The organism is Pseudomonas sp. LH21 (genome assembly GCF_036549575.1).
GTDB classification, from domain to species: domain Bacteria; phylum Pseudomonadota; class Gammaproteobacteria; order Pseudomonadales; family Pseudomonadaceae; genus Aquipseudomonas; species Aquipseudomonas peradeniyensis.
On record NZ_CP144367.1, the window covers coordinates 4242796 to 4300466 of the forward strand.

49 protein-coding genes and 11 tRNA genes (2 of these 60 only partly in view) are annotated in these 57671 nt (G+C 63.8%); 10 read left to right on the forward strand and 50 right to left on the reverse strand.

Going from position 1 to position 57671, the window contains the following annotated elements; translation table 11 throughout:
• From VUG52_RS19285 to leuC, 21 genes are all read right to left on the reverse strand, one after another.
• Window positions 1-392, reverse strand: the start of a protein-coding gene (locus VUG52_RS19285; protein ID WP_050704776.1) for a DUF2242 domain-containing protein. 490 nt of this gene lie to the left of the window's left edge; 392 of the gene's 882 nt are visible here — the first part of the coding sequence; its start codon is at window positions 390-392; its stop codon lies beyond the left edge, outside the window.
• A 196-nt stretch (window positions 393-588) separates the two neighbouring features.
• Window positions 589-665 (reverse strand) — tRNA-Asp (locus VUG52_RS19290).
• 141 nt (window positions 666-806) lie between these two features.
• Window positions 807-883, reverse strand: a tRNA-Asp gene (locus tag VUG52_RS19295).
• 83 nt (window positions 884-966) lie between these two features.
• Window positions 967-1043, reverse strand: a tRNA-Asp gene (locus VUG52_RS19300).
• 79 nt (window positions 1044-1122) lie between these two features.
• Window positions 1123-1198, reverse strand: a tRNA-Val gene (locus VUG52_RS19305).
• A gap of 262 nt (window positions 1199-1460) precedes the next feature.
• On the reverse strand, window positions 1461-2234 hold the full coding sequence (locus tag VUG52_RS19310; protein ID WP_050704775.1) for an SDR family oxidoreductase: 774 nt from the start codon (window positions 2232-2234) through the stop codon (window positions 1461-1463).
• A complete protein-coding gene (locus VUG52_RS19315) occupies window positions 2231-3442 on the reverse strand; it encodes an O-succinylhomoserine sulfhydrylase (RefSeq protein ID WP_028690444.1) in 1212 nt (403 codons plus the stop codon). Before VUG52_RS19315 ends, VUG52_RS19310 begins: the two co-directional genes overlap by 4 nt.
• A 15-nt stretch (window positions 3443-3457) precedes the next feature.
• Window positions 3458-4963: an amidophosphoribosyltransferase gene (gene purF, locus VUG52_RS19320; protein ID WP_050704774.1), complete on the reverse strand. Its 1506-nt coding sequence runs from the start codon at window positions 4961-4963 to the stop codon at window positions 3458-3460.
• Window positions 4964-5005: 42 nt separating this feature from the next.
• A complete protein-coding gene (locus VUG52_RS19325) occupies window positions 5006-5560 on the reverse strand; it encodes a CvpA family protein (RefSeq protein ID WP_050704773.1) in 555 nt (184 codons plus the stop codon).
• Between the two features lie 267 nt (window positions 5561-5827).
• Window positions 5828-6499: an SPOR domain-containing protein gene (locus VUG52_RS19330; RefSeq protein ID WP_050704772.1), complete on the reverse strand. Its 672-nt coding sequence runs from the start codon at window positions 6497-6499 to the stop codon at window positions 5828-5830.
• Window positions 6483-7790 carry a bifunctional tetrahydrofolate synthase/dihydrofolate synthase gene (gene folC, locus VUG52_RS19335; protein ID WP_050704771.1) on the reverse strand — a complete coding sequence of 436 codons (1308 nt, stop codon included), beginning with the start codon at window positions 7788-7790 and terminating at the stop codon, window positions 6483-6485. Before folC ends, VUG52_RS19330 begins: the two co-directional genes overlap by 17 nt.
• Entirely contained in the window at window positions 7790-8683 is an 894-nt protein-coding gene (gene accD / locus VUG52_RS19340) for an acetyl-CoA carboxylase, carboxyltransferase subunit beta (RefSeq protein ID WP_028690439.1), read from the reverse strand. The genes folC and accD overlap by 1 nt, the downstream gene beginning before the upstream one ends.
• Before the next feature lie 207 nt (window positions 8684-8890).
• Window positions 8891-9511 (reverse strand): phosphoribosylanthranilate isomerase, encoded by a 621-nt coding sequence (locus tag VUG52_RS19345; protein WP_050704770.1) that lies wholly within the window; start codon window positions 9509-9511, stop codon window positions 8891-8893.
• Between the two features lie 59 nt (window positions 9512-9570).
• Entirely contained in the window at window positions 9571-10425 is an 855-nt protein-coding gene (gene truA / locus VUG52_RS19350) for a tRNA pseudouridine(38-40) synthase TruA (RefSeq protein WP_023632367.1), read from the reverse strand.
• Window positions 10426-10560: 135 nt separating this feature from the next.
• Complete coding sequence (locus VUG52_RS19355; RefSeq protein ID WP_050704769.1) at window positions 10561-13221, reverse strand: FimV/HubP family polar landmark protein; 2661 nt, start codon at window positions 13219-13221, stop codon at window positions 10561-10563.
• Between the two features lie 71 nt (window positions 13222-13292).
• Window positions 13293-14300 (reverse strand): aspartate-semialdehyde dehydrogenase, encoded by a 1008-nt coding sequence (locus tag VUG52_RS19360; protein ID WP_262952946.1) that lies wholly within the window; start codon window positions 14298-14300, stop codon window positions 13293-13295.
• A 193-nt stretch (window positions 14301-14493) separates the two neighbouring features.
• A protein-coding gene (locus VUG52_RS19365) for an IS3 family transposase (protein WP_409077784.1) occupies window positions 14494-15857 on the reverse strand; the annotation gives its coding sequence in 2 pieces (ribosomal slippage) (window positions 14494-15369 and window positions 15372-15857; 1362 coding nt in all).
• Window positions 15858-16649: 792 nt separating this feature from the next.
• Window positions 16650-17762, reverse strand: coding sequence for an aspartate-semialdehyde dehydrogenase (gene asd, locus VUG52_RS19370; protein ID WP_262952947.1), 1113 nt, complete (start codon window positions 17760-17762; stop codon window positions 16650-16652).
• A 63-nt stretch (window positions 17763-17825) separates the two neighbouring features.
• Entirely contained in the window at window positions 17826-18908 is a 1083-nt protein-coding gene (gene leuB, locus VUG52_RS19375; protein ID WP_331831932.1) for a 3-isopropylmalate dehydrogenase, read from the reverse strand.
• Between the two features lie 114 nt (window positions 18909-19022).
• Window positions 19023-19664 carry a 3-isopropylmalate dehydratase small subunit gene (leuD, locus tag VUG52_RS19380; RefSeq protein WP_050704729.1) on the reverse strand — a complete coding sequence of 214 codons (642 nt, stop codon included), beginning with the start codon at window positions 19662-19664 and terminating at the stop codon, window positions 19023-19025.
• On the reverse strand, window positions 19661-21094 hold the full coding sequence (gene leuC, locus VUG52_RS19385) for a 3-isopropylmalate dehydratase large subunit (RefSeq protein ID WP_050704728.1): 1434 nt from the start codon (window positions 21092-21094) through the stop codon (window positions 19661-19663). The genes leuD and leuC overlap by 4 nt, the downstream gene beginning before the upstream one ends.
• 131 nt (window positions 21095-21225) lie before the next feature.
• Between leuC and VUG52_RS19390 the strand changes: the two genes are divergently transcribed.
• Together VUG52_RS19390 and VUG52_RS19395 are read left to right on the forward strand one after the other, a co-directional pair.
• Window positions 21226-22104, forward strand: a complete 879-nt coding sequence (locus VUG52_RS19390) for a LysR family transcriptional regulator (RefSeq protein WP_028690430.1) — start codon at window positions 21226-21228, stop codon at window positions 22102-22104.
• 61 nt (window positions 22105-22165) lie between these two features.
• Window positions 22166-25462, forward strand: a complete 3297-nt coding sequence (locus tag VUG52_RS19395) for a PAS domain S-box protein (RefSeq protein WP_331831933.1) — start codon at window positions 22166-22168, stop codon at window positions 25460-25462.
• Window positions 25463-25639: 177 nt separating this feature from the next.
• Here the strand turns inward: VUG52_RS19395 and VUG52_RS19400 are convergent, their stop codons facing one another.
• The 12 genes from VUG52_RS19400 to gltX form a co-directional block, all read right to left on the reverse strand.
• Window positions 25640-26083, reverse strand: coding sequence for an Hsp20 family protein (locus tag VUG52_RS19400; RefSeq protein WP_050704726.1), 444 nt, complete (start codon window positions 26081-26083; stop codon window positions 25640-25642).
• A gap of 168 nt (window positions 26084-26251) precedes the next feature.
• A complete protein-coding gene (locus VUG52_RS19405) occupies window positions 26252-27223 on the reverse strand; it encodes a tRNA dihydrouridine synthase (RefSeq protein WP_331831934.1) in 972 nt (323 codons plus the stop codon).
• Window positions 27224-27275: 52 nt separating this feature from the next.
• Window positions 27276-27710, reverse strand: a complete 435-nt coding sequence (locus VUG52_RS19410; RefSeq protein WP_096048341.1) for an acyl-CoA thioesterase — start codon at window positions 27708-27710, stop codon at window positions 27276-27278.
• A 44-nt stretch (window positions 27711-27754) separates the two neighbouring features.
• Window positions 27755-28588, reverse strand: coding sequence for an alpha/beta fold hydrolase (locus tag VUG52_RS19415; RefSeq protein ID WP_050704723.1), 834 nt, complete (start codon window positions 28586-28588; stop codon window positions 27755-27757).
• A 24-nt stretch (window positions 28589-28612) separates the two neighbouring features.
• Entirely contained in the window at window positions 28613-29152 is a 540-nt protein-coding gene (locus tag VUG52_RS19420; RefSeq protein WP_050704722.1) for a TetR/AcrR family transcriptional regulator, read from the reverse strand.
• A gap of 171 nt (window positions 29153-29323) precedes the next feature.
• A tRNA-Glu gene (locus tag VUG52_RS19425) sits at window positions 29324-29399 on the reverse strand.
• Between the two features lie 42 nt (window positions 29400-29441).
• Window positions 29442-29517 (reverse strand) — tRNA-Ala (locus VUG52_RS19430).
• A 66-nt stretch (window positions 29518-29583) separates the two neighbouring features.
• A tRNA-Glu gene (locus VUG52_RS19435) sits at window positions 29584-29659 on the reverse strand.
• A gap of 42 nt (window positions 29660-29701) precedes the next feature.
• Window positions 29702-29777, reverse strand: a tRNA-Ala gene (locus tag VUG52_RS19440).
• Between the two features lie 53 nt (window positions 29778-29830).
• A tRNA-Glu gene (locus tag VUG52_RS19445) sits at window positions 29831-29906 on the reverse strand.
• A gap of 72 nt (window positions 29907-29978) precedes the next feature.
• Window positions 29979-30054, reverse strand: a tRNA-Ala gene (locus VUG52_RS19450).
• Between the two features lie 324 nt (window positions 30055-30378).
• On the reverse strand, window positions 30379-31860 hold the full coding sequence (gltX, locus tag VUG52_RS19455; protein ID WP_028690423.1) for a glutamate--tRNA ligase: 1482 nt from the start codon (window positions 31858-31860) through the stop codon (window positions 30379-30381).
• Window positions 31861-32002: 142 nt separating this feature from the next.
• On the opposite strand from gltX, the gene VUG52_RS19460 reads away from it, so the two are divergent.
• Together VUG52_RS19460 and VUG52_RS19465 are read left to right on the forward strand one after the other, a co-directional pair.
• Window positions 32003-33052 carry an HlyD family secretion protein gene (locus VUG52_RS19460; protein WP_331831935.1) on the forward strand — a complete coding sequence of 350 codons (1050 nt, stop codon included), beginning with the start codon at window positions 32003-32005 and terminating at the stop codon, window positions 33050-33052.
• 49 nt (window positions 33053-33101) lie between these two features.
• Window positions 33102-34592: an MDR family MFS transporter gene (locus VUG52_RS19465; protein ID WP_331833180.1), complete on the forward strand. Its 1491-nt coding sequence runs from the start codon at window positions 33102-33104 to the stop codon at window positions 34590-34592.
• A gap of 135 nt (window positions 34593-34727) precedes the next feature.
• Here VUG52_RS19465 and uvrB read toward each other — a convergent pair whose 3' ends face one another.
• Window positions 34728-36743, reverse strand: a complete 2016-nt coding sequence (gene uvrB, locus VUG52_RS19470; RefSeq protein WP_050704719.1) for an excinuclease ABC subunit UvrB — start codon at window positions 36741-36743, stop codon at window positions 34728-34730.
• A gap of 289 nt (window positions 36744-37032) precedes the next feature.
• On the opposite strand from uvrB, the gene VUG52_RS19475 reads away from it, so the two are divergent.
• The 3 genes from VUG52_RS19475 (at window position 37033) to VUG52_RS19485 (ending at window position 39739) form a co-directional block, all read left to right on the forward strand.
• Window positions 37033-38229 (forward strand): amino acid aminotransferase, encoded by a 1197-nt coding sequence (locus VUG52_RS19475; RefSeq protein ID WP_050704718.1) that lies wholly within the window; start codon window positions 37033-37035, stop codon window positions 38227-38229.
• Window positions 38230-38291: 62 nt separating this feature from the next.
• Window positions 38292-38367, forward strand: a tRNA-Asn gene (locus tag VUG52_RS19480).
• 127 nt (window positions 38368-38494) lie between these two features.
• A complete protein-coding gene (locus tag VUG52_RS19485; protein WP_050704717.1) occupies window positions 38495-39739 on the forward strand; it encodes a cytosine deaminase in 1245 nt (414 codons plus the stop codon).
• Between the two features lie 13 nt (window positions 39740-39752).
• On the opposite strand, the gene VUG52_RS19490 is transcribed toward VUG52_RS19485, so the two are convergent.
• Window positions 39753-40166 (reverse strand): cupin domain-containing protein, encoded by a 414-nt coding sequence (locus tag VUG52_RS19490; protein ID WP_050704716.1) that lies wholly within the window; start codon window positions 40164-40166, stop codon window positions 39753-39755.
• Window positions 40167-40223: 57 nt separating this feature from the next.
• Here VUG52_RS19490 and VUG52_RS19495 point away from each other — a divergent pair, with 57 nt between their 5' ends.
• A complete protein-coding gene (locus tag VUG52_RS19495; protein WP_331831936.1) occupies window positions 40224-40385 on the forward strand; it encodes a hypothetical protein in 162 nt (53 codons plus the stop codon).
• 484 nt (window positions 40386-40869) lie between these two features.
• Here the strand turns inward: VUG52_RS19495 and VUG52_RS19500 are convergent.
• The 5 genes from VUG52_RS19500 to VUG52_RS19520 all read right to left on the reverse strand — a co-directional run bounded on the left by VUG52_RS19500 (window position 40870) and on the right by VUG52_RS19520 (window position 45654).
• Window positions 40870-42233, reverse strand: a protein-coding gene (locus tag VUG52_RS19500) for an IS3 family transposase (RefSeq protein WP_423812696.1) whose coding sequence is annotated in 2 segments (ribosomal slippage) — window positions 40870-41745 and window positions 41748-42233 — 1362 coding nt in all. Because the reading frame shifts where the segments join, the coding sequence is not laid out codon by codon here.
• Window positions 42234-42677: 444 nt separating this feature from the next.
• Window positions 42678-43238 (reverse strand): DUF1285 domain-containing protein, encoded by a 561-nt coding sequence (locus tag VUG52_RS19505; protein WP_050704714.1) that lies wholly within the window; start codon window positions 43236-43238, stop codon window positions 42678-42680.
• 11 nt (window positions 43239-43249) lie between these two features.
• Window positions 43250-43855 carry a DUF4823 domain-containing protein gene (locus VUG52_RS19510; protein WP_050704713.1) on the reverse strand — a complete coding sequence of 202 codons (606 nt, stop codon included), beginning with the start codon at window positions 43853-43855 and terminating at the stop codon, window positions 43250-43252.
• Window positions 43856-43921: 66 nt separating this feature from the next.
• Window positions 43922-44890 carry a GTP 3',8-cyclase MoaA gene (locus VUG52_RS19515; RefSeq protein ID WP_050704712.1) on the reverse strand — a complete coding sequence of 323 codons (969 nt, stop codon included), beginning with the start codon at window positions 44888-44890 and terminating at the stop codon, window positions 43922-43924.
• A gap of 128 nt (window positions 44891-45018) precedes the next feature.
• On the reverse strand, window positions 45019-45654 hold the full coding sequence (locus tag VUG52_RS19520; protein ID WP_011532895.1) for a TetR/AcrR family transcriptional regulator: 636 nt from the start codon (window positions 45652-45654) through the stop codon (window positions 45019-45021).
• A gap of 74 nt (window positions 45655-45728) precedes the next feature.
• Between VUG52_RS19520 and VUG52_RS19525 the strand changes: the two genes are divergently transcribed.
• The gene (locus VUG52_RS19525; protein ID WP_331831937.1) at window positions 45729-46871 is read left to right on the forward strand and encodes an aminotransferase class V-fold PLP-dependent enzyme; all 1143 of its coding nucleotides are present in this window, start codon (window positions 45729-45731) and stop codon (window positions 46869-46871) included.
• A gap of 344 nt (window positions 46872-47215) precedes the next feature.
• Here VUG52_RS19525 and VUG52_RS19530 read toward each other — a convergent pair whose 3' ends face one another.
• Together VUG52_RS19530 and VUG52_RS19535 are read right to left on the reverse strand one after the other, a co-directional pair.
• Entirely contained in the window at window positions 47216-47998 is a 783-nt protein-coding gene (locus VUG52_RS19530; RefSeq protein ID WP_262974560.1) for a TatD family hydrolase, read from the reverse strand.
• A gap of 33 nt (window positions 47999-48031) precedes the next feature.
• Complete coding sequence (locus VUG52_RS19535; RefSeq protein ID WP_050704709.1) at window positions 48032-49018, reverse strand: DNA polymerase III subunit delta'; 987 nt, start codon at window positions 49016-49018, stop codon at window positions 48032-48034.
• A 137-nt stretch (window positions 49019-49155) separates the two neighbouring features.
• Here VUG52_RS19535 and VUG52_RS19540 point away from each other — a divergent pair, with 137 nt between their 5' ends.
• Complete coding sequence (locus VUG52_RS19540) at window positions 49156-49962, forward strand: deoxynucleotide monophosphate kinase family protein (protein WP_052896366.1); 807 nt, start codon at window positions 49156-49158, stop codon at window positions 49960-49962.
• A 15-nt stretch (window positions 49963-49977) separates the two neighbouring features.
• Here the strand turns inward: VUG52_RS19540 and VUG52_RS19545 are convergent, their stop codons facing one another.
• The 8 genes from VUG52_RS19545 to fabD all read right to left on the reverse strand — a co-directional run.
• On the reverse strand, window positions 49978-50853 hold the full coding sequence (locus tag VUG52_RS19545) for an HNH endonuclease (RefSeq protein WP_262974561.1): 876 nt from the start codon (window positions 50851-50853) through the stop codon (window positions 49978-49980).
• 1 nt (window position 50854) lies between these two features.
• Complete coding sequence (locus tag VUG52_RS19550; RefSeq protein ID WP_050704707.1) at window positions 50855-52339, reverse strand: AAA family ATPase; 1485 nt, start codon at window positions 52337-52339, stop codon at window positions 50855-50857.
• 38 nt (window positions 52340-52377) lie between these two features.
• Entirely contained in the window at window positions 52378-53547 is a 1170-nt protein-coding gene (gene mltG, locus VUG52_RS19555; protein WP_262974562.1) for an endolytic transglycosylase MltG, read from the reverse strand.
• Between the two features lie 3 nt (window positions 53548-53550).
• Entirely contained in the window at window positions 53551-54366 is an 816-nt protein-coding gene (gene pabC, locus VUG52_RS19560) for an aminodeoxychorismate lyase (RefSeq protein WP_262974563.1), read from the reverse strand.
• Window positions 54366-55610: a beta-ketoacyl-ACP synthase II gene (gene fabF / locus VUG52_RS19565; RefSeq protein WP_050704704.1), complete on the reverse strand. Its 1245-nt coding sequence runs from the start codon at window positions 55608-55610 to the stop codon at window positions 54366-54368. Before fabF ends, pabC begins: the two co-directional genes overlap by 1 nt.
• Before the next feature lie 162 nt (window positions 55611-55772).
• On the reverse strand, window positions 55773-56009 hold the full coding sequence (gene acpP / locus VUG52_RS19570; protein ID WP_028690990.1) for an acyl carrier protein: 237 nt from the start codon (window positions 56007-56009) through the stop codon (window positions 55773-55775).
• 204 nt (window positions 56010-56213) lie between these two features.
• Entirely contained in the window at window positions 56214-56954 is a 741-nt protein-coding gene (fabG, locus tag VUG52_RS19575; RefSeq protein ID WP_050704703.1) for a 3-oxoacyl-ACP reductase FabG, read from the reverse strand.
• Window positions 56955-56970: 16 nt separating this feature from the next.
• Window positions 56971-57671 carry the 3' portion of an ACP S-malonyltransferase gene (gene fabD / locus VUG52_RS19580; RefSeq protein ID WP_050704702.1) on the reverse strand. 238 nt of this gene lie beyond the right edge of the window, so 701 of the gene's 939 nt are visible here — the last part of the coding sequence; the start codon falls outside the window, past its right edge; it ends in the stop codon at window positions 56971-56973.

The window sequence follows — 57671 nt, forward strand, 5'->3', positions numbered from 1 at the left end:
ACGCCAAGGCTGGCGGAGGTGTTGGATTTCTTCAGGGTGTAGCGGTCCTGCAGGGCGTTGGCGAACATGGTCGAGCGCTGCTTGTCGCTCATATCCGGCACGCAGGTGATGTTGAAGCTGATCTGCAGGTGGTTCTCGGCGTTCTGCTGGAAGCTCTTGTTGCCAGCGACCTGGTTGGCGTCGCTGCTGGTGATGATGTAGCCCTGGCTGAGCAGCGCGCGCCGTGCCGCCTCGCAGGAGCCCGCCTCGCTGGTGGCGAAACTGCGGGAGAAGGTGCCCGAGTCATCGAAGTTCTCGTGCTCGTAGACGGCGGCCTTTTTCGAGGAACAGCCGGACACACCCGCCAGCACGAGGGCCAGCCCGAGCGCGCCATAGACGGTTGATCTAGACATTGCCAATTCCGGGAAGAAACGAATGGGGCGTATTGTGCAACACATCGATCAGTGGCTGAAACCATTGATCAGTGAAGACTCTGTCAGCTTGGTGTAAATCCTTGCCCATGACTGCGCAAGACGCTGAAACGAAAAAAGCGACCCGAAGGTCGCTTTCTCGTTGCTTCGAAGTGTTCTAGGGACCTCGAGGCGAAGATGGCGCAGCGGACGGGACTCGAACCCGCGACCCCCGGCGTGACAGGCCGGTATTCTAACCGACTGAACTACCGCTGCGTATCGTTCGAGCTTGCGCCCGATTGAAACTGGGATCTGAGCTTTCAAGCGCTGCGGCGCGAAAGCCAGGCACAAAAAAAGCGACTTTGATATCGCCTTTTCTGTTTTGCCTTGAGCGTTCATGGGACTCTTGGCAGAAGATGGCGCAGCGGACGGGACTCGAACCCGCGACCCCCGGCGTGACAGGCCGGTATTCTAACCGACTGAACTACCGCTGCGTATCGTTCAGGCTTGCGCCTGATTGAAACTGGGATCTGGCCTTGCGGCCTCAGACCGGTGCAAGCACCCATCTGGAGAAAAATGGCGCGGCGGACGGGACTCGAACCCGCGACCCCCGGCGTGACAGGCCGGTATTCTAACCGACTGAACTACCGCCGCGCATAGTTGGACTTGCGTCCTGTTCCTCTCTGCCAGCGTGTTTCTTTCGAAACCACTGAACCAGGAACGCCTCAGGAAGTGGTGGGTGATGACGGGATCGAACCGCCGACCCTCTGCTTGTAAGGCAGATGCTCTCCCGGCTGAGCTAATCACCCCCGCGATGTTGCTTGTTGCGTTTGCTTCGCTGAGGCCGCGAAATTTACGCAGGTACCGATGCTAAGTCAATACCCCCATTGAAGTTTTTTTCAAAAAGGGCAAAAAAGCCGGTTGTTCTTGCCGGCCCTGTCGCGGGGCAAGCCCGCTCCTGCAACCAGATGCTCACAGCGTGGGAGCGGGCTTGCCCCGCGACAAGGCCGGCACAACCGACAAAAAAGGGGGCTTTCGCCCCCTTTCTCTTTCATCTCAACAGGTTACAGCTCAGGTGTAGATCATCTTGCGGGTCATCCCGCCATCGACCACGAACTCCTGGCCAGTGACGAACCCCGCCTGGCGCGACAGCAGCCACGCCACCAGCGCCGCTACATCCTCGACCGTCCCTACCCTGCCCGTCGGATGCTGGGCATGGTCGGCCTCGGTCAAGGGCTCGGCGCGTCGCTGCGAAGGATCACGGGCATCGATCCAGCCCGGACTCACCGCATTGACGCGAATTTCCGGCCCCAGGCTCATGGCCAGGGCGTGGGTCAGGGCGACCAGGCCGCCCTTGCTGGCGGCATAGGCCTCGGTGTCCGGTTCGGACTGCCGGGCGCGGGTGGAGGTCAGGTTGACGATCGCACCGCCATGGGCGCGCAGGTAAGGTGCGCAATGCTTGGCCAGCAGCATCGGGCCATTGAGGTTGACCGCCAGCACCCGGTTCCACTGAGCCAGGGACAAGCTTTCCAGGGTCTGGTTATGCGGGTTGGCGATCGCCGCGTTGCACACCAGTGCATCCAGCCGGCCGAACTGCCCGAGCACCTCGGACACCCCGGCACTGACCTGGGCCTCGTCGGCCACGTCCATGGTGATGAACCAGGCATTGTCGCCCAGGGCCTTGGCGACCTTGGTGCCGCGCGGGCGGTCCAGGTCGCTCAGCACCACCTGCCAACCCTCGCAGATCAACCAGGCGGCGATACCCAGGCCAATGCCACGAGCGGCACCGGTCACCAGGGCCACCCGGCCGTTATGGCCGGGCTCGCCACCCTTCCAGTCGATCACAGCGCCGCCAGGCCGCGGGCCAGATCGGCTTGCAGGTCGGCCACGTCTTCCAGGCCGACCGCCACGCGCACCAGGCTGTCACGGATACCCGCCGCCTCGCGCTCCTGCGGCGTCAGACGCCCATGGGAGGTGGTCGCCGGGTGGGCGATGGTGGTCTTGCTGTCACCGAGGTTGGTGGTGATGGAGATCACCCGGGTGGCATCGATGAAGCGCCAGGCGCCTTCCTTGCCGCCCTTGACCTCGAAGCTGACCACCGCGCCGAAGCCGCTCATCTGGCGCTTGGCCAGTTCATGCTGCGGATGGCTTGGCAGGCCGGCGTAGTGGACCTTCTCGATGCCATCCTGCTGCTCGAGCCACTCGGCCAGCGCCTGGGCGCTCTCGCAGTGGGCGCGCATGCGCAGCTTGAGGGTCTCCAGGCCCTTGGTGAAGACCCAGGCGTTGAACGGGCTGAGGGTCGGGCCGGCGGTACGCAGGAAGCCCACCACTTCCTTCATCTGCTCGCTACGTCCGGCCACCACGCCGCCCATGCAACGGCCCTGGCCGTCGATGAACTTGGTCGCCGAGTGGAACACGATGTCAGCGCCGAGCTTGAGCGGCTGCTGCAAGGCCGGGGTGCTGAAGCAATTGTCCACTACCAGCATGGCGCCTCGGGCATGGGCGATCTCGGCCAGGGCGGTGATGTCCACCAGCTCGGCCAGCGGGTTGGACGGCGACTCGACGACCAGCAGCTTGGTATTGGCCTTGATGGCCTTTTCCCAGCCGTTCAGGTCGACCAGCGGCACATAATCCACCTGCACGCCGAAACGCTTGAAGTACTTCTCGAACAGGCTGATGGTCGAGCCGAACACGCTCTGCGACACCAGCACATGGTCACCGGCGCTGCACAGCGACATGACCACGGCGAGGATCGCCGCCATGCCGGTGGAGGTGGCCACGGCCTGCTCGGCGCCTTCCATGGCCGCCAGGCGCTCCTCGAAGGCGCGCACGGTCGGGTTGGTGTAGCGCGAATAGACGTTGCCCGGCGTTTCGCCGGCAAAACGCGCGGCGGCGTCGGCGGCCGTGCGGAAGACATAGCTTGAGGTCAGGAACAGCGCTTCGCTGTGCTCGGCCTCCGGTGTACGGTTCTGACCGGCGCGCACCGCCAGGGTGTCGAAACCGACACCCTCGAGGTCACTGTCCAGTCGACCGGCATCCCATTGATCGGTCATGCCGTCGCTCCCAAATCAGTTGTTGTACAGGTCGATGATCGCGCTGACTGCCTGGTTCTTCACCTTGGCCAGGTCATTACGGGCCTGCTCGATGCGATCGAGGTAGGCTTCGTCGATATCGCCGGTGACATACTCACCGTTGAACACCGCGCAATCGAAATGCTCGATCTTGATCTTGCCGCCACCGACCGAGTCGATCAGGTCCGGGAGGTCCTGGTAGATCAGCCAGTCGGCGCCGATCAACTCGGCCACCTGTTCGGTGGTACGGTTGTGGGCGATCAGTTCGTGAGCGCTCGGCATGTCGATGCCGTAGACGTTGGGGTAGCGGACCGCGGGGGCCGCGGAGCAGAAGTAGACGTTCTTGGCGCCGGCTTCACGGGCCATCTGGATGATCTGCTTGCAGGTGGTGCCGCGCACGATCGAGTCGTCCACCAGCATCACGTTCTTGCCGCGGAATTCCAGCTCGATGGCGTTGAGCTTCTGGCGTACCGATTTCTTGCGCGCGGCCTGGCCGGGCATGATGAAGGTACGGCCGATGTAACGGTTCTTGACGAAGCCTTCACGGAACTTGACGCCCAGGTGGTTGGCCAGTTCCAGCGCCGCGGTGCGGCTGGTGTCAGGGATCGGGATGACCACGTCGATATCGTGGTCCGGGCGCTCGCGCTGGATCTTCTCGGCCAGCTTCTCGCCCATGCGCAGGCGCGCCTTGTATACCGAGACGCCGTCGATGATCGAGTCCGGACGGGCCAGGTAGACATGCTCGAAGATGCACGGCTGCAGTTTCGGGTTCTCGGCGCACTGCTTGGTGAACATCTGGCCGCCTTCGGTGATGTACACCGCCTCGCCCGGCGCCAGGTCGCGGATCAGGGTGAAGCCGAGCACGTCCAGGGCCACGCTTTCCGAGGCGATCATGTACTCGACGCCTTCGTCGGTGTGACGCTGGCCGAACACCACCGGACGGATGCCGTTGGGGTCGCGGAAGCCGACGATGCCGTAGCCGGTGATCATCGCCACCACCGCGTAGCCACCGACGCAGCGGCTGTGCACGTGGGAAACGGCAGCGAACACGTCCTCTTCGGTCGGCTGCAGCTTGCCGCGCACGGCCAGCTCGTGGGCGAACACGTTCAGCAGCACTTCGGAGTCGGAGTTGGTGTTGACGTGGCGCAGGTCGGACTCGTAGATCTCCTTGGCCAGCTGCTCGACGTTGGTCAGGTTGCCGTTGTGCGCCAGGGTGATGCCGTAGGGCGAGTTGACGTAGAACGGCTGGGCCTCGGCCGAGGTGGAGCTGCCGGCGGTCGGGTAACGCACGTGACCGATGCCGATGCTGCCGACCAGGCGCTGCATGTGGCGCTGCTGGAAGACGTCGCGCACCAGGCCGTTATCCTTGCGCAGGAACAACCGGCCGTCATGGCTGGTCACGATACCGGCAGCGTCCTGGCCGCGGTGCTGGAGGACCGTAAGCGCGTCATACAGCGCCTGATTGACGTTCGACTTACCGACGATACCGACGATGCCACACATGCGACGCAACCCCTACTTTGATGAAACTTGAGTGAAGAGCGCTCAGGGCTTGGTCGGCCCGAGCAGCTGCTCCTTGAACGGAAGGTCAACGGGTGCGCTGACCCCACTGGACATCCACTGGCCACTGAACCCGAGTATGAGGTTCTTCGACCAATCGGCTACCAATAGAAATTGTGGTATCAGGCGTGATTCCTGCCACCACGGATCCTGTTGCACCGGCCCCAGGCTCAGCAGCCCGACCGCCACCACCACCAGCAGGCCCCCGCGCGCGGCGCCGAAGGCCATGCCGAGGAAGCGATCGGTGCCGGACAACCCGGTCACGCGGATCAGTTCGCCGATGAGGAAATTGAGCATCGCCCCGACCAGCAGCGTGGCGACGAAAAGAATGGCGCAGCCGGCAATGACCCGTGCTGAAGGCATCTGGATATAGCTTTCAAGATACTGCGCAAGCGAGCCGCCGAACATCCAGGCCACCGCACCGGCGACAATCCAGATGAGCAGGGACAAGGCTTCCTTGACGAAGCCGCGCTTGAGACTGATCAGTGATGAAATGACGACGATCGCAATGATCGCCCAATCAACCCAGGTAAATGCCACGGTGTTGCCTGCCGACGTTTGAGGCGGCGCATTTTACCAGAGGCAGGGGGCTTGGGGTAAGCGGAATGTCAGGCGTTTGAAGGGCTGCGGGCTGACTCTGGGGACAGCTTTACGCCCTGAAACAGACCGCCTGGCCTGCGCGGACTCTGTAGGAGCGGCCTTGTGCCGCGAAAGGGCTGCGCAGCAGCCCCAAGGTGTGAGCGAGGGCCGCGTTGCGGCCCTTTCGCGGCACAAGGCCGCTCCTACAGGGAGGGCGTCAGATAAGCGTCAGCCACGCTCCGGCTGGAAGCGCACCACGATGCCTTTGAGGTTCTGCTGGCGACTGATCACATCACGCAGGCGCTCGGCCTCGGCGCGCTCGATCAGCGGCCCGACGAACACCCGGTTCATGCCATCCGCCGAACGGATATAGGCGTTGTAGCCCTGGCTGCGCAGGGTCTTCTGCAGGTTCTCGGCACCAGCCCGGTTGGACAGGCTGGCCAACTGGATCGACCAGCTCACCGGCAGGCCGTTGGCATCGATCTTCGACGGCGCGGCTGGTTTGGCGGCAGGAGCGGCGGGCGCAGGCGCCGGACGCGCCTCCACCTTGGCCACCGGCGGCGTCGGCACTGGCGTCTGTGGCTTGGGCTGCACGGGCGGCGCCACGCTCGCTACCGGCGCGATCGGCTGGCTCGGTGTCGTCACCGGCGCCGTGGACTCGTTGACCACCACTGGCGGCTGCTCGTTCTGCTCCGGCAACGGTTGCGGTTCCGGCACCTGGACCGGCTCCACCTGCACCTGGGGCAGGCTGGGCATGGCCGGCGCCTCCGGCGCCTCAACACGCACCTGGCGCATCTCGTCCTCGCGAGTGAACAACATCGGCAGGAAGATCACCGCCAGCGCCACCAGCACCAGCGCACCGACCATGCGCTGCTTCATCCCTTTATCCAGCACTGCCATCTACTCCATCCTCGGGGACCTGCCGCTCGAGCCAGGCCAGGGCCTCGCCGACGCAGAAAAACGAACCGAACAGCAGGATCTGGTCATCCGCCGTCGCCTGGGCGCACTGCCCTTCGAGGGCAGCCGCGACACTGGCGTAAGACTTCACCGTCGCACCGAGGTTCGTCAAGGCATCCGCCAGTTCCGCGGCCGGGCGGCTGCGCGGCGTGTCCAGCGGCGCCACCGCCCAGTCAGCGACCTGGTCGCGCAGCGGCGCGAGCACACCGGTCAGGTCCTTGTCGGCCAACAGGCCGAACACCGCCAGGCGCCGCCCCTTCACCGGGCGCGCAGCCAGGCGGCGGGCCAGGTATTCGGCGGCGTGCGGGTTGTGGCCGACATCCAGCAGCAGCTCCACGCGCTTACCCTGCAGCAGCAGCTCGCGCCGGTCGAGACGGCCGGTGATACGCGTATCCAGCAAGGCCTGGCGAACCGTGCCGGCATCCCACGGCAGGCCCATCAGCAGGAAAGCCTGCAAGGCCAGGGCGGCATTCTCCATGGGCAGGTCGAGCAACGGCAGGTCGCGCAGCTCAACGGGCAAACCGTCGAGCTGGCGACCACGCCAATGCCAGTGTTCGGCACTGCTATCCAGGTCAAAATCACGCCCGCGCAGGAAGAACGGGCAATCCAGCTCACGAACCTTGTCCAGCAAAGGCTGCGGCGGATCCAGGTCACCGCACAGCGCAGGCCTGCCCTGGCGGAAGATCCCCGCCTTCTCGTAGGCCACCGACTCGCGGCTATCGCCCAGGTAGTCAACGTGGTCGACGCCGATGCTGGTGACCAGCGACACGTCGGCATCCACCAGGTTGACCGCGTCCAGCCGGCCACCCAGGCCGACCTCGAGCACCACCGCATCCAGCGCGGACTGCTTGAACAGCCAGAACGCCGCCAAGGTGCCCATTTCGAAATAGGTCAGCGAGATCTCGCCGCGTGCCGCTTCCACCGCGGCGAACGCTTCACACAGGCGCTCATCGCTGGCCTCGCGGCCTTCGATCAGCACCCGCTCGTTGTAACGCAGCAGGTGCGGCGAACTGTACACCCCGACCTTGAGCCCCTGGGCGCGCAACAACGAAGCCACGAAGGCGCAGGTCGAGCCCTTGCCGTTGGTGCCGGTCACCGTCACCACCCGCGGCGCCAGCTTGCCCAGCCCCAGGCGCGCCAGCACCTGTTGCGAGCGCTCCAGGCCCATGTCGATGGCCGAGGGGTGCAACTGTTCGAGGTAGGCGAGCCAGTCGCCCAGGCTGCGCTGGTTCATCACGCGACCGCAGCGACCTCTTTGGCCGCTTCCGGGGTCGGCTGGCCGGTCATCTGCGCCAGCAGGCGAGCCAGGCGCGGACGCAGTTCGTCACGGGAGATGATCAGGTCGATGGCGCCGTGCTCCAGCAGGAACTCGCTGCGCTGGAAGCCTTCGGGCAGCTTCTCGCGCACGGTCTGTTCGATCACCCGCGGACCGGCGAAGCCGATCAGCGCCTTCGGCTCGCCGACGATCACGTCGCCGAGCATCGCCAGGCTGGCCGAAACGCCGCCGTAGACCGGGTCGGTCAGCACCGAGATGAACGGAATGCCTTCTTCGCGCAGGCGCGCCAGCACGGCGGAGGTCTTGGCCATCTGCATCAGCGAAATCAGCGCTTCCTGCATGCGCGCGCCGCCGGAAGCGGAGAAGCAGACCATCGGGCAGCGGTTTTCCAGGGCGTAGTTGGCGGCGCGCACGAAACGCTCACCGACGATGGCACCCATGGAGCCGCCCATGAAGGAGAACTCGAAGGCGCTGACCACGATCGGCATGCCCATCAGGGTGCCGCTCATGGAGATCAGCGCATCCTTCTCGCCGGTCTGCTTCTGCGCGGCGGTCAGGCGGTCCTTGTACTTCTTGCCGTCACGGAACTTCAGGCGGTCGACCGGTTCCAGGTCGGCGCCCAGCTCGGCACGGCCTTCTGGATCGAGGAAGATATCGATACGCGCGCGGGCGCCGATACGCATGTGGTGGTTGCACTTAGGGCAGACGTCGAGGGTCTTTTCCAGCTCCGGGCGATACAGCACGGCTTCGCAGGACGGGCACTTGTGCCACAGCCCTTCCGGCACCGAGCTCTTCTTCACCTCGGAACGCATGATCGAAGGGATCAGTTTGTCTACCAACCAGTTGCTCATGCTTGCTTTCTCCAGTATTGGCCGGGGAGACCTGCGCGGCCCCGCCCTGCCCTTGAGCTCAAATTCTTCTGTAAAGCGACGATGGGCCGGCTACAACCGCCCCACCTCCAATTCTTCCCCGGCATGCCCCGCGCTCTGGCGCGGCCTGGCAGCACCGGGCTGCGAAAGCTATGGACGATGGCGCGCGGCCAGCCGTCACATCCGCGTTCACGCGTGTTTCACCGCCTGCATGAAGGCTTCGATCTTTGCCGCATCCTTGATGCCCTTGGCCTGCTCCACGCCGCCACTGACATCCACCGCGTACGGGCGCACCTGGCGAATGGCCGCGGCGACGTTGTCGGCCGAAAGACCACCGGCAAGAATGATCGGTTTGCTCAGGCGCTGCGGAATCAGTGACCAGTCGAAGGCCTCGCCGGTTCCCCCCGGCACGCCCGGCACATAGGCGTCCAGCAGGATGCCGCGGGCGCCGGCGTAATGCCGGCAGGCGGCCTCCAGGTCATCCCCGGGGCGCACCCGCAGGGCCTTGATCCAGGGCCGGTGGTAGCCCTCGCAATCGGCCGGGGTCTCATCGCCGTGGAACTGTAGCAGGTCCAGGGAAACCACTTCGAGGATCTCGTTGAGCTCGCAGCGCGAGGCGTTGACGAACAACCCAACGGTGGTCACGAACGGTGGCAGCGCGTCGATGATCGCCCGCGCCTGGCGCACGTCCACCGCCCGTGGGCTTTTCGCATAGAAGACGAAACCGAGGGCGTCGGCGCCGGCCTCGACCGCGGCCAGGGCATCCTCGATGCGGGTAATCCCGCAGATCTTGCTGCGAACATTGCTCATGGACGGCGAACCTTGGGTGATCGGGAAAGCGTCGATGGTAGCAAATGACCCGTGCCCCGTCAGTCCGCCAGCGCCTCGTAGCCGGTAAGAAAGTGTGGGCCGATGTAACGCTGCGGCAGCGCGTATTCTTCTGGGTACTCCACCTGCACCAGGTAGAGGCCGTAAGGGTGCGCGGTCACCCCGCCGTCACGGCGGTTGCGCCCCTCCAGCACCTCCCGGGCCCACTCCACCGGACGCTCGCCGGCGCCGATGGTCATCAGCACGCCGGCGATGTTGCGCACCATGTGGTGCAGGAACGCGGTGGCGCGCACGTCCAGCACGATCATCCGGCCATGACGGGTCACGCGCAGGTGGTGGATATGCTTGATCGGCGACTTGGCCTGGCACTGGCTGGCGCGGAAGGCGCTGAAGTCATGGGTACCCAGCAGATACTGCGCGGCCTCGGCCATGCGCTCGACGTCCAGTGGGCGGTGGTTCCAGGTCACTTCCTCGGCCAGGTGCGCCGGGCGGATCGGGTCGTTGTAGATGACGTAGCGATAGCGACGCGCGGTGGCCTTGAAGCGAGCATGGAAGTGCGCAGGCATGGGCGCCGACCAGACCACGCTGATGTCGTGGGGCAAGTTGAAGTTGGTACCCAGGGTCCAGGCGCGCTCGTCGCGCACGGCGCGGGTGTCGAAATGCACGATCTGCCCGCAGCCATGGACGCCGGCATCGGTACGCCCGGCGCAGATCACCGAGATCGGCTCGTTGGCCACCGTCGACAGCGCCTGCTCCAGGGCCTGCTGGACACTGGGCACGCCACTGGCCTGGCGCTGCCAGCCGCGATAACGCGAGCCTTTGTATTCCACGCCCAGGGCGATGCGGGTGTAGCCTTCGGCGGCCGATTCGGCGGCGGCGGTGTCGATGATGTCCAAGAGCGGCAAACCTGATGCTGAAACGAAAGGCGGGAGTATACCGGCAAACCGTGCAGGGGCCGAAATGATCGCGGGGCAAGCCCGCTCCCACGTGTTCTGTGGAAATGGGCTTGCCCCGCGCGGTGCAACGTCGCCTCAGACCAGGCGCGAGAGCATCTCGTTGGCTTCCTGGCGCTGGCTGTCGTCGCCGTCCTTGACCACTTCGTCGAGGATGTCACGGGCACCCTGGTGGTCGCCCATGTCGATGTAGGCGCGGGCCAGGTCGAGCTTGGTGGCCACCTCGTCGGCGCCGGAGAAGAAGTCGAAGTCCAGGTCGTCCAGCGGCTCCGGCTCGAGCGCCGCGTCGTCGGCGGTGAACTGCGGCTCAGGCGCCGCTGCCGGGACATCGAGGTTCTGCGACAGCTTGTCGAGTTCGGCGTTGACGTCATCGAGTTCCGAGGCGAAGTTCTTCGCCGCCGGCGAGTCGTCGTCCAGCGACAGCGAGAGGTCGAAGTCCTCGGGCAGCTCCAGCTCGGAGATCGGGTCGAACTCCGGGATGGCCTCGAAGGCTGCGAGCTCCGCCGCCACATCCACCGGGGCTTCCTCGCTGCTGGCCGGGGCCACCGGCTGTTCGGCGACATCCAGGTCGAATTCGGCCAGGTCGTCGACGTTCTGCGGCGTCGCCTGGGCTTGGGCAAGCAAAGCCTCGAAGTCGTCGTCGGCATCGGTTTCGGCAACCGCAGGCGCAGGCGCGACCTCGGCCTGGACCTCGGGCGCCTCGACAACCAGGTCCTCAAGACCGGCCATGTCCAGGTGATCATCTACCGGCAGGTCATCACCCAGGCTCAGGTCGAAGGCGCTGTCCAGATCGGCCTCTTCGACGACAGGCTCAGGTTCCGGCTCGGCCGCCACGACAGGCTCAGGTTCCGGCTCCACGACGAGTTCCGGCGCGCTTTCGCCCAGCTCCAGCTCCTTGTCCTGCAGCAGGTCCTGGACATACTGCTCATCCAGCTCGGCGGCCAGGGCTGCAGCCCCGGCAGCGCCTGCCGCCACCGCCGCGACACCCAGCATGGCCGGGAAGCGCTCCTTGAGCGCGGCGACCTCGGCCTGGTTCGCGTCATTGACCGCCAACTTGCGTTCCTGGCCGGCGAAGGCGTCCTGGTCGCCCTGGCGGGCATAGACTTCCATCAGCTTCAGGCGCAGGTCACTGCGCTGCGGCTCGGAGGCCACCGCCGCCTCCAGCAGGTCGGCGGCATGGTTGAGACGGCCACGGGCCAGGCTGTCGTCCACTTCGGCCAGCAGCGCGGCACGCGGATCGACCGCCGGCGCGGCGGCTTCGACGGCGGCCGCAGGCTTTTCCGCGGCAACGGCCGCAGCGGCCGAGGCCGCCACCACCGCTGGCGACAGGGTCACGCTTGGCGCCGACACGTCGAGGCCTTCGAAGCTGCTGGGTGGCAGCTCCAGGTCAGGGCCACGCTCGCCATCCTCGGCCAGGGCACGCGCCATGCGCAGGTGCTTTTCGGCTTCCTGCTGGGCCTTGCGCTTGCGCGCCAGGAGCAGCAGCAGCAACAGCAGGACCAGGAACGCGGAACCGGCGATCAGGCCCAGCAGCAGCGGATTACCCAGCAACTGGTCGAGCATGCCCGGCTCTTCGCTGGCCGGCGCTTCGGCGGCCACATCCTGCGGCACGGCGTCGGCGGCGGCAGGCGCCGGAGCGACCACCGGTTCGGCCGGGGTCAGCTGGGCGTTTACCGCCGGCTGTGCCGGCGCCGGCTCGCCCGGCAGCGCGCCGGCCGGCGGCTGCGGTGCCGCGGCGCCCTGGGCCTCCAGGCGCGCCAGCTGGTCGTTCTTCAGCTCGATCAGACGCTGCAGCTTGTCCAGCTGGCTCTGCAGGTCGACCATGCGGCTCTTGAGTTCTTCGTTGTCGCGACGGCTGGTGTCGAGGCTTTCCTGGGCCACGGCCAGCTTGTCGCCCAGCGCCTTGGCCTCACCGGCCGCGCCCTTGCCGCCCGGCGCCACCAGGCGCAGGTTGTCGCCCTGGGCGATGCGTGCCGGCGCGGCGCCGGCCTCGCCACGGCGGGTGGCGTCCAGTTGCCGTGCGCGCGGGCCGAGGCGACGGCCTTCGCGCCAGGCGGCGTACTGCTCGGCCACTTCGCGGTTGGCCTGGGCCTGGGGAATGCTCTGTGCCTGCTGCTGATCGGGCAGGCGCAGCACCTGGCCGGTCTTGAGCTGGTTGATGTTGTTGCCGATGAAGGCATCCGGGTTCAGCGCCTGGATGGCCAGCATGGTCTGCTGGATCGAGCCGCCGTTGCTGTTACGCGCGGCGATCTGCCAGAGGGTGTCGCGGCGCTTGGTGGTGTAGCTGCCCGCGCTGACCGCCGGGTTGATATTGGCCTGGGTCGGCTGGCTGCCCTGGGCCTGTGCCTGGTCGAGCAGCACGCTGTAGTCGCGCAGCAGGCGGCCCTGGGGCCACATGACCTGGACCAGGAACTTGACCACCGGCTCCGGCAGCGCCTTGCTGGAGGTGACCCGCAGCACGCTCTTGCCGTTGGGGTTGACCACCGGGGTAAACGTGAGGTCTTCGAGGTACGGCGGGAAGGCCACCCCGGCCTTGGCGAACTCTTCCGGCGACGCCAGGCTGGGCGCCATCTGCGCTGCGGTGAGGTCGCGCACGTCGAGCAGTTCGATCTCGGCATCCAGCGGCTGGTTCTGCGCCGACTTGAGGGTCAGCTCGCCCAACCCCAGAGCGTTAGCCATGCCGGACGACAGCGCCGAGGCTGCCGCGATGGCCAGAACCAGTTTGCGAATTCGAAGCATGAACTCTTCCCTTGTATGAAGCGTCCCGAAAACCTTTGCGCGGTGCAGGACAAAATTGCTCGCAGTATCTTTTACGCCATGTGTTTTATCAACAATTGTGCCGCCTGCACGGCATTCAGCGCCGCGCCCTTGCGCACATTGTCGGTGGTCAGCCACAGGTTCAGCTGCTGGTCTTCATCGACGCCATGGCGTACACGACCAACATAGACCACGTCCTGGCCCACTGCGTCACCTACCGGTGTCGGATAATCCCCCAATTCGACCAGCTCGATGCCGTCGGCGGCCTCCAGCGCGGCGTTGACGGCCGCCAGGTCGACCGGATTACGGCTTTGCACCGCCACACTGAAGCTATCGCCGAAAAACACCGGGACTTGAATGCAGGTCACGGAAATCTTCAGCTGCGGCAGGTCGAGCACCTGGCGCAGTTCGCCGACCAGGCGGCGCTCCACCGCTGTGTGGCCCTGTTCGTCGGGGGCGCCGACCTGGGGCAGCAGGTTGAAGGCGACCTGGCGATCGAAGAAGCGTGGCTCCAGAGGGCGTGCGTTGAGCAGCTCGGCGGTCTGCCGGGCGAGTTCGCTGACGGCCTCCCTGCCCTGCTCCGAAACCGCGAGACAGGCGTTGACCTGCACGCGCTCGATATCGAGCAGCCCCTTGAGCGGCGCCAGCGCCACCGCCAGGGCCACCGCGCCGGCGCTCGGGCTGGTGATCAGCGCGGGCCGAGCGAGTTCGGCGATGCGCTCGCCGTTGGCCTCCGGGACCAGGGCGGTGGCGCCGTCCAGGGCGCCGGACAGGTCGATCACCGCGCAACCGGCGGCGATGGCCTTGGGCGCGAAGCTGCGGCTCACGGCGGGGCTGGCGGCGAAGAACACCAGTTGCGCCTGGGAGAAGTCGAAGCTGTCCACTTCGCGGACTTTCAGCTTCTTGCCGGCGAACATGACGCTGCTGCCGGCGGATTCCATGCTGGCCAGCAGGTGCAGGGTGGAGACCGGGAAGGCCACTTCCTCGAGGATCTGGACGAGGGATTCACCGACGGTGCCGGTGGCGCCGACTACGGCGATGTCTAGGGCGGGGGTGGTCATGGGATCGGTTCCTTTCTGCGGGGGTACGGCGGGGGAGCGGCACTTTACTTGGATTGTGGGGTGGGAGGTAGGTTCGGGTTCGGGTTTAAGAGTGTGGGTTTTGATTTATTTATGCGCATTCATTGGCGATGTCGACGCATTATCACCCTTCCGCCCTTACGTGAACTGACCCCCGAAAGTTGGACGGGGTACGCTATGGGTTCAGCGCTTGAGTCCGAAATTGTACCGGGCTCAAGCCATTCAGTCTTAGACTTATACGTTCTTGATTGTAGTAGGCGATGTAGTCCTCTAGCCCTGATGCCAGTTGCTCAACACTGTCAAACGATTCCAGATAGAAAAACTCGCTCTTGAGTGTACCGAAAAAGCTTTCCATCGCGGCATTGTCTAGGCAGTTGCCCTTACGCGACATGCTCTGCTGGATTTCCTTTCCGCCCAGCATATGTCGATAAGCAGGCTGTCGGTATTGCCAACCTTGATCGGAGTGCAATATCGGTTTGTCATCTGGGTTCAGCCGCTCGAAAGCTTGCTCCAACATCGTCGATACCATCTTGAACTCAGGGCGCGGATTGATCTGATAGGCAAGAATTTCGCCGTTGTACAGGTCCATCACAGGTGAAAGATACAGCTTCTGCCCTTTCACCTTGAACTCAGTCACATCGGTGACCCATTTCTGATTAGGGGCTTCCGCCTTGAATTCACGCTTGAGCAGATCAGATGCAACAAGCCCTTCGGAACCTCGGTAGGAGCGATATTTCTTCACTTTTACCAGGGATTTCAGATTCATCAACTGCATCAACCGCTGCACCTTCTTGTGATTGATCACTTCGCCGTGCCGCTCAAGCACTGCGGTGATGCGGCGATAGCCGTACCGCCCCTTGTGCTTGTGATAGAGGCTATTGATGCGCTCTTTGAGAACCGCATGCTTGTCGGTCACCAACGCTTTGCTTTGGTAATAGAAGGTGCTGCGTGCCAGCCCTGCCGCGCGTAAAAGCAGAGCTAGCCGATGCTCATGCCTCAATCCTTGGACGGTCTGCGCTTTCTTGATTGCGCAGTGCTGGGGTCCGCTTGGATCAAGGCATCGAGCTTTTTTAGATAGGCATTCTCCGCACGCAGATACTCCAGCTCTTCGAGCATCTGCTCAGGTGTCAGCTCGGTATCTGCAGGGGTAGCCGGGCTTATGCTGGGTTGTTTTGATGCTTTGCGGGGCATTCGGGATTCTCGGGCACGATGCGGGTGAAGTGCTTCTACTCCGCCTTCATCGTACAGCCTTTTCCACTGCCTGATGCTACTCGGACCTCGGATATCAAACTGTATGCAGGCTTGCTGGGCTGACAGTCCGCCTTGCTCGATGCACTGCAAAACCTTCAACTTGAACTGGGCGTCGTAGTGGCTGTACTTGGTAGTCAGACCTGCTGCGCCGTGTTGCTCATAGCCCTTTATCCAACGGCGTAGCAACGATGGACTCAGGCTATGCTTCAGTGCTACCTCATGAACACTCCGTGCAGAAAGGCACTCTTCGATGAGTGCTTGCTTGAGCGCTAGATTGTATTTCGTCATGGAACACCCTCCGGTTGGAGTCAGGCGTCCAACTTTCGGGGGTCAGTTCAACGGCGGCCTACTTTTCTCGTGGGAAAAGTAGGCAAAACCGTTCCGCTCCGTTCATCCGGCCCCTACGCTTCGCTCCGGGGTTCCCTCGCTCCGTTCTTGCTCCCGGGAGGACCGCGCTGAACGCCCCATCCTGGGGCGCAGCGCTTGACGGCCATCCATGGCCGTCACCTCCCTCCGCAAGAACTCCGCTCGGCCTCCTGAAGTCGCAATTGGCGTTGCCTGAACTACCGCGCGCTTAGAAGCAAGAGCAAGAGCAAGAAGCTCGAAGTTAGTTGTTTGACTTTTAGATATGTATTGGCCACCTCGCGATACGATCGAGAGATTAACTAAACTTTCAACTAGCGACAGCTGCGCCAACCCAGGCGCCGCCCGCATCTTGCGCGACTTCAGGAGGCCGAGCGCAGGCCTTGCGGAGGGAGGCGACGGCCATGGATGGCCGTCGAGCACTGCGGGCCATGGATGGCCCGTCAGTGCGGTCCTCCCGGGAGCAAGGCCGGAGCGAGGGAACCCCGGAGCGAAGCGCAGGGGCCGGATGAACGAGCGCGCGGTTTTGCTTACTTTTGCCAAGACAAAAGTAAGTCGCCGCAAGGCGAAACAGCGATCTCAGCGTAGCCGCTGAAAAAGAATCCGAACAAAACACTCAAAACAACCAACAACCAACAACCAATCTAACATCAATAAAAAAACCCGCATCACTCACGCAACACGGGCTCTTCAAAATCCAAACTCAAACCACCCTGATCACCGCTCCAGCAGAATCCGCAACATCCGCCGCAGCGGCTCCGCAGCCCCCCACAGCAGCTGGTCGCCAACAGTGAAGGCCCCAAGATACTGCGACCCCATGTTCAGCTTGCGCAAACGCCCGACCGGCACGTTCAGGGTCCCGGTCACCTGGGTAGGACTCAGCTCCTGCATGCTGATCTCACGCTGGTTCGGCACCAGTTTCACCCAGGGATTGTGCTGACTGATCATGCCTTCGATATCCGCCAAAGGCACATCCTTGTTCAGCTTGATGGTCAGCGCCTGGCTGTGGCAACGCATGGCGCCGATCCGCACGCAGATGCCGTCGACCGGAATCGGGCTCTTGAAGCGCCCAAGGATCTTGTTGGTCTCGGCCTGGGCCTTCCACTCTTCACGGCTCTGCCCGTTCGGCAGCTCCTTGTCGATCCACGGAATCAGGCTGCCCGCCAGCGGCACGCCGAAGTTGTCGGTCGGGAAGCCCTCTCCACGCATGGCCTCGGCCACCTTGAGGTCGATGTCGAGAATCGCGCTGGCCGGGTTGGCCAGGTCATCGGCGACCGCCGCGTGGATACCGCCCATCTGCTTGATCAGCTCACGCATGTTCTGCGCGCCGGCGCCCGAGGCCGCCTGGTAGGTCATGGCGCTCATCCACTCGACCAGGCCAGCCTCGAACAGGCCGCCCAGGCCCATCAGCATCAGGCTGACGGTGCAGTTGCCGCCGATGTAGTTCTTGGTGCCCGCGTCCAGCTGCTGGTCGATGACCTTGCGGTTGACCGGATCGAGGATGATCACCGCATCGTCCTGCATGCGCAGGGACGAGGCCGCGTCGATCCAGTAGCCCTGCCAGCCGGCTTCGCGCAGCTTGGGGAAGACTTCGTTGGTGTAGTCGCCGCCCTGGCAGGTCAGGATCACGTCGAGGGTCTTGAGCTCGTCGATGCTGTAGGCGTCCTTGAGCGGGCCAGTGTCCTTGCCCACGTTCGGGCCTTGGCCACCGACGTTGGAAGTGGTGAAGAACACTGGCTCGATCAGGTCGAAGTCCTGCTCTTCGAGCATCCGCTGCATGAGCACGGAACCGACCATTCCACGCCAACCGATCAGACCTACACGTTTCATCGCAACTACACCTTTGCTAAAAGTGGGCCGCCACCGGGAGTTTTTGGTGGCGGGCCAGAGAGATTACAGATTCCGCAGCGCTGCGACTACTGCGTCGCCCATTTCCTGCGTACCCACCTTGCGGCAGCCCTCGGAGAAGATGTCGCCGGTGCGCAGGCCCTGGTCCAGCACCCGGCTCACCGCCTGCTCGATCGCCTCGGCGGCGGCCGTCTGGTTGAAGCTGTAGCGCAGCATCATCGACACCGAGAGAATGGTCGCCAGCGGGTTGGCGATGTCCTGCCCGGCGATGTCCGGCGCCGAACCGTGGCACGGCTCGTACATGCCCTTGTTGTCGGCATCCAGCGACGCCGACGGCAGCATGCCGATGGAACCGGTGAGCATGGAAGCCTCATCCGACAGGATGTCGCCGAACATGTTGTCGGTCACCACCACGTCGAACTGCTTGGGCGCGCGCACCAGCTGCATGGCGGCGTTGTCCACGTACATGTGGCTCAGCTCGACGTCCGGGTAGTCCTTGGCCACCTCTTCGACCACTTCGCGCCACAGCTGGCTGGACGCCAGGACGTTGGCCTTGTCCACCGAGCACAGTTTCTTGCCGCGCACGCGGGCCATGTCGAAGCCGACACGGGCGATGCGGCGCACTTCGCTCTCGCTGTACGGCAGGGTGTCGTAGGCCTGGCGCTCGCCGCCTTCCAGCTCGCGCTGGCCGCGTGGCGCGCCGAAGTAGATACCGCCGGTCAGCTCGCGGACGATGAGGATGTCCAGGCCGGAAACGATCTCGGGCTTGAGCGACGAGGCATCGGCCAGTTGCGGATAGAGGATGGCCGGGCGCAGGTTGGCGAAAAGGCCCAGTTGCGAACGGATCTTCAGCAGGCCGCGCTCCGGACGGATGTCACGCTCGATCTTGTCCCACTTCGGGCCGCCCACGGCGCCCAGCAGCACGGCGTCGGCCTGGCGCGCGCGCGCCAGGGTCTCGTCGGCCAGCGGCACGCCGTGCTTGTCGATGGCCGCGCCGCCGATCACGTCGTGAGTGAGGCTGAAGCCGAGCTGGAACTTGTCGTTGGCCAGCTCCAGCACCTTGACCGCCTCGGCCATGATTTCCGGACCGATGCCATCACCTGGGAGAATCAGAATCTGCTTGCTCATGCGTTCCTCTATCCAATCAAGCGGCGCGCCCTGTCGGCGCGCCGATAAACTCAGTGTCCAATGGGCCTCATCGAAGGGCAAGCCCGCTCCCACGCATGGCGATGAGGCCGTCGATCAATCGCGGAACAACCAGGGCTGGCTGGCGCGGTGCTTGCCCTCGAACGCCTTGATCGCGTCGCTGTCCTGCAGGGTCAGGCCGATATCGTCCAGGCCGTTGAGCAGGCAGTGCTTGCGGAACGCGTCGATCTCGAACTTCAGTACCTTGCCGTCCGGACGGGTCACGGCCTGGGCCTCGAGGTCGATGGTCAGCTGGTAACCCGGGGTGGCCTCGACCTGCTTGAACAGCTCGTCGACCTCGGCAGCGTCGAGAATGATCGGCAGCAGGCCGTTCTTGAAGCTGTTGTTGAAGAAGATGTCGGCGAAGCTCGGCGCGATCACGCTACGGAAACCGTACTCGTCAAGCGCCCACGGGGCATGCTCGCGACTCGAGCCGCAACCGAAGTTTTCCCGCGCCAGCAACACGCTGGCACCCTGGTAACGCGCATGGTTGAGCACGAAATCCTGGTTCAACGGACGCTTGCTGTTGTCCTGGTAAGGCTGACCGACGTCCAGGTAGCGCCACTCATCGAACAGGTTGGGGCCGAAGCCGGTACGCTTGATCGATTTGAGGAACTGCTTGGGAATGATCTGGTCGGTGTCGACGTTGGCACGATCCAATGGCGCGACAAGACCGGTGTGCTGGGTAAAGGCTTTCATGCTGCGCTCCCTTGGATCAACTCGCGGACATCGATGAAGTGGCCGGTCACCGCGGCGGCGGCGGCCATGGCCGGGCTGACCAGGTGGGTACGACCACCGGCGCCCTGGCGGCCTTCGAAGTTGCGGTTTGAGGTGGACGCGCAGTGCTCGCCGCTCTCCAGGCGGTCCGGGTTCATCGCCAGGCACATCGAGCAGCCCGGTTCACGCCACTCGAAACCGGCCTCGAGGAAGATCTTGTCCAACCCTTCGCGCTCGGCCTGGGCCTTGACCAGGCCCGAGCCCGGCACTACCAGCGCCTGCTTGACATTGGCGGCGACCTTGCGGCCCTTGGCGATCTCGGCCGCGGCGCGCAGGTCTTCGATGCGCGAGTTGGTGCACGAGCCGATGAACACGCGGTCGAGCTTGATGTCGGTGATTGCCTGGTTGGCGGCCAGACCCATGTACTTGAGGGCGCGCTCGATCGAGCCGCGCTTGATCAGGTCGGGCTCGGCGGCCGGGTCCGGCACGCGCTGGTCGACGGCCAGGACCATCTCCGGCGAAGTACCCCAGCTGACCTGCGGCTTGATCTGCGCGGCGTCGAGTTCGACCACGGTATCGAATACGGCATCGGCGTCGGACACCAGGGCTTTCCAGGCCTCGACGGCCTGCGTCCACTGCTCGCCCTTCGGCGCGTACGGACGGCCTTCGACATAGGCGACGGTAGTGCCGTCGACAGCCACCAGGCCTACCCGGGCCCCGGCTTCGATGGACATGTTGCAGATGGTCATGCGGCCTTCCATCGACAGCTCGCGGATGGCGCTGCCGGCGAACTCCATGGCGTGGCCGTTGCCGCCGGCGGTGCCGATCTTGCCGATCACGGCGAGGACGATGTCCTTGGCGGTGACGCCGGCGGGCAACTCACCCTCGACGCGCACCAGCATGTTCTTCATTTTCTTGGCCACCAGGCACTGGGTGGCGAGCACGTGCTCGACCTCGGAGGTGCCGATGCCATGGGCCAGGGCGCCGAACGCACCGTGGGTGGAGGTGTGCGAGTCGCCGCAGACCACGGTCATGCCCGGCAAGGTCGCGCCCTGCTCCGGGCTGATGACATGGACGATACCCTGACGCTCGTCATTCATCTTGAATTCGACGATGCCATATTCGTCACAGTTCTCATCGAGGGTCTGCACCTGAAGGCGCGACACCTGGTCGACGATGGCCTCGATACCGCCCTTGCGCTCCGGCGTGGTCGGCACGTTATGGTCGGGGGTGGCGATGTTGGCGTCGATGCGCCACGGTTTGCGGCTGGCCAGGCGCAGGCCTTCGAAAGCCTGGGGCGAAGTCACTTCGTGGATGATGTGGCGGTCGATGTAGATCAAGGACGAGCCGTCATCGCGGCGCTTGACCTCATGAGCTTCCCAGAGTTTGTCGTAGAGCGTTTTGCCAGCCATCAGACTGTTCCTCATCAGCGTCTTTCTATGCCAAAGACCCCTTGGCTTGTACGGACGATGCTATGGCGATAGATTGAATAACTCAAATTCATAATTTTCATGCTTTGCATAACCATTAGGAATTCAAATAGATGGACCTGGCCAACCTCAGCGCCTTCATCGCCATCGCCGAAACCGGCAGTTTTTCCGGGGCGGGCGAACGCCTGCACCTGACCCAGCCGGCCATCAGCAAACGCATCGCCGGCCTTGAGCAGCAACTGGACGTGCGCCTGTTCGACCGCCTGGGCCGCGAGGTCACCCTCACCGAGGCCGGCCGCGCCCTGCTGCCCCGCGCCTACCAAATCCTCAACGTACTCGATGATACCCGCCGCGCCCTGACCAACCTCACCGGGGCGGTGAGCGGTCGCCTGACACTGGCCACCAGCCATCACATCGGCCTGCACCGCCTGCCGCCGCTGCTGCGTGCCTTCACCCGCCAGTACCCGGCGGTGGCCCTGGATATCCAGTTCCTCGACTCGGAGGCGGCCTACGACGAAGTACTGCACGGCCGCGCCGAAATTGCCGTGATCACCCTGGCGCCCGAGCCGCACCACCTGGTACGGGCAGTGCCGGTGTGGGACGACGCCCTGGACTTCGTCGCCTCGCCCGAGCACCCGCTGGCCAGCAACGGCGCGGTCAGCCTGGCCGACGTGGCGCGCCACCCGGCGGTGTTCCCCGGCGGCAACACCTTCACCCACCATATCGTCCAGCGCCTGTTCGAGAGCCAGGGCCTGGTGCCGAACATCGCCATGAGCACCAACTACCTGGAAACCATCAAGATGATGGTGTCGATCGGCCTGGCGTGGAGCGTGCTGCCACGTACTATGCTCGATGAACAGGTGGCGCCCATCGCCCTGCCCGGCATACAGCTGTCACGCCAGCTAGGCTACATACTGCATACCGAACGCACGCTGTCGAACGCGGCCAGGGCCTTCATGGCCTTGCTCGACAGCCATGCAGGGTCCGCCTGACCGCTCGTCAGTACGGCATGACATCCACAAGGACGCGTTTTCCGCCAAAGGTCTGGTACCGATGCCCAAATCAGCAAACCGCTTTCCGCGCCTGCCACGCATCCCTGCGGCCGATCCCCAGGAATCGGAGCTGGCCTGGCAGAACGCTCCCCAGCTGCTGGCCGCGCTCAACGGCGCGCGCCTGGGCGCCTGGCTGTGGGACATCGAGAGTGGCCGGGTGAGCTGGTCACGGGGCACCCAGGCACTGTTCGGCTTCGATCCGCAGCGCCCGCTGCCCAACGACGTCGACTACCTGGACCTGCTTCCCGAGGAAGACCGCGCCCGCACCCGCCAGGCATTCCAGGCCGTGGTCAACGGCGAGCCGGTGGAGCAGGCCATGCGCCACCGCATCCGCTGGCCCGATGGCAGCGTGCACTGGCTGGAGATCAACGGCAGCCTGACCCACGACCCCCATGGCCGGCCACAGATGATCGGGGTCATTCGCGAAATCACCCGCCAGCGCGAGCGGGAAACCGCGCTGATCAACTCGGAAAAGCGCTTCGCCACCCTGTTCCACCTCAGCCCCAACGCCATCCTCCTGACCCGCCGCCATGACGGCCTGATCATCGAGGTCAACCAGCATTTCGAGCACATGTTCGGCTGGCCGGGCGCCCAGGTGGTCGGCAAGACCAGCCTGGAGCTGGGCCTGTGGGTCAATCCCGAACAGCGCCACCTGGTGATGGACGCCACCCGCGCCGGCAGCGGGCCGTTCACCCTGGAGGTGCAGTTCCGTGCCACCAGCGGCAAGATCCACGACGGCATCCTCTGCACCCAGGGCATCGAACTCGAAGGCGTCACCTACCTGATCAGCACCTTCGTCGACACCACCGAGCGCAAACGCGCCGAACAGGCGCTCAAGGACAGCCAGGAGCGCCTCGACCTGGCCCTGGACTCGGCCCAGCTCGGCACCTGGGACTGGCACATCCCCAGCGGCATGCTCTACGGCTCGGCCCGCGCCGCCCAGTTGCACGGGCTGGACCCGGTACCGTTCCACGAGTCGTTCGAGGCGTTCTTCGAAGGCGTGCCCGAACACGAGCGCAGCGCCATGCGCCAGGCCTACCGCAGCCTGCGCGAGGGGCCGGCGGGCAACTACCAGATCACCTACCGCGTGCAACTGGACAACGGCGCCTCGCGCTATATCGAAAGCCGCGCCCGGCTATATCGCGACGACCAGGGCAACCCGCTGCGCATGGCCGGCACCCTGCTCGACATCACCGACCAGGTCGAGCGCGAACAACGCCTGAGCGCCTCGGAAGAAAAATTCGCCAGCCTGTTCCAGGTCAGCCCCGACCCGATCTGCGTGACCCGCCAGGACACCGGCCAGTTCATCGAGATCAACCCGGCCTTCAGCCAGACCTTCGGCTGGAACCCGGAGCAGATCCTCGGCCAGACCGCCGAGGAGATCGGCCTGTGGGCCGAATCGGCCGAGCGCGCCCAGCGCATCGAGCGGGTGATCCGCGACCAGGCCCTGAGCAACGTGGCGGTGGTGGTCAACCACCGCAACGGCACGCCGCTGACCTGCGTGATCTCCAGTCGCCTGATCAGCGTCGACAGCCAGCCCTGCAGCGTCACCACCCTGCGCGACATCACCCAGCAGCAACGCGCCGAGGCGGCGCTCAAGGCCAGCGAGGAAAAATTCGCCAAGGCGTTCCACTCCAGCCCCGACGCCATCACCATCACCGAACGCCAGAGCGGGCGCTACGTGGAGGTCAACGACGGCTTCAGCCGGCTGACCGGCTACAGCCCCGAGGAAGTGGTGGGGCGCACGGTCTACGAGATCGGCATCTGGGCCGACGAAAAACAGCGCGCCGCCCTGCTCAACGAACTGCGCGAGCGCGGCCGCGTGCATCACCGCGAGATGCTCGGGCGCAACAAGCGCGGCGACATCCTCACCGTGGAAGTCTCGGTGGAGCCGATCAGCCTCAACGAAACCGACTGCCTGCTGCTCACCGCCCGCGACGTCAGCCTGCTGAAGAACGCCCAGGCGCAGATCCGCCACCTGGCCTACCACGACCCGCTGACCAACCTGCCCAACCGCGCCCTGCTGATGGACCGCCTGAGCCAGCAGATCGCCCTGCTCAAGCGCCACAACCTGCGCGGCGCGCTGCTGTTCCTCGACCTCGACCACTTCAAGCACATCAACGACTCCCTCGGCCATCCGGTGGGCGACACGGTGCTGAAGATCATCACCGCCCGCCTCGAGGCCAGCGTGCGCCTTGAGGACACCGTGGCGCGCCTGGGTGGCGACGAGTTCGTGGTGCTGCTCAGCGGCCTGGAGGGCAGCCGCGAGGTGGTCGAGACCCGGGTCCGCGAGCTGGCCGACACCCTGCGCGAGCTGCTGGCCGAGCCGATGTCGCTGGACGGCCAGCGCCTGCAGGTGACGCCGAGCATCGGCGTGGCGCTGATTCCCGACCATGGCGCCACCCCCGCCGACCTGCTCAAGCGCGCCGACATCGCCCTGTACCGGGCCAAGGACTCCGGCCGCAACACCACCCAGCTGTTCCACACCACCATGCAGAAGGCCGCCAGCGAGCGCCTGCGCATGGAAAGCGACCTGCGCCTGGCCCTGGCCCGGGGCGAACTGGCCTTGCACTTCCAGCCCCAGGTCGATGCCCGCGACAACCGCATCGTCGGCGCCGAGGTGCTGCTGCGCTGGCACCACCCGCAACTGGGCCAGCAACCGCCGGCGCAGTTCATCCAGGTGCTGGAGGAAAGCGGCCTGATCCTCGAAGTCGGCAGCTGGATCCTCGACGAGGCCTGCGATGCCTGCGCGCGCATGCTCGCGGACGGCCTGATCGACGCCGACGACTTCAGCCTGTGCGTCAACATCAGCCCGCGGCAGTTCCGCCAGAACGACTTCGTCGAGCGGGTGCTGCGCAGCCTCGACGACTACCGCCTGCCGCGGCGCATGCTGACGCTGGAGATCACCGAAGGCATCGTCATCCAGAACCTGGAGGACACCATCAGCAAGATGCGCGAGCTCAAGGGCTACGGCGTGAGCTTCGCCATGGACGACTTCGGCACCGGGTATTCCTCGCTCACCTACCTCAAGCGCCTGCCGGTGGATGCGCTGAAGATCGACCAGACCTTCGTGCGCGACGCGCCGGTCGACCCCAACGACGCCGAGATCGTCCGCGCCATCGTCGCCATGGCCCGCAGCCTGGAACTGGCGGTGATTGCCGAGGGCGTGGAGCTGAGCGAGCAGCTGGAATTCCTCGAGCGGCTGGGTTGCCACCTGTACCAGGGCTACCTGCACAGCCGGCCGCTACCGTTGCCGGAGTTCCGCCAGATGCTGCTGGAGGCGCCGGCGGATTACTGAACTGACCTGGTAACAGTTCACGCATGGCGTGGGAGCGGGCTTGCCCCGCGATTGCGGTATGAGACCCAGCATTGCAATCGCGGGACAAGCCCGCTCCCACGCCAGTCAAAGGGCATTCATCCCCAGCACAAAGCAGAAAGGGCACCCGAAGGTGCCCTTTGTTTCATCCCGCCGAACTCAGTTCAGCGCCGGCTTCTCGCCGTTGATCGGGATGCGCTTGGCCTTGGCTTCTTCCGGCACGATGCGCAGCAGCTCGATGCTGAGCAGGCCGTTGGCCAGGCCCGCGCCCTTGACTTCGATATGGTCGGCCAGGCGGAACGACAGCTTGAAGGCGCGCTGGGCAATGCCCTGGTGCAGGAAGGTGACGCCTTCGCCTGTGTTGTCACGCTTGCCGCCGGTCACGGTCAGAACGCCTTTTTCGACCTGCAGGTCGAGGTCCTGTTCCTGGAAGCCGGCTGCGGCAACCACGATGCGATAGTGGTCATCGCCATGCTTTTCCACGTTGTAGGGCGGGTAGCTGCTACCAGCCTCGTTACGGGCGGCGGCTTCGAACAGGTCGTTGAAACGGTCGAAACCGACGGAGTTGCGGAAAAGCGGTGCGAGAGAGAAAGCGGTAGTCATGGTCATTAACTCCTGAGATTTCAGCAAGTAAAGTCACTACGCGACCCGACTTCGGCATCGCGTACTCAAGAGATATGTCCGGCCAAAAGGCTTTCAAGGGCTGGCCTGAAAAAATTTTCGACTGGGTATGGCTTCGTGGGAGCGGACTTGCCCCGCGATCGCGCCAGCTCAGGCGACACAAGCCTCGACGGCCTGCAACTCCATCCCCAGCAAGCCACTGATCCGCTGGCAGTCATCCTCCCGACGCAACTCGGTGAACAGCGCCACCGCTTCGGGATAGCCACGGGTCAGCATCGCCAGCCACTGTTTCATCCGCCCCGGCGCGTAGCGCGGCGACAGCTTGTCCTGGGCCTGGCGCCAGAACTCGCGCAGCAGCGGCAGCAACTCGTCCCAGCTCATCGGCTGGTACTCGGCGCCATCGCGGGCCGCGGCGATCTGCAGGGCCAGGTCCGGACGCGACACCAGCCCACGGCCCAGCATGATATCCCTGGCGCCACTGACCTCGCGGCAGCGCCGCCAATCATCGACCGTCCAGATCTCGCCATTGGCGAACACCGGCACCGCGACCACATCCTGCACCCGCGCCACCCACTCCCAGTGGGCCGGCGGCTTGTAGCCCTCGACCTTGGTCCGCGCATGCACCACCAGGTGCGCCGAGCCGCCTTCGGCCAGCGCCCTGGCGCAGTCCAACGCGCCGTCGGGGCTGTCGTAGCCCAGGCGCATCTTCGAGGTCACCGGAATATGCGCCGGCACCGCGCGACGCACCTCGCGGACGATCGCATGCAGCAGCTCGGGCTCCTTGAGCAGCACCGCCCCGCCCCGGGACTTGTTGACGGTCTTGGCCGGGCAACCGAAGTTCAGGTCGATGACCGGCGCGCCCAGCTCGCAGGCCAGGGCCGCGTTTTCAGCCAGGCACACAGGATCCGAGCCGAGCAGCTGTACACGCATCGGCACGCCGGCGGCGGTGCGCGCGCCCTGGCGCAGCTCTGGCGCCAGCTTGTCGAACGACGACGCCGGCAGCAGGCGGTCGCAGACGCGGATGAACTCGGTGACGCACCAATCGATGCCGCCCACCCGGGTCAGGACGTCGCGCAGGATGTTGTCGACCAGCCCCTCCATCGGGGCCAGGGCAATTTGCATTTCAGGGTCTCGCCACGCAAAAGGCGGCAGTCTAGCAAAAAACCGCCGCGCTTCAGCGGCCGGTCAGCGCCGGACCGTAACCATCGAGGAATTCCGCCGGCATGCGCTTGGGCTTGCCGCTGGACAGCTCGATGCAGGCGAAGGTGGTCTGCGCCCGCAGCAAGGTGACGCCGTCACTCGGGCGCTTGAGCTGGAAGCGTCGGGTCATGCGCAGGCGCTGGTCCCAGTCGACGATCCAGGTGCCCAGCTGCAGCTCGTCGTCCTCATAGGCGGCGGCGAGGTAGTCGATTTCATGGCGAACCACGGCCATCGCCCGGTCCAGCCGGCGATACTCGGCCAGGTCCAGCCCCAGGCGCTGGGAATGGCGCCAGGCACAGCGCTCCAGCCAGGTGACATAGACGGCGTTGTTGGCGTGGCCGAGGCCGTCGATGTCCTCGCTGCCGACGCGTAGGTCGATGATGAATGGTGTTGCCAGATCCCAACTCATGCCCGCTCCTGGTGTTCAGTGACCGGGCAGAGTGTAACGGATGCTCAGGCGCTTTGCCGCGCGCGCTGGCTGGAGCGCGCCAGCAGTTCCATCACCGCCTCGCCCAGGCGCGGGTCGGCCAGCACCCGCTGATGGCCACCCTCTTCCAGCAGCAGCAAACGGCTGTCGAACCAGGCCTGGTGAATCACCGGCGCCTCGCCGGCCGGCACCACCGGATCGTCCTCGGCATGCACTACCAGGCCCGGCACATCCAGCTGATAGCCACTGACATCCAGGCGCGCCACCTGGACGCCGACATCCCGCTCCACCTGGCGGATGAACGCGGCCCTGGCCCGGGCCGGCAGGCCAAGGCGCCGTGCGAAGCCGCGCAGCACACCAAGCAGGCGTGCCGGCGCGGCGATGCTGACCGCCGCATCGGTGCGCAGCCCCCATTGCAGGGCCAACAACAGGCTGGCGCCGCCCATGGAGTGGCCAATCACTGCCCGCAACGGCGGCAGCTCGGCGGCGGCCTCCAGCAAGGCCCGGGCAAACGCCACCACATGCGCCTGCTCGCCGGGCGAGCGCCCATGGGCCGGCCCTTCCAGCGACACCACGGTGTGGCCGCTGTCGACCAGCCGCTCGATCAGCGCCGCGAACTGGGTCGGACGCCCTTCCCAGCCGTGCATCAGCAACACCGTCGGTCCCTGCCCCCAGCGCAGCGCCGACAGCCCGAAGCGCAGGGTAATGCGCTCGGCGCGGGCCAGCAGCGGCAGCTCCCAGGATTTGGGCGGCAAGGTGCGCGGCGTCATGAAGGCACGACGCATCTTGCCGGCGACATGCTCGGGGACCAGGTGGCCGAGGGTGCCATTGACGCCACGAATCCAGCTCAAAGTAGTCATCGCCTTGCTCCAGGGTCAGGTTGCTCAGATCACCGCCGACTTGGCGGCGCGCAGGATACGGTCGGACAGCTCGCCATCGCCCAGGGCACGGGCCACGGCCAGGCCACCCACCATCAGGGCGAAATCGGCCAGCGCCTTGTCGATGTCTTCGGGGCGATCGACCATCTGTGCGGTCATCAGCTCGATGTGTTCGGCCAGCACGTTGCGAAACGCCTCCGGCAGACGTTGCATCTCGCTCAGCGCATTGGGGATCGGACACGCCTGCACCTCGGAATCTCGGTGCTTGCGCGACAGGTAGAAGGCCGCGACCAGGGCCCGACGCCCGGCACCGTCAAGGGCGGGATCGACCTGAGCGAGCAAGGCGCGGCGTTCGCCGAGCAACTGGCTGAACGCCTCGAGCATGAGCTCGTCCTTGCTGTCGAAGTGGGCATAGAAGCCGCCGACTGTCAGCCCCGCGGCGCCCATGACCTGGCTGACGCTCGGCTCGGCCGGCCCCTGCTGGACCAGCGCGCTGCGGGCGGCATCGAGGATGCGTTCGCGGGTCTTGCTCTTCTTGTCGCTCATGGCTCACCTCAAAACATTATGACCATAATATTATGCTCATAATATTTTCTGGCAAGCGGAATCTGCGGCCACTGATCGGCGCAGCGACAGTTTTCGGGAGGCCGAAAAAACAAAAGGCCCATTCAATAATCGAATGAGCCTTATAAGTCCTGCAAAACGCAGGTAAAAAATTGGCGTCCCCTAGGGGACTCGAACCCCTGTTACCGCCGTGAAAGGGCGGTGTCCTAGGCCACTAGACGAAGGGGACTTTAACCTTCGTGCCGACTCGCTGCTGCGAATCGTGGCGAATTGGTGGAGCTAAGCGGGATCGAACCGCTGACCTCCTGCATGCCATGCAGGCGCTCTCCCAGCTGAGCTATAGCCCCGAGTAAAACAAATGACTCACCGATCTGGATGATGAGTCATTCAACTCCCGCAAACGCGGGTAAAAGTGGCGTCCCCTAGGGGACTCGAACCCCTGTTACCGCCGTGAAAGGGCGGTGTCCTAGGCCACTAGACGAAGGGGACGTAACCTTCGTGCCGACCCGCTTTCGCGAATCGCGGCAAAATTGGTGGAGCTAAGCGGGATCGAACCGCTGACCTCCTGCATGCCATGCAGGCGCTCTCCCAGCTGAGCTATAGCCCCGGATTTCTAGCCTCGCGGCCCAGCGACATGGTGAAACATCGCTTGTGTGAAACTGGCGTCCCCTAGGGGACTCGAACCCCTGTTACCGCCGTGAAAGGGCGGTGTCCTAGGCCACTAGACGAAGGGGACGAACCTTCTTACCTTCAAGACCCGTTTGCTGGAACCGGTCTTGCCTGACGGCCTTGGCCATCAGTCGGAATTTGGTGGAGCTAAGCGGGATCGAACCGCTGACCTCCTGCATGCCATGCAGGCGCTCTCCCAGCTGAGCTATAGCCCCACAATGTCGCTCTGAACCGAAGCGCTGGCTGGGTGCCTGGCGTTTCGTTTTCGTTCATCGCTGTGGACGGGGCGCATATTAAGATCGGATTGCAGGGCTGTCAAACGAATTTTTGAAAATATTCAAAATTTTTTTCACAGATAACAATCACTTACCGCCCTGCCCTGCTGAATCAGAGCGCCGTTCCCTTGTAGGAGCGGCCTTGTGTCGCGAAAGGACCGCAAAGCGGTCCCTCGATTTCAGCATCAGTGCATAAATCACTGGGGCCGCCATGCGGCCCTTTCGCGGCACAAGGCCGCTCCAACAGAATCGGTGAAAGCTGGATCAGGCGATGTTCGCCAGCAGCTTCTCCCACTCCTTGTTTTCCTTCTTCGACACGCCACCGAGCAGGTCGATGGCCTGGCGCAGGCGGTAGCGGGTCAGATCGGGACCGAGGATTTCCATGGCGTCGAGCACCGACACCGAGCTGGCCTGACCGGTGATGGCGGCGAACATCAGCGGCATGGCATCGCGCAGTTTGAACTCCAGCGACTCGACCACGGCCTGGATGCAGCCGGTGATGCGGTCCTTTTCCCACTGACGCAGGCTTTCCAGCTTCCACAGGATCAGCTGCATCACCTGGCGTACCTGGTCGGCCGACAGCTTCTTGCTCTCGAACAGCTTGGCGTCGAGCTTGAGCGCGCCTTCGAAGAAGAAGCCACCCAGCGGGGCGACCTGGCTGAAGGTCTCGACCCGGCCCTGCACGTGCGGGGCGATCTTCATCATGTAGTCGCTGTTGAACGCCCACTTCTGCACGCGCGCGGCGAACTCTTCCACCGGCAGCTCACGCAGCCACTGGCCGTTCAGCCACGACAACTTCTCGATGTCGAAGATCGGACCGCCCAGGGAGATGCGCGACAGGTCGAAGTGCTCGACCATCTCGGCCAGCGAGAACTTCTCGCGCTCGTCCGGCATCGACCAGCCCATGCGGCCCAGGTAGTTGAGCATCGCTTCGGGCATGAAGCCCATGCGCTCGTAGAAGGTCACCGAGGTCGGGTTCTTGCGCTTGGACAGCTTGCTCTTGTCGGGGTTGCGCAGCAGCGGCATGTAGCACAGCTTGGGCTGTTCCCAGCCGAAGTACTCATACAGCTTGATCAGCTTGGGCGCCGACGGCAGCCACTCTTCGCCGCGCAGCACGTGGGTGATGCCCATCAGGTGATCGTCGACCACGTTGGCCAGGAAGTACGTCGGCAAGCCGTCGTTCTTCATCAATACCTGCATGTCCATGCGGTCCCACGGGATCTCGACGTCGCCACGGAGCATGTCCGGCACCACGCAGACGCCTTCGCTCGGCACCTTCATGCGGATCACGTGCGGCTCGCCAGCGGCCAGGCGGCGCTGCACTTCCTCGTCGCTCAGCAGCAGGGCGCGGCCATCGTAGCGCGGGGTTTCGCCGCGGGCCATCTGCTCGGCACGCATCTGCTCCAGCTCTTCGGCGGTGCAGAAGCAGTAGAAGGCGTGGCCGGCGTCGACCAGCTGCTTGGCGTACTTGGCATAGATCTCGCCACGCTCGCTCTGCCGGTACGGACCGTGCGGGCCGCCGACATCCGGGCCTTCGTTCCATTCGATGCCGAGCCAGCGCAGGGCGTCGAAGATCTGCTGCTCGGACTCGCGGGTGGAGCGCAACTGGTCGGTGTCTTCGATCCGCAGGATGAACTCACCGCCGTGCTGCTTGGCGAAGCAGTAGTTGAACAGGGCGATGTAGGCGGTGCCGACATGGGGGTCGCCGGTGGGCGATGGCGCGATGCGCGTACGAACGGTGGTCATGGAGAGTCTCGGACAAAGAGAAACAAAGGCGGAATGTTAGCAGGGAGCGGGCACCGGGCTCCAGCAATGGCGCGATCGTCACTTGTGAGCGTCCCGTCGAGCGCTGTTATATTTGCTTACATTTTCGCAATGACAGTCTCCCATGCCCACTCCACTCAAACGTCGCCTGCTGGTCTTCCTCTCCCTGGTGCTGCTGGTCGGCCTCGCCTTCCTGGCCCACTGGTACTTCAAGGGGCGCTTCTTCGAGACCACCGACAACGCCTATGTGCAGGGCGAGATCACCCGTATCTCCAGCCAGCTGGGCGCGCGTATCGACGAGGTGCGGGTCGAGGACAACCAGCACGTGCGCAAGGGCGACCTTTTGGTGCGCCTGGAAGTCGCCGACTTCGAACTGGCCGTCGAGCGCGCCCGCGCCGCCCTGGCCACCCGCGAGGCGGAACTGGCCCAGGCGCGCAGCCGCCTGACCCAGCAAGGCAGCCTGATCGCGGCCGGCCAGGCCCAGGTCGCCGCCAGCCAGGCCACCCTCGACCGCTCGCAACTGGACCTCAACCGCGCTCAGGCCCTGCGCAAGCCAGGCTTCGTCTCCGAAGAGCGGGTCACCACCCTGTCGGCGGAAAGCCATGTCGCCCGTTCCCAGGTGGACAAGGCCCAGGCCGACCTCAAGGGCCAGCGCCAGCAGGTCGACGCCCTGAACGCCGAACTCAAGCGCCTCGACGCGCAGATCGCCAATGCCCGCGCCGACCTGGCCCAGGCCGAGCTGAACCTGACCCGTTGCGCGATCCACGCGCCGATCAGCGGCACCATCGGCCAGCGCAGCGCCCGCAACGGCCAGGTGGTCCAGGCCGGCGCCTACCTGCTGTCGATCGTCCCCGACGAGGACATCTGGGTGCAGGCCAACTTCAAGGAAACCCAGATCGGCCGGATGCACCCCGGCCAGCGTGCCGAACTGCTGTTCGACAGCTACCCCGACACCCCGATCGAAGGCCGCGTGAACAGCCTGTTCGCCGCTTCCGGCGCGCAGTTCAGCCTGTTGCCGCCGGACAACGCCACCGGCAACTTCACCAAGGTGGTGCAGCGCATTCCGGTCAAGCTGACCTTCGCCGCCGACAACCCGTTGCATGGACGCATCCGCCCAGGCATGTCGGTCACTGCCACGGTCGACCTGCGCGATGGGGATGCGGATGGCCGGTGACCCGCTGCTGCGCCCCACCGCGGAGCCGACCCGGCGCGACTGGATCGCGGTGATGAGCGTGATGCTCGGCGCCTTCATGGCGGTGCTGGACATCCAGATCACCAACTCTTCGCTCAAGGACATCCAGGGCGCGCTGTCGGCGACCCTGGAGGAAGGCTCGTGGATCTCCACCTCCTACCTGGTGGCCGAGATCATCATGATCCCGCTGACCGCCTGGCTGGTGCAGCTACTCTCAGCCCGGCGCCTGGCGGTGTGGGTGTCGCTGGGCTTCCTGGTGTCGTCGCTGCTGTGCTCGATGGCCTGGAACCTCGAGAGCATGATCGTGTTCCGCGCCCTGCAAGGCTTCACCGGCGGCGCGCTGATCCCGCTGGCGTTCACCCTGACCCTGATCAAGCTGCCCGAACACCACCGCGCCAAGGGCATGGCCATGTTCGCCATGACCGCCACCTTCGCCCCCTCCATCGGCCCGACCCTGGGCGGCTGGCTGACCGAGAACTGGGGCTGGGAATACATCTTCTACATCAACATCCCGCCGGGGCTGGTGATGATCGCCGGCCTGCTGTACGGGCTGGAGAAGAAGGAAGCACATTGGGAACTGCTCAAGAGCACCGACTACGCCGGTATCGTCACCCTCGGCCTGGGCCTGGGCTGCCTGCAGGTGTTTCTCGAGGAGGGGCATCGCAAGGACTGGCTGGAATCGAACCTGATCGTAAGCCTCGGCAGCGTCGCCCTGCTCAGCCTGATCCTGTTCGTGATCCTGCAGTTCTCCCGCCCGCACCCGCTGATCAACCTGCGCATCCTCGGCAACCGCAACTTTGGCCTGTCGAGCATCGCCAGCCTGGGCATGGGCGTCGGCCTGTACGGGTCGATCTACCTGCTGCCGCTATACCTTGCGCAGATCCAGGGCTACAACGCCCTGCAGATCGGCGAGGTGATCATGTGGATGGGCGTGCCGCAGCTGTTCCTGATCCCGCTGGTGCCGCAGTTGATGAAGGTGATCCCGCCCAAGGTGCTGTGCGCCCTGGGCTTTTGCCTGTTCGGCGCGGCCAGCTTCGGCTCCGGGGTGCTCAACCCGGACTTCGCCGGCCCGCAGTTCAATCAGATCCAGGTAATCCGCGCCCTTGGCCAGCCGATGATCATGGTGACCATCTCGCTGATTGCCACGGCCTACATCCAGCCCCAGGACGCGGGCTCGGCGTCGAGCCTGTTCAATATCCTGCGCAACCTGGGCGGCGCCATCGGCATTGCCTTGCTGGCGACGCTGCTGGATGCACGAACCAAGGAATACTTCGACTACCTGCGCGAGGCGGTGGTGCCGAGCAACCCCCAGGTGGCGGAGCGACTGGCGCAGCTGGCAGAGCGGCTGGGCAGCGATAACGCGGCGCTGGGCAAGCTGTCCGAGATTACCCACCAGCAGGCCTTGATCATGGCCTATAACGATGCCTTCCATTTTGTCGGGATCGGGCTGGCGGTGAGCACGCTGGCGGTGTTGCTGACGCGCACGTTGCCGCAGGGGTTGAAGGCGGGTGAGGCGCACTGACACAGTTCACAAACAGAATCTGTCGTGCGGCTGCCGGCCTCTTCGCGGGTAAACCCGCTCCCACAGGATTCGCGTTGACGCTGAACCTGTGGGAGCGGGTTTACCCGCGAAGAGGCCGTTACTGATAGACACTGCTCAACTGGTCAGCAGGCGCTCGCGCAGCTTGCCGATCTCGTCGCGCAACTGCGCGGCGGCCTCGAACTCCAGGTCGCGGGCGAACTGGAACATCTTTTCTTCCAGCTGCTTGATGCGCTTGGTGATCTGCGCCGGGGTCTGCAGCTCGGCCTCGTAGCGCTCGGCCTCCTCCGCCGCCTTGGCCATGCCCTTGCGCTTCTTGCTCCGCGCTCCAGGCACCGTGGCGCCTTCCATGATGTCGGTGATGTCCTTGACCACGCCCTTGGGCACGATGCCATTGGCTTCGTTGAACGCCACCTGCTTGGCCCGGCGCCGCTCGGTCTCGTCGATGGCCCGCTGCATGGAGCCGGTGATGTTGTCGGCGTAGAGAATCGCCTTGCCATTGAGGTTGCGCGCGGCACGGCCGATGGTCTGGATCAGCGAGCGCTCGGAACGCAGGAAACCTTCCTTGTCGGCATCGAGGATCGCCACCAGCGACACCTCGGGCATGTCCAGGCCCTCGCGCAGCAGGTTGATCCCCACCAGCACGTCGAAGGTGCCCAGGCGCAGGTCGCGGATGATCTCGACCCGCTCGACGGTGTCGATGTCCGAGTGCAGGTAGCGCACCCGCACGTCGTGGTCGGCCAGGTAGTCGGTGAGGTCCTCGGCCATGCGTTTGGTGAGCGTGGTGGCCAGCACCCGCTCGCCCATGGCCACGCGCTTGCCGATCTCCGACAGCAGGTCGTCCACCTGGGTCAATGCCGGGCGCACCTCGACCTGCGGATCGACCAGGCCGGTCGGCCGCACCACCTGCTCCACCACCCGCCCGGCGTGCTCGGCCTCGTAGGGGCCGGGCGTGGCGGAAACGAAGATGGTCTGCGGGCTGACCGCCTCCCATTCATCAAAACGCATCGGCCGGTTGTCCAGTGCCGACGGCAGGCGGAAGCCGTACTCCACCAGGGTTTCCTTGCGCGAGCGGTCGCCCTTGTACATGGCGCCGACCTGGGGAACGCTGACGTGGGATTCGTCGATCACCAGCAGCGCGTCATCCGGCAGGTAGTCGTAGAGCGTGGGCGGCGGCGCGCCGGCCGGGCGCCCGGAGAGGTAGCGCGAGTAGTTCTCGATGCCGTTGCAGTAGCCCAGTTCGAGGATCATCTCCAGGTCGAAACGGGTGCGCTGCTCCAGGCGCTGGGCCTCCACCAGCTTGTTGTGCGAATTCAGGTACTCGAGGCGCTCCTTGAGCTCCTCCTTGATCCCGTCCACGGCCTCGACCAGGGTTTCCCGCGGGGTCACGTAGTGGCTCTTGGGATAGAAGGTGAACCGCGGCAGCTTGCGGATCACCTCGCCGGTGAGCGGGTCGAAGGCGGCGATGTTCTCCACCTCGTCGTCGAACAGCTCGATGCGGATCGCCTCCAGGTCCGATTCGGCCGGGAAGATGTCGATCACGTCGCCGCGCACACGGAAGGTGGCACGGGCGAAGTCCATCTCGTTGCGGGTGTACTGCAGGTCGGCCAGGCGCCGCAGCAGGGCGCGCTGGTCGAGCTTGTCGCCGCGATCGACGTGCAGGACCATCTTCAGGTACGTCTCGGGGCTGCCCAGACCGTAGATGCACGACACGGTGGTGACGATGATCGCGTCGCGTCGCTCCAGCAGCGCCTTGGTCGCCGACAGGCGCATCTGCTCGATGTGGTCGTTGATCGACGCGTCCTTCTCGATGAAGGTGTCCGACGACGGCACGTAGGCTTCGGGCTGGTAGTAGTCGTAGTAGGAGACGAAGTACTCCACCGCGTTGTTCGGGAAGAACGCCTTGAACTCGCCGTACAACTGCGCCGCCAGGGTCTTGTTCGGCGCCAGCACCATGGTCGGGCGCTGCACCTGCTGGATGACGTTGGCAATGCTGAAGGTCTTGCCCGAGCCGGTCACCCCGAGCAGGGTCTGGTGCGACAGGCCCGCGTCGATGCCCTCGACCATCTGGCGGATGGCCTCGGGCTGGTCGCCGGCCGGCTGGAATCGGGTGACGAGCTGGAACTCGGACATGACGGACCTCGTGGATGTCGCGGCAACTGTAAATTTAGCCAGTAGTCTATACCCAAATGCGCCCCCTGGGCGCCGGATTCAAGCCCGACCTGTGAACGTTCATGTCAATGGACCGGGCAATTCGACCAATGGTCGAAAAATATTTGCGCAAACAGCCGGAAAAGCTGCGCCAGACTGTCGCAGTGACCGGTCGGTATCACTATACTGACTCCCCGTTTGCGCACCGCTTCAGTGCCTTCGGCTGGAGCGTGGCGACCCCTATCACTCTCCTATCAGAGCCAAGGTAACAATGAGCCTGTTTTCCGCTGTCGAGCTGGCACCCCGCGACCCTATCCTGGGCCTCAACGAAGCATTCAACGCCGACCCACGCACCGACAAGGTGAACCTGGGCGTGGGCGTGTACTGCAATGAGGAAGGCCGCATCCCGCTGCTGCGCGCGGTGATCGAGGCCGAGACTGCCCGTGCCGCCCAGCACGCTTCCCGCGGCTACCTGCCGATCGACGGCATCGCCCAGTACGACCAGGCCGTGCAGAAGCTGATCTTCGGCGCCGAGTCGCCGCTGCTGGCCGCCGGTCGCGTGGTCACCGTGCAGGCCGTGGGCGGCACCGGCGCGCTGAAGATCGGCGCCGACTTCCTCAAGCGCCTGCAGCCGGGTGCCGTGGTCGCAATCAGCGACCCGAGCTGGGAAAACCACCGCGCCCTGTTCGAGAGCGCCGGCTTCCCGGTACAGACCTACCGTTACTACGATGCCGCCAGCCACGACGTCAACCGCACCGGCATGCTCGAGGACCTGAACAAACTGCCGGCCGGCTCGGTCATCGTCCTGCACGCCTGCTGCCACAACCCGACCGGTGTCGACCTGTCGCTGGACGACTGGAAGAACGTCCTGGAAGTGGTCAAGGCCAAGGGCCACATCCCGTTCCTGGACATGGCCTACCAGGGCTTCGGTGCCGGCATCGACGAAGACGCCTTCGCCGTGCGCCTGTTCGCCGAATCGGGCCTTGAGTTCTTCGTTTCCAGCTCGTTCTCCAAGTCGTTCTCGCTGTACGGCGAGCGCGTCGGCGCGCTGTCGATCGTCACCGCCTCGAAAGACGAGAGCACCCGCGTGCTGTCGCAGGTCAAGCGTGTGATCCGCACCACCTACTCCAACCCGCCGACCCACGGCGCCAGCATCGTCGCCGCCGTGCTCAACAGCCCCGAGCTGCGCCAGATGTGGGAAACCGAGCTGGCCGAGATGCGCGAGCGCATCCATGGCATGCGCAAGCAGATGGTCGAGCTGCTGGCCGAATACGGCGCCAAGCGCGACTTCAGCTTCGTCGGTCGCCAGTGCGGCATGTTCTCCTACTCGGGCCTGACCGTGGAGCAAGTGGCGCGCCTGAAGAACGATTTCGGCATCTACGCCCTGGACACCGGCCGCATCGCGGTCGCCGCGCTGAACCAGAGCAACATTCACGTGGTCACCAAGGCCATCGTCGAAGTGCTGTAACTGCTTGATTGTCTTGGGGGAAGCTTGACTTCCCCCGGGCAGTCGGTAAGATAAGCGCAGATTCCGCGATAGCTCAGTCGGTAGAGCAAATGACTGTTAATCATTGGGTCCCTGGTTCGAGTCCAGGTCGCGGAGCCAAACACTGAAAACCTCCAGATGCGCAAGCACTGGAGGTTTTTTCTTTTCAGGATCTGCCGCTTGTTTTCCGACTGCCCTGGACTATCGTCTGCCTGCGCACCTCGCGCAGCAACGACAGGGAGTCAACATGGACACCGTTCGCAATGCCCAGCAAGCCGTGGAAGTGGTCGCCGATCAATCCATCCTCGCCGCGCAGCAGAAGACGTTCGCGGTAGGCGGCTGCATCATCGAGAATGCCACCGGCAAGGTGTTGAAGGCCATGCACAACAATGTGCTGATGCCCTACCCCGACAGCACCGCACAACCCCCGTTCCTGCCCCATGACCCGACAGCCCACGGCGAACGCCAACTGGTGCAGTGGTACTACGACAATCGCCAGGCCCTGAACCTGCCGCCGCCCAGCGCGCTCACCGTGGTGACCACCCTGGATCCCTGCGCGATGTGCGCAGGCTCGCTGCTGACCGCAGGCTTCAATGTGGCGGTCAGCGCCATAGACACCTATGCCGGGGTCAACTACAACAGCCAGTTCGACTTCCCGACCCTGCCGCCGGAAGTCCGCCAGAAAGCCCAGCAGACTTGGGGCTACTACGCGGTAGACAAGCCTATCGATCGGCAGTACCAAGGCTCGACAGGCCCCGTCTTTGCGAAGGAGACCATCGACGCGCGGGTATTCAGCCTGACCGGCTCGATCTTCGACGCCAGCGTCAACACGGTACGCGATGCGAGCAACAACAGTGGCCTGGCGCCTGACAAGCTGAAAAACCCGGCATCGCTGCCGGCCAACAGCGCGGTGCGCAAGGCATTGACCGAACTCAGCCCATGGGCATTGACGGTCAAGTTCGACGACCCGCGCATGCCAGGTGCTGCCTTGGCCAAGCCCCTGACGGAAACCGCGCGCCATGCCGATACGATGAATGCCGTGGCCTTGCTGGATCCGTTCGGTAACCTGCTGGCCTGCCTTGGCGGCCAGGAAAAGCAGTCGCCCATCCGCACGGCGTTCATGGAAACCACGCGCCGCTATGCCCTGATGCGCTGGCAGTTGATGAACAGCAACGACCCACAGGTCCGCGCCGAGGCGCAGCAATACCTCACCCATCCCAAGTACGGCACGTTCGTCTTCCTGTACATCCCCGATCCGCGCACCAGTGAGGCAGTGATGACCTTCGGTGCGTACGGCTCGACCATGGAGGGGCCTGTGCCGCAGTCGTTCCCGTCCAATCTGCAATACGTGCTGCTGCACCCGGGTGTGACGCCGCAGGCCGTGGCGCAGTTGGCGCAGAAGCTGCCGCCCTTCTACACCCAGAGCGTCCAGGTCGCCCCCAGCCAGGTGCTGGACGACGCCCTGATCCAGGCTGCGAAGGGCGCGCTGTAAGCCCCTCGGTCAATCATTGGGACAGGGGCTCGGTCACTGGCCGCCCCTCGTCCACCAGGCTCCAGACCAGCAACTTTGCTGGCTCGGTCTTGCTGGCATTGCGCGACACGCTGTGCACGGTGCCCGGCGCCTCGTACCAGAACTCGCCGGCCTTGTAGGTTTTCTCCGGTTCGTCATTGAGCTTGGAGGTCACCGCCCCGTCCAATACATAAGCCATGACCGCTCCCGGATGCTGGTGGGCGGGCGACGCCTGGCCGGGGCCATAGCTGACCGTGAGCATCACGGCTTTCTTGCCGGGGGCGTTGGTGGGGAGTTGCTCCTGGAGAATCTTGACCTGGTCGGGATTCTCGCCGTGGGCCCAGGTGGGTGACAACGGGGCGAGCAGGCCTAACGTCAGTAGGGCAATGGGCAGACGGATGGATCGCATGGGGTTTCTCCTGAGGGGTATCTGCCTGCAGGTTAAGCCCAGGGTGGTGAGGGGCAAATGGCCAATTCGCGGAAAAAACTGGAGGCCGATTGCCAGTTTATCGTTTTGGCCGTTGCCGTTGCCGTTGCCGTTGCCGTTGCCGTTGCCGTTGCCGTTGCCGTTGCCGTTGCCGTTGCCGTTGCCGTTGCCGATCAAAAGTTTAGCGCCATACCCAACTAGCGACAGCTACGTCAGCCCAGGCGCCGCCCGTACCTTCGCGACTTCAGGAGGCCGAACGCAGGCCTTGCGGAGGGAGGTGACGGGCATGGATGCCCGTCAAGCGCTGGGGCCCAGGATGGGCCCTACAGCGCGGTCCTCCCGGGAGCAAGGCCGGAGTGAGGGGACCCGGAGCGTAGCGCAGGGCCGGATGAATGGAGCGCAGCGTTTTTTGGTTACTTTTGTCCGGCCGGCGCTCCGGGCGTTTGACAAAAAGTGACTCGCCGGGGGGCGAAAGGGTGACTGTGCGTCATTATAGCTAATGAATGCGCTTACACCTGTAAAAACCCACGCCGTTCGCATTTGACTTTGACTTTGACTTTGACTTTGACTTTGACTTTTAGAGTCATGTGTTTTGAAAGTTATATGCGCATTCATTTGCGATGGTGACGCAAAGTCACCTTTCCGCCCTTACGTGAACTGACCCCCGAAAGTTGGACGGGGTACGCTATGGGTTCAGCGCTTGAGTCCGAAATTGTACCGGGCTCAAGCCATTCAGTCTTAGACTTATACGTTCTTGATTGTAGTAGGCGATGTAGTCCTCTAGCCCTGATGCCAGTTGCTCAACACTGTCAAACGATTCCAGATAGAAAAACTCGCTCTTGAGTGTACCGAAAAAGCTTTCCATCGCGGCATTGTCCAGGCAGTTGCCCTTACGCGACATGCTCTGCTGGATTTCCTTTCCGCCCAGCATATGTCGATAAGCAGGCTGTCGATATTGCCAACCTTGATCGGAGTGCAATATCGGTTTGTCATCTGGGCTCAGCCGCTCGAAAGCTTGCTCCAACATCGTCGATACCATCTTGAACTCAGGGCGCGGATTGATCTGATAGGCAAGAATTTCGCCGTTGTACAGGTCCATCACAGGTGAAAGATACAGCTTCTGCCCTTTCACCTTAAACTCAGTCACATCGGTTACCCATTTCTGATTAGGGGCTTCCGCCTTGAATTCACGCTTGAGCAGATCAGATGCAACAAGCCCTTCGGAACCTCGGTAGGAGCGATATTTCTTCACTTTTACCAGGGATTTCAGATTCATCAACTGCATCAACCGCTGCACCTTCTTGTGATTGATCACTTCGCCGTGCCGCTCAAGCACTGCGGTGATGCGGCGATAGCCGTACCGCCCCTTGTGCTTGTGATAGAGGCTATTGATGCGCTCTTTGAGAACCGCATGCTTGTCGGTCACCAACGCTTTGCTTTGGTAATAGAAGGTGCTGCGTGCCAGCCCTGCCGCGCGTAAAAGCAGAGCTAGCCGATGCTCATGCCTCAATCCTTGGACGGTCTGCGCTTTCTTGATTGCGCAGTGCTGGGGTCCGCTTGGATCAAGGCATCGAGCTTTTTTAGATAGGCATTCTCCGCACGCAGATACTCCAGCTCTTCGAGCATCTGCTCAGGTGTCAGCTCGGTATCTGCAGGGGTAGCCGGGCTTATGCTGGGTTGTTTTGATGCTTTGCGGGGCATTCGGGATTCTCGGGCACGATGCGGGTGAAGTGCTTCTACTCCGCCTTCATCGTACAGCCTTTTCCACTGCCTGATGCTACTCGGACCTCGGATATCAAACTGTATGCAGGCTTGCTGGGCTGACAGTCCGCCTTGCTCGATGCACTGCAAAACCTTCAACTTGAACTGGGCGTCGTAGTGGCTGTACTTGGTAGTCAGACCTGCTGCGCCGTGTTGCTCATAGCCCTTTATCCAACGGCGTAGCAACGATGGACTCAGGCTATGCTTCAGTGCTACCTCATGAACACTCCGTGCAGAAAGGCACTCTTCGATGAGTGCTTGCTTGAGCGCTAGATTGTATTTCGTCATGGAACACCCTCCGGTTGGAGTCAGGCGTCCAACTTTCGGGGGTCAGTTCAACGGCGGGTCCCTTTTTGAAGGATCAAAAAGGAACCAAAAAATCCTCGCTCCATTCATCCGGCCCCTACGCTTCGCTCCGGGGTCCCCTCACTCCGGTCTTGCTCCCGGGAGGACCGCGCTGAACGCCCCATCCTGGGGCGCAGCGCTTGACGGGCATCCATGCCCGTCACCTCCCTCCGCAAGCCCTGCGTTCGGCCTCCTGAAGTCGCAATTGGCGGTGCCTGAACTATCGCGCGCTTAGAAGCAAGATCAAGATCAAGATCAAGATCAAGATCAAGATCAAGATCAAGATCAAGATCAAGATCAAGATCAAGATCAAGATCAAGATCAAGAAATATGAGTTGATTGCTGGGCTGTTGTATCTGTAATGAAACGGGGATTCAGAAACAGGTACTAGACACTACGCCCAATCGGATAAAACTCACCCCGACTCCAAACCCCAAGCCAAACTTCCCCATCAATCTCCCGCGCCACCGCCAGTTCCACCAACTGATAGAACACATTGCGATGAATCAACGCCTCCAGGTTCCCGCGCATAAGCACATAGGGAGAAGGCTCCTGGGTAACCGGATCAAGCTCGACCCGCAGAGGATTCTCAGGCCCAGCCTCGACCTGCTCGTCGACATTGCTGGTAAACCGCAACACCTGCTGCTCCCCACTGCCCTCGACATCCAGCAGCACGGCAACAAACGGCGCATCATCGACCCGGATCCCGACCTTCTCCACCGGCGTAACCAGGAAGTAATCATCCCCGTCACGCCGAATGATGGTAGAGAACAACCGCACCATCGGCTTGCGCCCGATCGGCGTCCCCAGGTAGTACCAGGTCCCGTCCCGGGCGATTCGCATGTCGATGTCACCGCAGAAATCCGGGTTCCACAGGTGCACCGGGGGCAGCCCCTTGTGCGCGGGGATCTGCGCCAGCAGATCGTTGGCCTTGCCGGAATCGCTCATGACACGCTCGCTCAGTTGCTCATGCCCAGAAGGCTACGAGCGTACTCGCGCATCGGCGCGGCAAGCAAATCCTGTGGCGTGTTGTCGTGGAACGTCAACAAACCGCCACGGCTCTTGATCCGCGCGGTGTCGATGAGGTAACGCGTGCTGGTCTCGATCAGCATCATCTGCACCACGCCACGGTCCCAGCCCAGGCGATCGACAGCCTGCTCGTCATACCACTCGTCACCGTTGCCGATACGGTCGTCGGTGCGGGCGAAACGGGTGTACAGCACATAGTCGGCACCTACCGCGCGGGCCTCGGCGATCGCGTCTTCCAGACCCAGCGGGCCCTGGGCGCGGCGCACCAGCGGGAAGTACTCGACGAAGCTCTTGAAGGCCTCCTCGGCTACCGCATTCTGCTGCGGCACCGGCCCCTTGCCCGGCGGCACGAAGGCGCCCTGGCCGATGAAGATGAACGAGTCCGGCTGCAGACGGATCGACAGGGTACGGGTGGTGTCACTGTGGTCCAGCAGGCCCGCATCACTCATGTGGTAACGGACGCCTTCGCCCATATCGCTGACATTCATGCAGCCGCCCAACGCCATCAGCGCCAGCAGCAAGACCAGGCTACGCATCTTTCCTCCAGAAACCGGTGACGAAAAACCGGCGAATAGCCGCAGGATGCAGCTTTTGCGCCAGAGTCAGCCGCCAATCACCTTCATCACCATCACATCGCCGGAAAACGCCACATCCTGCTTGTCCGCCAGGGCCTTGACCAGCAGCCGTTGCAGCGCCGGAAGCGCCTGATGGCGAGGCTTGTCGAGCAGGTCGCCGATAAAGTGACGGTTACTCGACGACAGACAGCCATGCAGCCAGCCGGTGGACGACAGGCGCAGGCGCGAACAAGTGCGGCAGAACGGCACGCTCTCGTTGGCGATCACGCCGAAATGGCCCTTGCCGGGAATGCGGTAGCGCAGGGCCGTGGCATCCAATGGGCGCGGCGCCTGCTCATAGCTGTACGACTGGCCGATCAGCGCCAGCAGTTGCTCAAGGCCGACGAACTGCTGCAGGAAGGCATTGCCGTCGCGCGCCAGGTGGCCCATGCGCATCAGCTCGATGAAGCGCAGCTCGTAGCCGCGCTCGAGGCAATAGTCGAGCAGCGGCAGCACCTGATCAAGGTTCTGCCCGCGCATGGGCACCATGTTGACCTTTATCGCCATGCCCGCGGCACTGGCCTGCTCCATGCCCGTCAGGACGCTGGCCAGGTCACCGCCCCGGGCGATCCGGCGGAAGGCACTGGCGTCGAGGGTATCGAGGGAAACGTTGAGCCGGCGGATGCCGGCATCACGCAGCAGCGGCAGCTTGCGGGTGAGCAACTGACCGTTGGTGGTCAGGCTGATGTCTTCCAGCCCCAGGCCCGCCACCGCGCCGAGAAAGGCTTGCAGTCGCGGGCTGACCAGCGGCTCGCCGCCGGTGATGCGCAGCCGCTCGACCCCGGCCGCCTCCACCAGGTAGGCCACGCCCCGAGCCAGGGCATCCGCCGTGAGCTCGTCCTGCGCCGCCACCAGGCGCTTGCCATCGGGCACGCAGTAGGTGCAGGCATAGTTGCAGGCAGCAGTCAGGCTGACGCGCAGGTTGCGAAAGCGCCTGCCTTGACGATCGACGATCATGGATGACTCCGGCGTGGAAGATTCTGGCGGGCAAAACTGACTCAAAAATCAGGTTTTTGCAAGCCCTCCCGTCGAAGCCTGGATGCAACGCGCCCGCCGAAAACTCGGCGGGTGGGCATTGAACGGCTTTAGTTCGCGGCTTCCGGGTCGCGCTTGCGCTTGTTGCCCATGCGCACGCCGATGTCCATGAGGAACTGGAAGAAACCTTCCTGATCCTCGAGCACATTGCTCCAGAACGGCGAGTGGTACAGCGCCACCGCGCCGTGGACCAGCGCCCAGGCCGCGCAGTAGTGGAAGTACGGCGGCACGTCCTCGAGCTTGCCCTCGCTGATGCGCCCCTTGATCAGCTGGGTGAGGCGATCGAAGTTGGAGGCGCGGATGCTGTGCAGCTGCTCGACCATTTCCGGCACCTGATTGCCCTTGACCACCTTCTCTTCCAGGCGGTCGAACAGCCGGTAGCGCTGCGGGTCGCGCATGCGGAACTCGAAGTAGGCGCGCGACAGGGCTTCCTTGTCGCGGTCGACGTCAGCCGAATGCAACAGCTCATTCAGGTCACGCTCGTAGTCGAGCATCAGGCGCAGGTAGATCTCCGCCTTGGACTTGAAGTGCTTGTAGATCGTGCCTTTGCCGATACCGACGGCGTCGGCGATCATCTCGACGGTGACGCTGTCTTCACCCTGTTCGAGAAACAGCTTGAGCGCCGTGTCGAGGATCTCTTGTTCGCGACGGCGAAACTCACGGACCTTGCGAGGTTCTTTCTGCATAAAGAAGGACTGGGATGACAATCGAAGCGGATTATTATGCCTAACTGGCGGCAAATTGCACGGATCTTCCAACCATGTCTGTGTTTCTTGATGAGTTCGAGCAGGCGCCGGGCCTGTGCTACCTGAATCACGCGGCGATCGCCCCCTGGCCGCGCCGCACCGCCGAGGCCGTGGCGCGCTTCGCCCAGGATAATGTCCGCCTGGGGGCCCGCGAGTATCCCGCCTGGCTGGCCACCGAGCGCCGCCTGCGCGAACGCCTGGCACGCTTGCTGAATGCGCCCAGCACCGGCGATATCGCCCTGGTGGGCAACACCTCCCAGGCGCTGTCGCTGGTGGCCTTCGGCCTGGACTGGCAGCCCGGCGACCAGGTCGTCATCAGCGACGAGGAGTTCCCCTCCAACCGCGTAGTCTGGGAGGCCCTGGCCGATCGCGGGGTCGAAGTGGTCGAAGTGGTCGAGGCAACCCTGGCCGGCGCCGATCCGGAAGCGGCGCTGCTCGCCGTCTGCGGCCCGCGAACGCGGTTGATGTCGGTCAGCGCCGTGCAGTTCGCCAGCGGCCTGCGCCTGGACCTCGCACGCCTGGGCACCGCCTGTCGCCAGCGCGGCGTGCTGTTCTGCGTCGACGCGATCCAGCAGGTCGGCGCCCTGCCCTTCGATGTGCAGCACTACCAATGCGACTTCGCCATGGCCGACGGCCACAAGTGGATGCTCGGCCCCGAGGGGTTGGGGGTGTTCTATTGCCGTAGCGAGCTGCGTCGGCAGTTGAAGCTGCATGCCTATGGTTGGCATATGCTCGAACACCTTGGCGACTTCGAACGCCGCCAGTGGCAACCGGCGCGCAGTGCGCGGCGCTTCGAGTGCGGCAGCCCGAACATGCTCGGCGCCTGCGCGCTGGAGGCCAGCCTGTCGCTGCTGGAGGATGTCGGCATGACGGTGGTCGCCGAACAGCTGGAGCAGCGGGTCGAGCAGCTGCATCAAGGGCTGACGGCCATCCCTGGTGCGCAGCTGCACAGCCCGGGCGATCCTTCACGGCGGGCCGGCATCGTCAGTTTCAGCCTGGACGGCCATGCCAACGCCGACATTTATCGAACCCTGAGCAGTAACGGAGTGATGTGCGCCGTACGCGGCCCTGGGGTACGGTTTTCCCCACATTTCTATACCGACCGCCGCCTGATCGACGAAGTACTGCGACAGGTCCGGCAAATCGCCATGCATTGAGCGCGCAAGGGGCTGCAGACGTATTCCAAATCTGTTTAAAAAACGATCAATCACCGCTGGCGGGGCGCCAATCCTGGCCAATACTTGAAGTGTTGGCGCGGCGCATCCCCCCAAGTGGCGCGCCGATAAAGGTGCCCAGGGACCGTGTGCCTTTGTTTTACTCCTAATGGTCTTAACCCGGATTCCCCCCCCAGAACCCGGGTTTTTTTTGCCCGGTTCAGGGAGTATGGGGAAGCGGCTTCAGGTTTGACTGGGCCAACGCTATCGCGGGGCAAGCCCGCTCCCACGAATGCTATCATTGCGTGGGAGCGGGCTTGCCCCGCGATAGTGTCAGCGCAGCGACCTCAGACCACCCTTGCCAGCGGGAACAGTCGCTTGAAGTTGCTGGTCGTCTGCTCGGCCAATTGCTCGTAGCTCACCCCGCGCAACGACGCCACATACTCGGCCACTTCCCGCACGTACTGCGGCAGGTTCGGCTTGCCGCGGTGCGGGATCGGCGCCAGGTACGGCGAGTCGGTCTCCACCAGCAGGCGATCCACCGGCACTTGCCGGGCCACCTCGCGCAGGGCGTCGGCATTGCGGAAGGTGACGATGCCGGACAGCGAGATGTAGTAGCCCAGGTCCAGCGCGGCCTTGGCCATCGGCCAGTCCTCGGTGAAGCAGTGCAGCACCCCGGCCTGGGGCAGGTTGGCCTCGCGCAGCAGCGCCAGGGTGTCCTCGCGGGCCGCCCGGGTGTGCACGATGACTGGCTTGCCGGTCTGCCGCGAGGCCTCCAGGTGCAGGCGGAACGAGGCCTGCTGCAGCTCGGCGGCCTCCGGCTCGTAGTGGTAGTCCAGCCCGGTCTCGCCGATGGCCACCACATGCGGATGGGCCAGTTCGCGCAACAGCCACTCCAGCGCCGGCGTCTCGCCGGGCGCCAGGTCGAGCGGGTGCACGCCCACCGAGCAGTCCACGTCGGCATAGCGCTCGCTCAGCGCCTTGACCGCGCCGGCGTTCTCGGCGCTCACGCCGATGCACAGGAAGTGCCCTACCCCGCGTTCACGGGCCGCCTGCAGGGCGGCGTCGAGAGAGCCTTGGTGGGCGCTCAGGTCGAGACGGTCGAGGTGGCAATGGGAATCTACGAGCATGGGAACACGACACACATGAATGAACGGTGGAAATCAGCGCATGCCCGGCAGCTGCACCCAGTGGGCGAGCAAGGCTTCGAGCAGCAGTACACGGTTGAGGTTGGCCTTGCCCAGCACCTTCTGGCGCTGCTCGAGGATCCACGCCTGGACCTCCAGCACCTTGCCCTGGCGGCTTTTCTGCGCCAGGTACTGCAGCACCTTGCGCATGTCGGCCAAGCCTAATCCTTCCTCATCCTGGGTCAACTGGTAGCGCAGGATCAGGTGCGACCAGTCGCAGAACCAGTCGAACAGCAGCAGCAACGGCACGCTGTTCCAGGCCTCGGCCAGTTGGCTGGGCGACTGCTGTTGCTTGAGCAGCTTCTTCACCCCCTCGGTCACCAGCGCCCGCTGCTCGCGCACGCCCTGGGTCTGCAGGCTCAAGGCCATCAGCGGTGAACCGGCGGCCAGGGTCAGCAGCTCCTCGCGCTCTTCCTCACCGCTGTCGACAAGGGCGCCGGCCAGCCAGGCGCGGCTCTGCTCCAGGCTCGGCTGCGGGCAGGCGACTTGCTGACAGCGGCTCTTGATGGTCGGCAGCAGGCGGCTGGGCTGGTGGCTGACCAGCAGCAGCACGGTATCGCCGGAAGGCTCCTCCAGGCTCTTGAGCAGGGCGTTGGAGGCATTGATGTTCATCGCCTCCACCGGCTCGATCAACACCACCTTGCGCCCGCCCTGCTGGGCAGTCTGCACCACGAACGACACTAGATCACGCACCTGGTCGATCTTGATCGGCTTGTCGGCCTCTTCCGGCTCCAGGACGAAGTTGTCCGGGTGGCTGCCGGCCTTGAGCAACAGGCACGACTTGCACTGGCCGCAGGCATCCAGGCCCTGCGGCTGCTGGCACAGCAGCCGTGCCATCAGACGCTCGGCCAGGGCGCGCTTGCCGATGCCCTGGGGGCCATGCAGCAAGTAGGCATGGGCATGCTGGGCGCGCCCGGCCAGTTGTTGCCAGAGCACCTGCTGCCAGGGGTAGGCATCAGCCATACAGACCTCTCTCAGCGTTACGAATGTGCCCACGCAGGCAGGCTCGAATCTTTGCAATCATGCGGCCCGGCAAACTAAAATCGCCCTTAAATCGCGCATTCTAACGCTTCCGCCTGCTCAAACATACCGGAGACCCCGTGAGGACAATCATCGGCCTGGCCGCCCCCGCCCGATCAGGCAAGGACACTGTTGCCGCCATCCTGCTCAATAATCCAGGTGTCGCAGCCTATGCCTTGGCCGATCCGCTGAAAATGGGCTGCCAGGTGCTGTGGGGACTGACGGACGAGCAAGCATGGTCCGACGCCCTGAAAGAACAGACGATCCCTTTGTGGGGGCGCTCTCCCCGTGAGCTCTTCCAACAAGTGGGCACAGAATGGATGCGTGAGTTCAATGCCGATCACTGGCTGAAGCGAGCGGAACTGGCGATCAACCCGCCGATTGAATCATCTGAGCCGGCCAACATTACGACGCTTGAGAGCATTGACGCCCCCTTCAGACTGGCAGCACAGGCGTTTTTCGGCTTCACCAGTGCCCAGGTGTGGGACGAGCAATGCTCGATCCAGCTCGACGCCTATTGGGGTGTGCGCCCGCAAGAAATCGTCGAGCTGCTATCCCGGAAGGCTCACTTGCTATACCCGGGCTACTCAAGTAAACGCGCTACCCTGCCCACAGTGGCACCACGTCCGCTTGCGCCCCTACCGGCCCACGTCCATACCATCATCATCAAGGATATTCGCTTCGAGAACGAAGCCAGTTACCTGCGTAGCCATAACGGCAAAATATGGCACATCAAACGCCCGAATTCTCAGCTGGTGAATCCACACAGCTCGGAGTCAGGAATCGCGCAACAGCCGGGGGATACGACGATCATGAACGACTCCACGCTCCAGGCCTTGGCGAATCGAGTAGCCGACGCCTGGCAGGAGATCCGGCCAACGCACTGACGGAACAGGCCTGAATCAAGGCGTCACTGTGGCGATGACGTCAGCGGCAACCTGTGGACTCACATGAGCTCGCTCCAGCGCCGCAGCCATCAAGCGCTCGATCTTTTCCAGATCGGAAAAATTACCGTTCTCCAAGTAGTTAGTGACTATATTCAGATAATAAATGGCTTGGTCTTCATCCAATAGCAGCGCATCGACAAGGGCAATGTGGGCGTCTGTCTTACTGCAGTTACCCATCGCTACTTGGGTACCCAAGGCCATCAGGGCGAGACGCAGGTTTCCTGCGTTGCTGGCAAGTGCCAGTGCGCGCCCCTGAAAACGGATAGTCAGCACTGCGACCTTGTCAAGCTTGCAGGTTCTTATAACTGCATCGCCTTCGTCAGTCACCTTGCTATAAATCCAATCATCACCCCGTTCGATATGATCCGAGTATCTCTGCGAGTAAGGATAGAACCATAGCAGTTGCCTGCCATCGGGGTAGTCGTCAGAGACCACGTAACCCTGCCGATCACGCATAGGATCAAAGCTCTTCTTGAAGGCGTTACAGGCCTTGCACGTGAGGATCAGGTTGTAAGGCTCGAAGGTGAATTGCCCATAGCCAAAGGTATGTTGCCGGTCACCAAACGCATTACTCTTTCCTTTCGCTTGCGTGCATTCGCTTGACGCGGATTTCGGTAGAATATGATCCAACTCTCGATGCCCAACCTCATCTCTGTCGATGGGTACCTGGCAATAAGCACAACGATACCCCTGCAAAGTGAGCAACCTCGAACGCAGATTACCGACATCCGTATTGATGGACCACGCCCTCCCTGCAACACCATGCGCCCGAACAGCGGTTAGCAGAGGCAGATCCTGTTCTTCAAAATCCAATGTTTCGAACAGCTCCATCTCAGGACTCCTGCTGACCTGAAAAACGCTGCAGGATGCTGGTAATCACATTACGCATCGGGTCGTGCATGGGCAGCGTCTCCCGCCCCTCAGACAATTCCTTTCTGATGACTTCGATTTCACGTTGCGTCACTGGTTTCTTTTCCCTGATCAACGACAACGCGATATCTGCCGTGGCAGTGAATCCAGGCGCACGCGTCGAATCGATACCGAAAATATTCTCGTAGACATCTGAGGCACTCCACCCGAACGTACTCTCCATGGCTTCACTTCGGATTTCGAGCACGCCATCATCCAAACTCATTCCGGACCTCAGCGCGACGACGCTACCCCACTCAGGATCAACCCCCGACGCAACTAGGGGTGAATGGGTAGCAATGACAGCCTGTACCTCCCCGCACTCTCGGAAGATGCTGTTAAGCATGGAGGTATATTGTTGTTGCCATTTGGGATGAAGACTATTCTCAGGCTCGTCCACCAGCACCAGGCTGCCTGGCCGTAGCTCTGCACATAACCCGGCGAAACCTGCCAGCCACCCCCACTGTCCAGAGCTCAAATCTTGCCCTTTCAGTTTGAGCGCCTCGTCCTTTTCCTCGTCACCGCTATTCTCTGCGACGTCGGTCAAACGAAAGAAAGAGGTACCTGCCGTATCGAGAAAACCGGCTTTCAACAGAACCAGCCATTCGCCGACACCCCATCCGTATGCATCCCAGTAAGATGGCGCAACAGAAAGCTCACCATCCAACAGGGTCAGCACCGGCAAAGCGTGACTCTTGTTGATCCCCGTCAGCAGTTTGTATATGACAAGGTAATCAAGAGCCATGAACCTGCCATAGGCTCGCTCGACAGTTTCGTCCCAGCCCCTCGCCGACTGTGCCTCGGCGAATCGAGCCAGTAATTGGCTCGCTCGCTTTTCGACGTCTTCCCTGACCATGTGCTGCTTGTCAATCGGCGTGTTGAGCCACAACTTGTGATCGTCAGCCGTAGCCTTGGAGAGCTTCAGCCGAATATCCATACGAGCGCGCAACCCTAAATGTGAAAACACCCGCTCCAACAAGTGGCCACGTTGGCGGACGGCCTCAATATTATTGAGTAACGCGGCAATGAGCGCCCGCTCGCTTTGCGCTGTCCCTGCCATCCCGTTAGTCGCCCTGGCGCCGAAGTATAGAAGCGGTACACCTAGGGACTCCTTCAGCACGCCAAAGAAACTATTACTGCTCGCCCTCGGAAAACGGTCAAGCGGCGTCCCAGAAAGACACACCACGCAACTTGGCCTACCCCCACCCTCTACCTCGATCAGTCGGCCACCTGTACGGGCCCCACTTTGTCCCAAGGCGACATCCAGCAAGGCTCGCAGCACGTAACTCTTGCGAACACCATTCTGGCCGACCATTACCGTAATCCAGGTGGATGGCTGCGACTCCCCTTCGAGCAATCGCACGACCGCACAGCTTTTCTTCTCGTTTACCGTGATTTTCCTGAACATCTGCATCGTCCTTGATGGTCGAAGGGCCTAGCCCTGTGCTACCGGCCACTTTCCGGAGCCGGCTCAGAGGTAGTGCCGGCCCCCTCGAGTCTTTGACTGGATGTAGGTGGGTCTGCCACCTGCGGATCAAGCTCTGCAGGGGAACCTTGATGCTCATCCACACTGGGCTCGATCCTCGGCGCTGGGCTGGAACGGTAATCCGCCCGCCGCTTGAGCTGGAACTCGCGCACCGCGCTGTTGTGATCGTCCAGGTCGTCGGAGAACACATGACTGCCGTCACCACGGGCGACGAAGTACAGGCTCGAGCCGTCGCTGGGGTTGAGCGCGGCGTGGATCGCCTCGCGCCCGACCATGGCGATCGGCGTCGGCGGCAAGCCGGTCATGGTGTAGGTGTTGTAGGGAGTCGGCTCGCGCAGGTCGGCGCGGGTGATCTTGCCGTTGTAGCGCTCGCCCATGCCGTAGATCACGGTCGGGTCGGTCTGCAGCATCATGCCCAGGCGCATGCGCCGCACGAACACGCCGGCGATCTGCCCGCGTTCCTGGGGAATGCCGGTTTCCTTCTCCACCAGCGAGGCCATGATCAGCGCCTGGTAAGGGTCGCGATACGGCAGGTCGGTGCTGCGCTCGGCCCACTCCTTGGCCAGCACTTCGTCCAGGCGCATGTAGGCCTGCTGCAGCAGCTCGACGTCGCTCATGCCGCGCACGAAGCGATAGGTGTCGGGGAAGAAGCGGCCTTCGGGGAACACACCGGTGTGACCGAGCTTGTCCATCACCTCGGTATCGGACAAGCCTTCGAGGGTGTGCTTGAGCTTTTCATGCTTGGCCACCGCGGCACGCACCTGGCGGAAGGTCCAGCCCTCGACCAGGGTGATGTTGTACTGCACCACGTCGCCGCGCTTCCAGGCGTCGAACAGCTGACCCACGGTCATGCCCGGGGTCACCCGGTATTCGCCGGTGTGCAACGGCGTGCCCGCCATGTTGAAGCGCCAGTAAAGGCGCAGCCACAGCGGATCGTCGAGCAGGCCTTCGCTCTGCATGCGATAGAACATACGATTGGGCGTCGTGCCGCTGGGCACGTCGAGCAGGCGCTCCTGCGCCACTTGCAGGGGCTGCTCCAGGACCGAGTTGACCTTCCAGGCGGCCCAGCCCAGTGCCAGGCCGGCGAGGATCAAGCTCATTTCCAGCAGCAGCAGGAATTTGCGTCTCACGAATCAGGTATCCAGTAACGTACGGGCAACGGCCTGCAGTTTACGGGTGAGCGGCCCTGCCGGCCAGTTCAGCGCGGCGAATTCACGCACGGGCCAGATGCCGTAGACACTGTTGCAGACGAACACTTCGTCGGCCTGCTCCAGCACCTCCAGCGGCAAGTCCCGCACCTGGGTGGGAATGCCCAGCAACGCCGCCTGCTCCAGCAACGCCGCGCGCATCACCCCGGCCACGCCGCAACGGCTCAGCTCGGCGGTCAGCAGCACGCCGTCACGCACCAGGAACAGGTTGCTGTACACCCCTTCGATCACCCGCCCTTGGCCGTCACGCATCAAGCCTTCGGCAAACGCCGGATCCTGCCATTCGGCGCGGGCCAGCACCTGCTCGAGGCGGTTGAGGTGTTTGAGCCCGGCCAGCAGCGGTTGTTCCGCCAGCCGCGTCTGGCAGGCGTACAGGCGCACGCCCTGTTCGGCATGTTCGGCGGGATAGGCCGGCAAGGGGCTGCCCTGGAGGATGCGCCGCGCCTGGGCGCCAGCCGCCGGGGCATAGCCACGCTGGCTGTCGCCGCGGGTCAGGATCAGCTTGGCGACGCCCTCGCCCAGCAGCTGGGCGAATTGCAACAGTTCATTGCGAACCAGCGTCAGGTCGGCCTCGATCGCCAGGCGCTGGCAACCCAGCGCCAGGCGGTCGAGGTGCGGGGCCAGCAGGCTGGGCCTGCCGCCGCGCACGGCGATGGTCTCGAACAGGCCATCGCCGTAGGCCAGGCCGCGGTTCTGCAGATTGACCGCAGCCGCGTCCTGGCCATCGATCCAGCTGTGCATCAGTCGGCGAACCGACGGAATACCAGCGAACCGTTGGTGCCACCGAAACCGAACGAGTTGGACAGCACCACGTCGATCGGCATGCTGCGCGCCTGGTGCGGCACGAAGTCCAGGTCGCAACCTTCGTCGGGCTCATCCAGGTTGATGGTCGGCGGCGCCATCTGGCTGTTTATCGCCAGAACGCTGAAGATCGCCTCGACCGCGCCGGCGGCGCCGAGCAGATGGCCGGTCATCGACTTGGTCGAGCTGACTGCCAGCTTGTAGGCGTGCTCGCCGAACACACGCTTGATCGCGGCCACTTCGGCGATGTCGCCGGCCGGCGTCGAGGTGCCGTGGGCGTTGATGTAGCTGACGTCCTCAGGCTGGATGCCGGCATCGCGCAAGGCGTTGGCCATGCAGCGGGCGGCGCCTTCGCCGGAATCGGGCGGCGAGGTCATGTGGTAGGCGTCGCCGCTCATGCCGAAACCGACCAGCTCGGCATAGATGGTGGCGCCACGGGCCTTGGCGTGCTCCAGCTCTTCGAGCACCAGGGCGCCGGCGCCGTCGGACAGCACGAAGCCGTCACGGCCCTTGTCCCACGGACGGCTGGCACGGGCCGGCTCGTCGTTGCGGGTCGACAGCGCGCGGGACGCGCCGAAGCCGCCCATGCCCAGGCCGCAGGCGGCCATTTCGGCACCGCCGGCGATCATCACGTCGGCTTCACCGTAGGCGATGTTGCGCGCGGCCATGCCGATGCAGTGGGTGCCGGTGGTGCAGGCGGTGGCGATCGCGTAGTTCGGCCCTTGCAGACCCAGGTGGATCGACAGGAAGCCGGAGATCATGTTGATGATCGAGCCCGGCACGAAGAATGGCGAAATCCGGCGCGGCCCCTGCTCGTGCAGGGTCTTGCTGGTCTCTTCGATGTTGGTCAGGCCACCGATGCCCGAGCCCATGGCCACGCCGATGCGCTCGCGGTTGGCGTCGGTGATTTCCAGGCCGGCGTTGCGCACCGCCTGGAAGCCGGCCGCCAGGCCGTACTGGATGAACAGATCGAGCTTGCGGGCCTCCTTGGCCGACAGGTACTGCTCGACTTCGAAGCCCTTTACCGAGCCGCCAAAACGGGTGGAGTAGGCAGACAGATCCGTATGCTCGATCGGACCGATGCCACTGCGGCCAGCCAGAATGCCCTGCCAGGTGCTCGGTACATCGGTACCCAGTGGCGACAGCATACCCATACCAGTGACCACGACGCGTCTACGCGACACAGTACTCTCCTCATTTCCAAATTACAGAGTCTCTTGCCAGTGCACTGGCGCGGCCAATGGCCTGGCAACAGACTCCGCTGATTGCAGGGCTTGCAAAGAAAAAACCGCACGCCGGCGACGGCAGTGCGGTTTTTCCCGACAAGTAGCGTCGACTGAAACGTCTTAGGCCTGGTGGGCGTTGACGTAGTCGATGGCAGCTTGAACGGTAGTGATCTTCTCGGCTTCTTCGTCAGGGATTTCGGTCTCGAATTCCTCTTCCAGAGCCATCACCAGCTCAACGGTGTCAAGCGAATCGGCACCCAGGTCCTCAACGAAGGAAGAGGTGTTCTTCACTTCATCTTCCTTGACGCCCAGTTGCTCGGCGACGATTTTCTTGACGCGTTCTTCGATGGTGCTCATACCTAGTTTTCACTCCTAATGGACATATGTCAGGCAGCTGGCCGGTGACCAAGTTTATAGGAAGACGCCTGCTTTTCAAGCGTAACGCGCCTTCCACCAGGCCACCGGGCCCTCTGCCCGGAATCTGGTTGCAGCTTTATAACGGATTTTAGGCTCGCAGTATGACTCTTTTTTGAAGCAATCCGTCACATTGAGTTGCGGTTTTTACATGTACATCCCGCCGTTCACCGGCACGGTGGCGCCGGTGACATAGGCTGCGCCGTCGGAAGCCAGGAAGGAAACCACTTTCGCGATCTCCTCGGCCTGGCCCAGGCGGCCCAGCGGAATCTCTTTCAGCATGGCCTCGCGCTGCGCTTCGGCCAGCTCGCGGGTCATGTCGGTGTCGATGAAGCCCGGGGTCACCGAGTTGACGGTGATGCCACGCGAGCCCACTTCACGGGCCAGGGCACGGCTGAAGCCTTCCAGACCGGCCTTGGCGGCCGCGTAGTTGGCCTGGCCGGCGTTGCCCATGGCACCCACTACCGAGCCGATGCTGATGATACGACCCCAGCGGGCCTTGGTCATGCCGCGCAGCACGCCCTTGGACAGACGGTAGAGACTGTTGAGGTTGGTGTCGATCACATCGAACCACTCGTCGTCCTTCATCCGCAGCATCAGATTGTCGCGGGTGATGCCGGCGTTGTTGACCAGGATGGCCGGTGCACCGAACTGCTCGCCGATGGCGCCCAGCACCGCGTCCACGGACTCGGCGCTGGTGACGTTCAGCTCAAGGCCGGTGCCGTTGATGCCGTGCTCTTTCAGAGTGGCGGCAATACGCTCGGCGCCCGACGCGGTGGTGGCGGTACCGATCACGGTCGCGCCCTGACGGCCCAGCTCGAGGGCGATGGCCTGGCCGATACCACGGCTGGCGCCGGTGACCAGTGCAACTTTACCTTGCAGGCTCATGCAAGCTTCTCCGAATTCAGGCCAGCGCCGCACGGGTGGCGGCGACGGCGTCTGGGGTGTTGAGGTTGTAGGTGGTCACGCCGTCGGCGCAACGCTTGTTCAGGCCGGCCAGGACCTTGCCCGGGCCGCATTCGACCAGGTTCACCGCGCCGCGCTCGGCCAGGGCCTGCACGCACTCTACCCAGCGTACCGGCTGGTACAGCTGAGCCAGCAGGTCTTGCTTGAGAGCGTCGAGGTCGGCGGCGATGGCGGCGGTGACGTTCTGCACCACCGGGATCTGCGGGGCCTTCCATTCGATGGCGTTGACCGACTCGGCGAACCGCTCGGCGGCCGGCTTCATCAGCGCGCAGTGCGACGGCACGCTGACCGCCAACGGCAGGGCGCGCTTGGCACCGGCCTCTTTGCACAGCTCCATGGCGCGATCCACCGCCGCCTTGTTGCCGGCGATGACCACCTGGCCAGGGGAGTTGAAGTTCACCGCGCTGACCACTTGGTCTTCGGCGGCCTTGGCGCAGATCTCGACCACGACCGCGTCGTCCAGGCCGAGGATCGCGGCCATCGCGCCGTGGCCGGCCGGCACAGCCTCCTGCATCAGCTGACCGCGGCGCTCGACAAGGCGCACGGCGTCTTTCAGCGACAGGCTGCCAGCGGCGACCAGGGCGCTGTATTCACCCAGGCTGTGACCGGAGACGTACGCAGGCTGCGCGCCACCCTCTT

Bases quoted from the DNA above. Each gene is read 5' to 3' on its own strand.
- VUG52_RS19315 (WP_028690444.1), bottom strand. From the start codon at position 3,442: ATGACCGATCAATGGGATGCCGGTCGACTGGACAGTGACCTCGAGGGT.
- purF (WP_050704774.1), bottom strand. From the start codon at position 4,963: ATGTGTGGCATCGTCGGTATCGTCGGTAAGTCGAACGTCAATCAGGCG.
- VUG52_RS19330 (WP_050704772.1), bottom strand. From the start codon at position 6,499: ATGGCAGTGCTGGATAAAGGGATGAAGCAGCGCATGGTCGGTGCGCTG.
- folC (WP_050704771.1), bottom strand. From the start codon at position 7,790: ATGAACCAGCGCAGCCTGGGCGACTGGCTCGCCTACCTCGAACAGTTG.
- accD (WP_028690439.1), bottom strand. From the start codon at position 8,683: ATGAGCAACTGGTTGGTAGACAAACTGATCCCTTCGATCATGCGTTCC.
- VUG52_RS19345 (WP_050704770.1), bottom strand. From the start codon at position 9,511: ATGAGCAATGTTCGCAGCAAGATCTGCGGGATTACCCGCATCGAGGAT.
- VUG52_RS19355 (WP_050704769.1), bottom strand. From the start codon at position 13,221: ATGCTTCGAATTCGCAAACTGGTTCTGGCCATCGCGGCAGCCTCGGCG.
- VUG52_RS19360 (WP_262952946.1), bottom strand. From the start codon at position 14,300: ATGACCACCCCCGCCCTAGACATCGCCGTAGTCGGCGCCACCGGCACC.
- asd (WP_262952947.1), bottom strand. From the start codon at position 17,762: ATGAAACGTGTAGGTCTGATCGGTTGGCGTGGAATGGTCGGTTCCGTG.
- leuB (WP_331831932.1), bottom strand. From the start codon at position 18,908: ATGAGCAAGCAGATTCTGATTCTCCCAGGTGATGGCATCGGTCCGGAA.
- leuD (WP_050704729.1), bottom strand. From the start codon at position 19,664: ATGAAAGCCTTTACCCAGCACACCGGTCTTGTCGCGCCATTGGATCGT.
- leuC (WP_050704728.1), bottom strand. From the start codon at position 21,094: ATGGCTGGCAAAACGCTCTACGACAAACTCTGGGAAGCTCATGAGGTC.
- VUG52_RS19390 (WP_028690430.1), top strand. From the start codon at position 21,226: ATGGACCTGGCCAACCTCAGCGCCTTCATCGCCATCGCCGAAACCGGC.
- VUG52_RS19395 (WP_331831933.1), top strand. From the start codon at position 22,166: ATGCCCAAATCAGCAAACCGCTTTCCGCGCCTGCCACGCATCCCTGCG.
- VUG52_RS19400 (WP_050704726.1), bottom strand. From the start codon at position 26,083: ATGACTACCGCTTTCTCTCTCGCACCGCTTTTCCGCAACTCCGTCGGT.
- VUG52_RS19405 (WP_331831934.1), bottom strand. From the start codon at position 27,223: ATGCAAATTGCCCTGGCCCCGATGGAGGGGCTGGTCGACAACATCCTG.
- VUG52_RS19410 (WP_096048341.1), bottom strand. From the start codon at position 27,710: ATGAGTTGGGATCTGGCAACACCATTCATCATCGACCTACGCGTCGGC.
- VUG52_RS19415 (WP_050704723.1), bottom strand. From the start codon at position 28,588: ATGACTACTTTGAGCTGGATTCGTGGCGTCAATGGCACCCTCGGCCAC.
- VUG52_RS19420 (WP_050704722.1), bottom strand. From the start codon at position 29,152: ATGAGCGACAAGAAGAGCAAGACCCGCGAACGCATCCTCGATGCCGCC.
- gltX (WP_028690423.1), bottom strand. From the start codon at position 31,860: ATGACCACCGTTCGTACGCGCATCGCGCCATCGCCCACCGGCGACCCC.
- VUG52_RS19460 (WP_331831935.1), top strand. From the start codon at position 32,003: ATGCCCACTCCACTCAAACGTCGCCTGCTGGTCTTCCTCTCCCTGGTG.
- uvrB (WP_050704719.1), bottom strand. From the start codon at position 36,743: ATGTCCGAGTTCCAGCTCGTCACCCGATTCCAGCCGGCCGGCGACCAG.
- VUG52_RS19475 (WP_050704718.1), top strand. From the start codon at position 37,033: ATGAGCCTGTTTTCCGCTGTCGAGCTGGCACCCCGCGACCCTATCCTG.
- VUG52_RS19485 (WP_050704717.1), top strand. From the start codon at position 38,495: ATGGACACCGTTCGCAATGCCCAGCAAGCCGTGGAAGTGGTCGCCGAT.
- VUG52_RS19490 (WP_050704716.1), bottom strand. From the start codon at position 40,166: ATGCGATCCATCCGTCTGCCCATTGCCCTACTGACGTTAGGCCTGCTC.
- VUG52_RS19495 (WP_331831936.1), top strand. From the start codon at position 40,224: ATGGCCAATTCGCGGAAAAAACTGGAGGCCGATTGCCAGTTTATCGTT.
- VUG52_RS19505 (WP_050704714.1), bottom strand. From the start codon at position 43,238: ATGAGCGATTCCGGCAAGGCCAACGATCTGCTGGCGCAGATCCCCGCG.
- VUG52_RS19510 (WP_050704713.1), bottom strand. From the start codon at position 43,855: ATGCGTAGCCTGGTCTTGCTGCTGGCGCTGATGGCGTTGGGCGGCTGC.
- VUG52_RS19515 (WP_050704712.1), bottom strand. From the start codon at position 44,890: ATGATCGTCGATCGTCAAGGCAGGCGCTTTCGCAACCTGCGCGTCAGC.
- VUG52_RS19520 (WP_011532895.1), bottom strand. From the start codon at position 45,654: ATGCAGAAAGAACCTCGCAAGGTCCGTGAGTTTCGCCGTCGCGAACAA.
- VUG52_RS19525 (WP_331831937.1), top strand. From the start codon at position 45,729: ATGTCTGTGTTTCTTGATGAGTTCGAGCAGGCGCCGGGCCTGTGCTAC.
- VUG52_RS19530 (WP_262974560.1), bottom strand. From the start codon at position 47,998: ATGCTCGTAGATTCCCATTGCCACCTCGACCGTCTCGACCTGAGCGCC.
- VUG52_RS19535 (WP_050704709.1), bottom strand. From the start codon at position 49,018: ATGGCTGATGCCTACCCCTGGCAGCAGGTGCTCTGGCAACAACTGGCC.
- VUG52_RS19545 (WP_262974561.1), bottom strand. From the start codon at position 50,853: ATGGAGCTGTTCGAAACATTGGATTTTGAAGAACAGGATCTGCCTCTG.
- VUG52_RS19550 (WP_050704707.1), bottom strand. From the start codon at position 52,339: ATGTTCAGGAAAATCACGGTAAACGAGAAGAAAAGCTGTGCGGTCGTG.
- pabC (WP_262974563.1), bottom strand. From the start codon at position 54,366: ATGCACAGCTGGATCGATGGCCAGGACGCGGCTGCGGTCAATCTGCAG.
- acpP (WP_028690990.1), bottom strand. From the start codon at position 56,009: ATGAGCACCATCGAAGAACGCGTCAAGAAAATCGTCGCCGAGCAACTG.
- fabG (WP_050704703.1), bottom strand. From the start codon at position 56,954: ATGAGCCTGCAAGGTAAAGTTGCACTGGTCACCGGCGCCAGCCGTGGT.